Annotated in this window: 49 protein-coding genes and 1 rRNA gene (1 of these 50 only partly in view); 29 read left to right on the top strand and 21 right to left on the bottom strand. The window is 72.2% G+C overall.

Annotation, left to right across the window (positions count from 1 at the left end):
* Positions 1-145 carry the 3' portion of a zinc-dependent alcohol dehydrogenase family protein gene (locus tag BM419_RS19565; protein ID WP_020095033.1) on the top strand. The gene continues 812 nt to the left of window position 1, outside the view, so 145 of the gene's 957 nt are visible here — the last part of the coding sequence; its start codon lies off the left edge, out of view; its stop codon occupies positions 143-145.
* 408 nt (positions 146-553) lie between these two features.
* Here BM419_RS19565 and BM419_RS32445 read toward each other — a convergent pair whose 3' ends face one another.
* Entirely contained in the window at positions 554-718 is a 165-nt protein-coding gene (locus BM419_RS32445) for a hypothetical protein (protein WP_020095034.1), read from the bottom strand.
* 258 nt (positions 719-976) lie between these two features.
* Between BM419_RS32445 and BM419_RS19560 the strand changes: the two genes are divergently transcribed.
* Together BM419_RS19560 and BM419_RS19555 are read left to right on the top strand one after the other, a co-directional pair.
* A complete protein-coding gene (locus BM419_RS19560; protein WP_020095035.1) occupies positions 977-2,104 on the top strand; it encodes a Gfo/Idh/MocA family protein in 1,128 nt (375 codons plus the stop codon).
* Positions 2,105-2,106: 2 nt separating this feature from the next.
* On the top strand, positions 2,107-3,189 hold the full coding sequence (locus tag BM419_RS19555) for a Gfo/Idh/MocA family protein (protein WP_091927417.1): 1,083 nt from the start codon (positions 2,107-2,109) through the stop codon (positions 3,187-3,189).
* Positions 3,190-3,269: 80 nt separating this feature from the next.
* Here BM419_RS19555 and BM419_RS32440 read toward each other — a convergent pair whose 3' ends face one another.
* Complete coding sequence (locus BM419_RS32440) at positions 3,270-3,413, bottom strand: hypothetical protein (RefSeq protein WP_020095037.1); 144 nt, start codon at positions 3,411-3,413, stop codon at positions 3,270-3,272.
* Positions 3,414-3,983: 570 nt separating this feature from the next.
* On the opposite strand from BM419_RS32440, the gene BM419_RS19550 reads away from it, so the two are divergent.
* Together BM419_RS19550 and BM419_RS19545 are read left to right on the top strand one after the other, a co-directional pair.
* Entirely contained in the window at positions 3,984-4,415 is a 432-nt protein-coding gene (locus tag BM419_RS19550; protein ID WP_056527784.1) for a helix-turn-helix domain-containing protein, read from the top strand.
* Positions 4,416-4,581: 166 nt separating this feature from the next.
* The gene (locus BM419_RS19545; protein WP_244540801.1) at positions 4,582-6,189 is read left to right on the top strand and encodes a putative bifunctional diguanylate cyclase/phosphodiesterase; all 1,608 of its coding nucleotides are present in this window, start codon (positions 4,582-4,584) and stop codon (positions 6,187-6,189) included.
* A gap of 37 nt (positions 6,190-6,226) precedes the next feature.
* Here the strand turns inward: BM419_RS19545 and BM419_RS19540 are convergent, their stop codons facing one another.
* The gene (locus BM419_RS19540) at positions 6,227-7,129 is read right to left on the bottom strand and encodes an MBL fold metallo-hydrolase (protein WP_091927415.1); all 903 of its coding nucleotides are present in this window, start codon (positions 7,127-7,129) and stop codon (positions 6,227-6,229) included.
* 243 nt (positions 7,130-7,372) lie between these two features.
* On the opposite strand from BM419_RS19540, the gene BM419_RS19535 reads away from it, so the two are divergent.
* From BM419_RS19535 to BM419_RS19520, 4 genes are all read left to right on the top strand, one after another.
* The gene (locus BM419_RS19535; RefSeq protein ID WP_091927414.1) at positions 7,373-8,038 is read left to right on the top strand and encodes an SCO family protein; all 666 of its coding nucleotides are present in this window, start codon (positions 7,373-7,375) and stop codon (positions 8,036-8,038) included.
* A gap of 87 nt (positions 8,039-8,125) precedes the next feature.
* Positions 8,126-9,715, top strand: coding sequence for an OpgD/OpgG family glucan biosynthesis protein (locus BM419_RS19530; RefSeq protein ID WP_091927413.1), 1,590 nt, complete (start codon positions 8,126-8,128; stop codon positions 9,713-9,715).
* Between the two features lie 92 nt (positions 9,716-9,807).
* A complete protein-coding gene (locus BM419_RS19525; RefSeq protein WP_056527769.1) occupies positions 9,808-10,038 on the top strand; it encodes a hypothetical protein in 231 nt (76 codons plus the stop codon).
* 4 nt (positions 10,039-10,042) lie between these two features.
* A complete protein-coding gene (locus BM419_RS19520; protein ID WP_091927412.1) occupies positions 10,043-10,408 on the top strand; it encodes a hypothetical protein in 366 nt (121 codons plus the stop codon).
* 9 nt (positions 10,409-10,417) lie between these two features.
* On the opposite strand, the gene BM419_RS19515 is transcribed toward BM419_RS19520, so the two are convergent.
* Positions 10,418-10,684: a DUF6894 family protein gene (locus BM419_RS19515; protein ID WP_020095045.1), complete on the bottom strand. Its 267-nt coding sequence runs from the start codon at positions 10,682-10,684 to the stop codon at positions 10,418-10,420.
* A gap of 246 nt (positions 10,685-10,930) precedes the next feature.
* Between BM419_RS19515 and BM419_RS19510 the strand changes: the two genes are divergently transcribed.
* The gene (locus BM419_RS19510; protein ID WP_139257079.1) at positions 10,931-11,422 is read left to right on the top strand and encodes a DUF6894 family protein; all 492 of its coding nucleotides are present in this window, start codon (positions 10,931-10,933) and stop codon (positions 11,420-11,422) included.
* On the opposite strand, the gene BM419_RS19505 is transcribed toward BM419_RS19510, so the two are convergent.
* Positions 11,404-12,123: a Crp/Fnr family transcriptional regulator gene (locus tag BM419_RS19505; RefSeq protein ID WP_020095047.1), complete on the bottom strand. Its 720-nt coding sequence runs from the start codon at positions 12,121-12,123 to the stop codon at positions 11,404-11,406. The two genes, BM419_RS19510 and BM419_RS19505, sit on opposite strands and share 19 nt — an antisense overlap.
* A 425-nt stretch (positions 12,124-12,548) precedes the next feature.
* On the opposite strand from BM419_RS19505, the gene rpoN reads away from it, so the two are divergent.
* From rpoN to BM419_RS19485, 4 genes are all read left to right on the top strand, one after another.
* Complete coding sequence (gene rpoN / locus BM419_RS19500; RefSeq protein WP_091927410.1) at positions 12,549-14,123, top strand: RNA polymerase factor sigma-54; 1,575 nt, start codon at positions 12,549-12,551, stop codon at positions 14,121-14,123.
* A 75-nt stretch (positions 14,124-14,198) separates the two neighbouring features.
* Positions 14,199-15,575, top strand: coding sequence for a bifunctional UDP-N-acetylglucosamine diphosphorylase/glucosamine-1-phosphate N-acetyltransferase GlmU (glmU, locus tag BM419_RS19495; RefSeq protein WP_091927409.1), 1,377 nt, complete (start codon positions 14,199-14,201; stop codon positions 15,573-15,575).
* 146 nt (positions 15,576-15,721) lie between these two features.
* The gene (gene glmS / locus BM419_RS19490; RefSeq protein WP_056527748.1) at positions 15,722-17,548 is read left to right on the top strand and encodes a glutamine--fructose-6-phosphate transaminase (isomerizing); all 1,827 of its coding nucleotides are present in this window, start codon (positions 15,722-15,724) and stop codon (positions 17,546-17,548) included.
* 168 nt (positions 17,549-17,716) lie between these two features.
* Complete coding sequence (locus tag BM419_RS19485; protein ID WP_091927408.1) at positions 17,717-18,868, top strand: M20 family metallopeptidase; 1,152 nt, start codon at positions 17,717-17,719, stop codon at positions 18,866-18,868.
* 4 nt (positions 18,869-18,872) lie between these two features.
* Here the strand turns inward: BM419_RS19485 and BM419_RS19480 are convergent, their stop codons facing one another.
* The gene (locus BM419_RS19480) at positions 18,873-19,868 is read right to left on the bottom strand and encodes an aldo/keto reductase (protein WP_091927407.1); all 996 of its coding nucleotides are present in this window, start codon (positions 19,866-19,868) and stop codon (positions 18,873-18,875) included.
* A 93-nt stretch (positions 19,869-19,961) separates the two neighbouring features.
* Between BM419_RS19480 and BM419_RS19475 the strand changes: the two genes are divergently transcribed.
* A complete protein-coding gene (locus tag BM419_RS19475; protein WP_020095053.1) occupies positions 19,962-20,849 on the top strand; it encodes a LysR family transcriptional regulator in 888 nt (295 codons plus the stop codon).
* A gap of 14 nt (positions 20,850-20,863) precedes the next feature.
* Here BM419_RS19475 and BM419_RS19470 read toward each other — a convergent pair whose 3' ends face one another.
* The 5 genes from BM419_RS19470 to BM419_RS19450 form a co-directional block, all read right to left on the bottom strand.
* Positions 20,864-21,994, bottom strand: a complete 1,131-nt coding sequence (locus BM419_RS19470) for a serine hydrolase domain-containing protein (protein WP_020095054.1) — start codon at positions 21,992-21,994, stop codon at positions 20,864-20,866.
* A 143-nt stretch (positions 21,995-22,137) separates the two neighbouring features.
* Positions 22,138-23,115, bottom strand: a complete 978-nt coding sequence (locus BM419_RS19465) for an FAD:protein FMN transferase (protein ID WP_020095055.1) — start codon at positions 23,113-23,115, stop codon at positions 22,138-22,140.
* A complete protein-coding gene (locus BM419_RS19460) occupies positions 23,112-25,211 on the bottom strand; it encodes a 4Fe-4S binding protein (protein ID WP_026605227.1) in 2,100 nt (699 codons plus the stop codon). The genes BM419_RS19465 and BM419_RS19460 overlap by 4 nt, the downstream gene beginning before the upstream one ends.
* A gap of 317 nt (positions 25,212-25,528) precedes the next feature.
* Positions 25,529-26,536, bottom strand: a complete 1,008-nt coding sequence (locus BM419_RS19455) for a YVTN family beta-propeller repeat protein (protein WP_020095057.1) — start codon at positions 26,534-26,536, stop codon at positions 25,529-25,531.
* Entirely contained in the window at positions 26,533-27,786 is a 1,254-nt protein-coding gene (locus BM419_RS19450; RefSeq protein WP_020095058.1) for an ABC transporter substrate-binding protein, read from the bottom strand. The genes BM419_RS19455 and BM419_RS19450 overlap by 4 nt, the downstream gene beginning before the upstream one ends.
* 226 nt (positions 27,787-28,012) lie before the next feature.
* Between BM419_RS19450 and pedF the strand changes: the two genes are divergently transcribed.
* The 9 genes from pedF (at position 28,013) to BM419_RS19405 (ending at position 36,161) form a co-directional block, all read left to right on the top strand.
* Positions 28,013-28,432: a cytochrome c-550 PedF gene (pedF, locus tag BM419_RS19445; RefSeq protein ID WP_026605228.1), complete on the top strand. Its 420-nt coding sequence runs from the start codon at positions 28,013-28,015 to the stop codon at positions 28,430-28,432.
* A 31-nt stretch (positions 28,433-28,463) separates the two neighbouring features.
* Complete coding sequence (locus tag BM419_RS19440; protein WP_020095060.1) at positions 28,464-29,282, top strand: substrate-binding periplasmic protein; 819 nt, start codon at positions 28,464-28,466, stop codon at positions 29,280-29,282.
* 347 nt (positions 29,283-29,629) lie between these two features.
* Positions 29,630-31,399: a PQQ-dependent methanol/ethanol family dehydrogenase gene (locus BM419_RS19435; protein ID WP_026605230.1), complete on the top strand. Its 1,770-nt coding sequence runs from the start codon at positions 29,630-29,632 to the stop codon at positions 31,397-31,399.
* Positions 31,400-31,573: 174 nt separating this feature from the next.
* On the top strand, positions 31,574-32,233 hold the full coding sequence (locus BM419_RS19430) for a response regulator (protein ID WP_020095062.1): 660 nt from the start codon (positions 31,574-31,576) through the stop codon (positions 32,231-32,233).
* Positions 32,234-32,491: 258 nt separating this feature from the next.
* Entirely contained in the window at positions 32,492-32,623 is a 132-nt protein-coding gene (locus tag BM419_RS33250) for a hypothetical protein (RefSeq protein ID WP_020095063.1), read from the top strand.
* Positions 32,620-34,668 carry an FUSC family protein gene (locus tag BM419_RS19420; RefSeq protein ID WP_020095064.1) on the top strand — a complete coding sequence of 683 codons (2,049 nt, stop codon included), beginning with the start codon at positions 32,620-32,622 and terminating at the stop codon, positions 34,666-34,668. The genes BM419_RS33250 and BM419_RS19420 overlap by 4 nt, the downstream gene beginning before the upstream one ends.
* Positions 34,665-34,874, top strand: coding sequence for a DUF1656 domain-containing protein (locus BM419_RS19415; RefSeq protein WP_026605231.1), 210 nt, complete (start codon positions 34,665-34,667; stop codon positions 34,872-34,874). Before BM419_RS19420 ends, BM419_RS19415 begins: the two co-directional genes overlap by 4 nt.
* Positions 34,871-35,797: an efflux RND transporter periplasmic adaptor subunit gene (locus tag BM419_RS19410; RefSeq protein ID WP_020095066.1), complete on the top strand. Its 927-nt coding sequence runs from the start codon at positions 34,871-34,873 to the stop codon at positions 35,795-35,797. Before BM419_RS19415 ends, BM419_RS19410 begins: the two co-directional genes overlap by 4 nt.
* 73 nt (positions 35,798-35,870) lie before the next feature.
* Positions 35,871-36,161 (top strand): hypothetical protein, encoded by a 291-nt coding sequence (locus tag BM419_RS19405; RefSeq protein ID WP_020095067.1) that lies wholly within the window; start codon positions 35,871-35,873, stop codon positions 36,159-36,161.
* Between the two features lie 82 nt (positions 36,162-36,243).
* Here the strand turns inward: BM419_RS19405 and BM419_RS19400 are convergent, their stop codons facing one another.
* Genes BM419_RS19400 through BM419_RS19375 form a run of 7 tightly spaced genes read right to left on the bottom strand, consistent with a single transcriptional unit; the run spans position 36,244 to position 44,761 of the window.
* Positions 36,244-37,716: an NAD-dependent succinate-semialdehyde dehydrogenase gene (locus BM419_RS19400; RefSeq protein WP_020095068.1), complete on the bottom strand. Its 1,473-nt coding sequence runs from the start codon at positions 37,714-37,716 to the stop codon at positions 36,244-36,246.
* Positions 37,709-39,721, bottom strand: a complete 2,013-nt coding sequence (locus BM419_RS19395) for an acyl CoA:acetate/3-ketoacid CoA transferase (protein WP_020095069.1) — start codon at positions 39,719-39,721, stop codon at positions 37,709-37,711. Before BM419_RS19395 ends, BM419_RS19400 begins: the two co-directional genes overlap by 8 nt.
* 24 nt (positions 39,722-39,745) lie before the next feature.
* Positions 39,746-40,876, bottom strand: coding sequence for a class III poly(R)-hydroxyalkanoic acid synthase subunit PhaC (gene phaC / locus BM419_RS19390; RefSeq protein ID WP_020095070.1), 1,131 nt, complete (start codon positions 40,874-40,876; stop codon positions 39,746-39,748).
* A complete protein-coding gene (locus BM419_RS19385; protein WP_091927406.1) occupies positions 40,869-41,699 on the bottom strand; it encodes a poly(R)-hydroxyalkanoic acid synthase subunit PhaE in 831 nt (276 codons plus the stop codon). Before BM419_RS19385 ends, phaC begins: the two co-directional genes overlap by 8 nt.
* A gap of 14 nt (positions 41,700-41,713) precedes the next feature.
* Positions 41,714-41,893 carry a hypothetical protein gene (locus BM419_RS31950; protein WP_139257078.1) on the bottom strand — a complete coding sequence of 60 codons (180 nt, stop codon included), beginning with the start codon at positions 41,891-41,893 and terminating at the stop codon, positions 41,714-41,716.
* Positions 41,890-43,065, bottom strand: a complete 1,176-nt coding sequence (locus BM419_RS19380) for an iron-containing alcohol dehydrogenase (RefSeq protein WP_091927405.1) — start codon at positions 43,063-43,065, stop codon at positions 41,890-41,892. The genes BM419_RS31950 and BM419_RS19380 overlap by 4 nt, the downstream gene beginning before the upstream one ends.
* Positions 43,066-43,108: 43 nt before the next feature.
* Positions 43,109-44,761, bottom strand: a complete 1,653-nt coding sequence (locus BM419_RS19375) for an acetolactate synthase large subunit (RefSeq protein ID WP_020095074.1) — start codon at positions 44,759-44,761, stop codon at positions 43,109-43,111.
* Between the two features lie 264 nt (positions 44,762-45,025).
* Between BM419_RS19375 and BM419_RS19370 the strand changes: the two genes are divergently transcribed.
* Positions 45,026-46,513 carry a DUF2252 domain-containing protein gene (locus tag BM419_RS19370; RefSeq protein WP_091927404.1) on the top strand — a complete coding sequence of 496 codons (1,488 nt, stop codon included), beginning with the start codon at positions 45,026-45,028 and terminating at the stop codon, positions 46,511-46,513.
* A gap of 173 nt (positions 46,514-46,686) precedes the next feature.
* On the opposite strand, the gene BM419_RS19365 is transcribed toward BM419_RS19370, so the two are convergent.
* Both BM419_RS19365 and BM419_RS19355 read right to left on the bottom strand, forming a co-directional pair.
* Positions 46,687-47,625 (bottom strand): LysR family transcriptional regulator, encoded by a 939-nt coding sequence (locus BM419_RS19365; protein ID WP_056527693.1) that lies wholly within the window; start codon positions 47,623-47,625, stop codon positions 46,687-46,689.
* Between the two features lie 934 nt (positions 47,626-48,559).
* Positions 48,560-50,203 (bottom strand): GMC oxidoreductase, encoded by a 1,644-nt coding sequence (locus tag BM419_RS19355; protein ID WP_091927403.1) that lies wholly within the window; start codon positions 50,201-50,203, stop codon positions 48,560-48,562.
* Positions 50,204-50,425: 222 nt separating this feature from the next.
* On the opposite strand from BM419_RS19355, the gene BM419_RS19350 reads away from it, so the two are divergent.
* Genes BM419_RS19350 through gluQRS form a run of 3 tightly spaced genes read left to right on the top strand, consistent with a single transcriptional unit; the run spans position 50,426 to position 53,662 of the window.
* Positions 50,426-52,456, top strand: coding sequence for an ATP-binding protein (locus tag BM419_RS19350; protein WP_091927402.1), 2,031 nt, complete (start codon positions 50,426-50,428; stop codon positions 52,454-52,456).
* A 44-nt stretch (positions 52,457-52,500) separates the two neighbouring features.
* Positions 52,501-52,782 carry a hypothetical protein gene (locus BM419_RS19345; RefSeq protein ID WP_020095079.1) on the top strand — a complete coding sequence of 94 codons (282 nt, stop codon included), beginning with the start codon at positions 52,501-52,503 and terminating at the stop codon, positions 52,780-52,782.
* A 16-nt stretch (positions 52,783-52,798) separates the two neighbouring features.
* A complete protein-coding gene (gene gluQRS / locus BM419_RS19340; RefSeq protein WP_091927401.1) occupies positions 52,799-53,662 on the top strand; it encodes a tRNA glutamyl-Q(34) synthetase GluQRS in 864 nt (287 codons plus the stop codon).
* Positions 53,663-53,678: 16 nt separating this feature from the next.
* On the opposite strand, the gene BM419_RS19335 is transcribed toward gluQRS, so the two are convergent.
* Entirely contained in the window at positions 53,679-55,703 is a 2,025-nt protein-coding gene (locus tag BM419_RS19335) for a M23 family metallopeptidase (RefSeq protein ID WP_091927400.1), read from the bottom strand.
* Between the two features lie 602 nt (positions 55,704-56,305).
* Between BM419_RS19335 and BM419_RS19330 the strand changes: the two genes are divergently transcribed.
* Positions 56,306-56,418 (top strand): 16S ribosomal RNA (locus tag BM419_RS19330); the annotation flags it as partial.

Below are 56,418 nucleotides of genomic sequence, written 5' to 3'. Positions count from 1 at the left end.
CGACGCCGTGACGCGCCTCCTCGAGCGCGGCCTCGTGGTGCCGCGAGTCGGCCTGGAGTTTCCCCTCGACGAGGTCGCCAGCGCCCACGCGCGCTCCGAGGAGGGTCGGCTCGGAGGCAAGATCGTGCTCCGGGTGAGATCGTGAGGCGGCCAGACCTCGATCGCTGTCCCTGACGTGACACCGGCAGCGTCCGGCGCCGCGAAGGGAAGCGGCTCACCTGAGATCGAACCCGCGGAAACGGTGATGTCGCACCGTGGCAAGCCCGACCGGTCGGCGGGTCGAGCGGCACCCGGAGGCACGCGATCCTGCCGTCGACGACCTCGGTTACGTCCGTTCCGGTGACCGCGACCGGCCCGATCCCGACCCGCCTTCCATCGAAGGGATCCCAGGCGGTGGTGCCCGACGGCTACGTCGACCGGGGTGAACCGGTTGAGGGTCAGGGATCCTCGCGCGACCTGGGCACGACGGATCTTCCCGGCGGGAACCCGACCCGACCGCGAACTTAAAGATCTGAGACGCCGGATACTCGGCCGGTGCCGGTCGAATGCCGACCTACGCGCGCCCGAAGTGACGGAGCACGAGGGGCTCGGTCCGGGTAAGCTTGAGGCCGCGCGGCTGCGAGCGGCCGCTCCGGCCGGCGACGATGGCCAGGCCGACGAGGCCGACCGATCCGGTCAAAGCCACGGCCACACACCACCAGAAGGCGACATCGAGCATGGCTGTCCACGGGGCTCCGGTTGCACCGGAACTGTCGGACCGTACGGTAAACGGAGCGTTAAACGCGCGTTCGACCGAATAGCGTCAGCGCCTGCGGCCCGAGCGCCGTGTACTGCCGAGACATGGGCGCCGAATTCGGGCGCCGGAGAGCGTCGCTGAGCTCTCGGCGCGTCGATCCTACGCCCAATGGATGAAGGCGCGGAACGGAGCGCTGCCGCTACGACCCGAATCCGGTGCGGATGACCTTCAGGGACAGAGATGCAGATCGGGATCGTCGGCTGCGGTTACGTCGCCGACTTCTACATGACGACCCTCGTGAACCACCCCGAACTGCGCCTCGCCGGCGTCTACGACCGGGACCCGGAGCGGCGCGCCGTCTTCTGCCGTCACTACAACGCCCGCGCCTTCGACAGCCTCGAGGCCCTGCTCGCCGAGCCGGAGATCGGCCTCATCCTGAATCTGACCAACCCGCACAGTCACTACGTCGTGACCAAGGCCGCCCTGGAGGCCGGCAAGCACGTCTACTCCGAGAAGCCGCTCGCCATGGAGTACGCCCAGGCCGAAGCGCTGGTGGAACTCGCCGAGGCGAAGGGCCTCTCGCTGAGCGGCGCGCCCGCGAGCATCCTGGGCGAGGCGGGCGCGACCGTGCGGGAGGCCGTCGCGTCCGGCCAGGTCGGGTCGGTCCGGCTCGTCTACGCCGAGTTGGAGGACGGGCCGGTGTTCCAGGAGCCGGTGCATGAATGGCGGAGCGTGACCGGCGCCCCCTGGCCGGCCGAGGACGAGTACCGGGTCGGCTGCACCCTGGAGCACGCCGGCTACTACCTGACCTGGATGAGCCTGATGTTCGGCCCGGTCGAGCGCATGACTGCCTTCGCGTCGCGCCTGTACCCAGACAAGGGCACCGGCCAGCCCCCGGACTCGGTCGCCAACGACTTCTCGACAGCGTGCCTGGAGTTCCGATCCGGCGTCGTCGCGCGGATCACCTGCGGCCTCGTCGCGCCGCAGGACCGCTCCCTGCACATCATCGGCGACCGGGGCGTCCTGACCGTGACCGATTCGTGGGCCAGCCAGGGCCCGGTCTATCTCCGTTCGCCGAGCGGCGAGGCGCCCGGGCGGCTCGGCCGGCTGCTGCACCGGATCCAGCGCTACCTGCCCGGGCGGATCTTCCTCGGTCGGAAGCTGCCGACTCCCCGCTTCGGGGGCAAGCTGCCCAGCTACCCGTCGCAGATGGATTTCGCCCGCGGACCCGCGGCCCAGGCCGCGGCGATCCGGGCGGGCGTTCCGGCGCCGCTCCCGGCGCGGTTCGTGCTGCACATCACCGAGATCGCGCTCGCCATGCAGAATGCCGGCGGCGGCGCCGTGATCCAGCTGAGATCCAGGTTCTAGCCATGGCACAGACCGTCTCGTGGGGCGTCCTCGGCACCGGGGTCATCGCCCAGCGCTTCGTCAGCGACCTTCTCGGGCGACCGGACGCGCGCCTCGCCGCCGTCGGGGCGCGGAGCGCCGGGAGCGCCCAGGCCTTCGCCGCGGCCTTCTCTCAGGCGTCCGGCGCGCCGGCCGCCGTCGCCGGCGTCGAGGCCCTGGCCGCGCGGCCGGATATCGACGTCGTCTACATCGCCACGCCCAACAGCGACCACATGGACAGCGCGCTGGCCTGCATCGAGGCTGGCAAGTCGGTCCTGATCGAGAAGCCGATCGCGCTCTCGGGCGGGCAGGCGCGGCGCATCGCGGAGGCGGCGCGGCGGAAGGGCGTCTTCTGCATGGAGGCGATGTGGATGCGCTTCACGCCCGGCGTCGTGCGGGCCAAGGCGATGCTGGAAGCAGGCGAGATCGGCGATCCCCTGCATCTCGACGCCCGCCTGTTCTTCCCCCGCGCGCCGAACCCGCCCGGACGGACGGACGATCCGGCCGAAGGCGGGGTGATCCTCGATCTCGGGGTCTACCCCGTGTCGCTGGCGCTCCACCTGTTCGGCGCACCCACCGAGGTCTCGGGCTTCGGCCTCGATCGGGGCGGTGCGGCGGCGCAGCAGGCCGCGCTCGCGCTCGGCTGGAACGCCAGGACCGCGACCCTGAGCTGCGGCTCGACCGGAGAGGCCGACAACGCCGCCGTGATCGTCGGCACGCGCGGCCGCATCCATCTGCACCGGCAGTTCCTGTGCCCGCCCTTCCTCACGCGCGTGCGCACCGCGGCCGCGCCGGCGCCCGCCGACCGTGCCCCGCCGCGCCGCCAAGCCGTCGGCCGACTGGCCTTCGCGAAACGCCTCCTGCAGCCGCTGGACTTCCGCCGCGTCGCGCTGATCCCGACGCCGTACCTCGGGTTCGGACTGCGGCATCAGATCGACGAGGTGCATCGCTGCCTGCTCGCCGGCGCCCGCGAGAGCCCGATCATGCCACTCGCGGACAGCATCCGCACCCTCGACATCCTCGATCGCGTCCGCGCCCGGCCGCAGCCGCTGGAGGCCGTCGCCTAGGAGGGGCGTCCGGACCGGGCACCCGTCCCGAGCGGATGATCCGTCCGGGCAGGTCGCGGCGCCGTTCCCGGCGGTCGAGGTCAGGTCGTCTTCGTCGCCTTGGCGGGAGGCAGCCTGCGCAGAATCCGCGCGATATGCGCGCGCAGGGCCGACGTCTCGGATCCCGGCCCGGCCTGCCCGGCGGGTTCGGCTGGCTCCTGGAGGGTGACGAGAAGGTCGGTCATCGACGAGGGCGCTGTGATGGGAGACCGACTCTACCGTCGAGCCTGGCCGGTGAATACATCATTTCATAGATTTTCTCGACCGGGACTTAAAGTGTTTAGGCCGGCGATAGACGCGGCCCGATGTCGGAAACAGGGGTGTGTGTCCCGCCGGCCGCGACATTCGCGCCGGTGAATTGCATCGCCGATGTCTTGATGGAGACCCGCGGGCGCAGTCCCACCACAATGCCGGCCGCATCACATATCCGTCACCGTCCGCCACGACGATCGGAGGCCTCGGTACTTTACCACCCCTTCGACCGATCTCCGATGTATCGTCGCGCACGGCGACTGAGAGGCTGCCGTAGCCGGCGAAGACAGGCGCAGGAGGGAAACCGTCTGTGCGCTGCGTGACGGATACAGTTGACCATTGCGGTTTCACCGTCCCTGGGCGTACAACCAACAGCCAAGCCATGCGTCCAGTGCAACTAGGAATTGCGCAACTTATTGGTGCGCTAAGCAGTTTTCGGTTGTGTTTTTCTCCGCGACTCTGGGTAAGTGCCACTCATCCAGCATGCTGAAGGTTTCCGTTCGATGTCGTCCTCCCCGAAGCCCAAGTCCGCCACCGAGACCGATCGCTCGATCGGCGGCCGCATCGCGGCGCTCCGCGTGGCACAGGGCCTGAGCCAGACCGATCTCGGTCAGGCCATCGGCGTCAGCTTCCAGCAGGTTCAGAAGTACGAGAAGGGGCGCAACCGCATCGGCGCAGGGCGTCTTCAGGCCATTGCCGACCTGCTGAGGGTGCCGGTGGACACGTTCTTCGCGGATCCGCGGGACAACGGCGGCGGACGCGTCGGACCCGCGGCCCTGTTCGAGGATCCGAAGGTCATGGAACTCGTCCTGGCCTTCACCAGCATCACCGACGAGACGACCCGCGGCGGGATCCTGTCGATCGTCAAGGCCGCCGCCACCCTCCAGGAGAGCCGCGCGGCCGCGCAGCGTCCGGACGCCGTCGACGAGGCGTGACGGCGCGGCCCTGTCCATCTCTTCCCGCGACGGGACATACCGGCGCCCCCGAGCCGCGCGCAGCGTGGCGGCGCGATTTAATCCAAATTAAACCAAGACAAAGACCCGTAAAGATGTAGAGAAGCTGCCGCGTCCGGAGCTGATCTACAGCGCGTGAGCGGACGGCATGCTTCGCTCTGACGTTGGAAACCGGGTCCTGACCATGCCGATCGAGACGTCGAGAGCCTGGGGCCGCGGCGAACTGTACGAGACCCTGTGCCTCCTCGTGATCGGCGTCGGGATCTGGTTCGTCGGCGTCACGCTCGGGACCTTCGCGTATCTGAACAGCGTCGTCGCCACCTACAACCTCACGGACCTGCTGCTGCTCGCCGCCTGCATGGGCGTGGCGCAGTGGGGCGCCAGCATCCGCAAATCGATCATCCTCCGGCGGCTCATGCTCGAGCGCGCCGCCGCCGCCGCGCAGGCCGAGGCGATTGCCCGGCACGACGGGTTGACCGGCCTGGCGAACCGTCGCCGCTTCATCGACGCCGTGGAGCGGGCGCACGCGCCGGGCGCCGCGGACGCGGCGGTGCTCCTCATCGACCTCGACCGGTTCAAGCCGGTCAACGACCTCTACGGCCACGCGGCCGGGAACGCGGTCCTGTGCGCCGTGGCCGAGCGTCTCCAGCAGCTCGTGCCGTCGGGCGGCCTGGCGGCCCGTCTGGGCGGCGACGAGTTCGCCATGCTGGTCCCGCTCCGCTACGAGAGCGAGGCGCTGCGGCGCCTCGCCCAGGCGGTCATCGCGCGCATCGCCGAGCCGGTGACGTGGAGCCAGAACGACCTGAAGGTCGGGGCCACGGTCGGCGTCGCCGCGGTGTCGGCCGAGCACGGGGACGCCGACGCGATCCTGCACGCGGCCGACCTCGCCATGTACCAGGGCAAGAAGGACGGGCGCGGCAATGTCCGCTTCTTCCGCAGCGCCATGGACGCGGAGCTGCGCGCCCGCGCCCGGATGGAGACGGAACTTCGCCTCGCCATCGAGACGGGCGCGATCGAGCCCTTCTACCAGCCGGTGGTGTCGCTCCCCGAGAAGGAGATCGTCGGGGTCGAGGTCCTGGCGCGCTGGCGCCACCCGACGCGCGGGGTGGTGGGCCCGAGCGAGTTCATCCCGGTGGCCGAGGAGACCGGGATGATCGCGGATCTCAGCTACAGCCTGATCCGCCGCGCCTGCCTGGATGCCCGGGCCTGGCCGCCGCACCTGATCCTCGCGGTGAACATCGCCCCGCAGCAGTTCCAGGACGCGTGGCTCGCCCAGCGCATCCTCGGGATCCTGACCGAGACCGGCTTCCCGCCGCAGCGCCTGGAGGTCGAGATCACCGAGAGCGCCCTGATTCAGGACTTGGAGGCGACCCGGACGACCCTGCTGTCGCTGCGCGAACTCGGCGTGCGCATCGCGCTGGACGATTTCGGAACCGGCTATTCCAGCCTGTACCACCTGCGCGAACTGAAGTTCGACAAGCTGAAGATCGACCGCAGCTACGTCGACGCCATCACGATGAGCGACGAGCGGGCGAAGCTCGTCGACGCCATCATCAAGCTCGGGGCGAGCCTCGGCCTCTCCACCACCGCCGAGGGGATCGAGACCGACGCCAGCCTCGACTGGCTCTCCGAGCAGGGCTGCCATTTCGGCCAGGGCTACCTGTTCGGCCACGCCATGCCGAAGGCCGAGATGGACGGCGTGCTCGCCGCCGCGCGATCCCCGGCCCTGTTCCAGGATCTCGCGCGGGCCTCGTGAGGCGCGGGACGCCGCCCGCGCGGCCGCATCACGTCGGTCAGCGCGGCGCCCTGTAGGCGGAGCCGTCGGCGGCTTCGAGCGGGTGCTCCACGAACCGGCCCGTCTCCGGCACCGCGACCCGGTCGAAGTCCGCCGCCAGGGCGTCGAGGGCGCGGCGCATCTCGGCGCCCTCGAGCGGCCGGCCGTGTCCGGTGATAACCCGCTCCGGGGCGAGCGCGGCGAGCGCCCGCACCGACGCGCGCGCCGCCGGCCAGTCGATCGTCAGGTACATCGGCGGCCCGTGCAGCTCCGGCGCCTGCGTCGCGACCGCGTAGGCGGATTCCTGCGCCGTGGTGATGAAGGCGTCGCCCGCGATCAGCGTCCGGTCGGATTCGCGCCAGAGCGAGACGTGGCCCGGCGCGTGGCCGGGCGTGTGGATCCAGCGCCAGCCGGGCAGGGGCGGCACCGAACCGTCCTCCGGCAGGAGGCGGAGCCGCCCGGAGACGTTGACCGGGCTCGTCGGGAACAGCGGCGACAGGCGGCCGAGGAGTCCGCCGCCGACGCTCGGATCCGGCGTCGGGTAGGCGGCGCTGCCGTCGAGATAGGGCCGCTCCAGGGCGTGCGCGTAGACCGGGACGTCCCAGTCCTCCGCGAGGTCCTCCAGGACGCCGACATGGTCGAAATGGCCGTGGGTCAGGACGATCGCGGCCGGCCGGGCGCCTTCGCCGAAGCGGGCCCGGGCCGCGGCCTCGATCCCGCGCTTCGCGCCCATCACGCCGGCGTCGATCAGGACCCAGCCCCGGTCGCCCGCGCCGGGGGGCCCCACGAACACCACGTTGACCAGGACGTGGCGCTGATAGGCGACGTCGTCGGCGATGGCGTGGGTGGCGTCGTTCCGCTCGGCGTCGCGGCGGGGATCGTCGGCCCGGGCCTGCGGGTCGACGGGGATCTGCTGGGCCATCTGGGGCGGCTCCCGTGCACGGTCGCGGAGGGGACGGTCGGGCCCGCGGCCCGAGTGTCCCGGCGCCGGATGGCGCGAGCGCCCGTACCCTGGCCAACCGGCCGCTCCCAGGCGTGTTCCTGACGTCGTCGCCTCTCCAGGTCCGGCCCCGCACGGGGCGCCGCGGCCTCACGCCTGTCGACACGGACCCCATATTGGCGGCATCGATACCGGCCACCCCGACGCGCCGTCGCAGGTCACAGCATGGCACCGAGCCCTCTCGCCCTCATCGCCTCCGTCGCCCTCGTCGCCGTGATCGCCACCGGCACCGGGGCGATCGTCCTCCAGCAGGGATCGCGGTTCAGCCATTCCCGGAAGGTCGGCGGCCCGTTCACGATGGCGGATCTCGACGGCCGCCCGGTGACCCAGGCCGATCTCAGCGGCAAGCCGTCCGTCCTGTTCTTCGGCTTCACCCACTGCCCGGACGTCTGCCCGACCACGCTCGCGACCCTGGCGTCGGCCCTCGGCCGGATGGGCCGCGACGCGGACCGCCTCAACGTCGTCTTCGTCACCCTCGACCCGGAGCGGGACACGCCCGACACCCTGCGGGCGTACCTGGCCTCGTTCGACCCGCGGATCCGCGGCTTCGTCGGCACGCCGCAGCAGGTCGCCCGCATGGCCGACGCCTACCACGTCGCCTACAAGCGCGTGCCGACCAAGGACGGCGACTACACGATGGAGCATTCCGCCACCGTGGCGCTGTTCGACAGGACCGGCCGCATGGTCGGCGAGATCGGCTACGGCGAGGACGAGGCCAACACCTTCGCGAAGCTGATCACCCTGGCGCTGCCGGGGCAGTGCCCGCCGGGGGGCGGCGCCAACCTCTGGACGACCGACGGCAGCACCGGCAACTGCGGTCCGCGGAGCTGAGCCGCGGCCGGAAAATTGCGCCGCCGCGCCGGCGTGGCTAGAGGGCGGCGCGGGTCGCGAGGCCCGACCGAATCCGGGGGTTCCAGCTTGATCACGCGCCGCGTCCTGACCGCCATCGGGCTCCTCGCCCTCGCGCCGTATCCCGGCCTCGCCCGGGCCGCCGGCGGCGGGCCGCGCCTCGCACCGCCCGAGCCCATGGACCTCGACCGGCTGAAGGATCTCGCCCGGACGCTGCGGGACCGGCCCTACGCGCCGCCCCCGGAGGCGCCCGCCTCGGCGGCCCTCGACGCCCTGACCTACGGGCCGCTCCAGGAGATCCGCTACCCGCCGGGCCACGCCCTGTTCGCCGACAGCCCGTACCCGGTGACCTTCTTCCACCTCGGCAACTTCTTCCGCCATCCCGTGAAGGTCTACGCCCTGGAGGGCGGGCAGGCCCGCGAGGTGCTCTACAGCCACGACCTGTTCACCTACCCGCCGGGCAACCCTGCCAAGGACGTTCCGGACGGGGCGGGCTTCGCGGGGTTCCGGTTCCAGAAGGCGCCCGCCGGGCAGCCGGGCGACGACGGCGACTGGCTGGCCTTCCTGGGCGCGTCGTACTTCCGCGCCGCCGGGGACGGAGCCCAGTACGGGGCCTCGGCCCGGGGCATCGCGATCGACACGGCGCCCGGGCCCGGGAAGACCGAGGAATTCCCGGTCTTCACGCGCTTCTACGTCAGCCCGGCCGCGGACGGCGCCGTGACCGTGCTGGCGCTCCTCGAGGGCCGGAGCCTCACCGGCGCCTACCGGTTCGTCGCCCGGAAGGAGCCGCACGTCGTCATCGACGTCGCCTGCACGGTCTACATGCGCAAGGCGGTCGAGCGGTTCGGCATGGCGCCCCTGACCTCGATGCTGTGGTACTCGGAGGGCATGAGCCGCTTCCTCGCGAGCGACTGGCGGCCCGAGGTGCACGATTCCGACGGGCTGCTGATGCAGACCGGCGCCGACGAGCTGATCTGGCGGCCGCTCAACAACCCGCCCCGCCTCAGCGTCAGCGCCTTCGCCGACCGGTCGCCGAAGGGCTTCGGCCTGCTCCAGCGCGACCGCGCCTACGAGAACTACATCGACGACGGCTTCGAGGAGAACCGTCCCGACATCTGGGTCGAGCCGCAGGGCGACTGGGGCCGCGGCAGCGTCCAGCTCGTGGAGATCCCGACCCATCAGGAGACCGACGACAACATCGTCGCTCTCTGGGTGCCGGACGACGCGCCGCAGGCCGGGTCGGACCGCAGCTTCGCCTACCGGCTGCGCTGGACCGTCAAGGAGCCGGTCGCCACCGACCTCGCCCGGTGCGTCGCGACCCGGGCCACCAAGGCCGCGTGGCTCGCGGATGCCGACAGACGCCCGGGCCGGGCCAACCTCGTGCGGCAGTTCGTGCTGGAATTCGAGGGCGCGGCCCTGTCGGGCCTCGATCCCGAGAAGGCCACGGTCGCGCTCACCCTGTCGCGCGGCAGCGTGGAGGAAGTCGGCGCCACCTGGGCGCCCTACGGCAAGCCGAGCCCCTGGCGGGTCTTTCTCAAGGTCTACGCCGAGGGTCCGGATCCGGTGGAGATGCGTCTGCAGCTGAGATCCGGGGATCGGCTGCTGTCCGAGACCTGGGCCTACCAGTACTACCCGCAGGCACCCGGCACGGTGCTGTGAGCGGCGCCGCCGCCGGATCTCGGGTCACCCGGACAGGTCCGGCGCCGGGCGGGCGCGACCCGGCCCGGCCCATCGTCGCATCGGAGACTGCCATGACCGGCGAGACACCGCACGGCCCGCACCTCCCGGAGGCGCTGACGCGGCTCCTCAAGGCACCCCGGGCGGCGATCTGGCCGACACCGGAGGACCGGAACCGCCTGCGCCCCGGCCGGTCGCGACCGCGGCAGCCGAGCCGCGCCGTCCTGGGTGTCTGGATCTGGGCGATCCTCTACAACGTTCTCGGCTTCGCGATCCTCGCGGCCCTGTGGTGGACGATGCGCTGACCCGATGAGCCGACACGCCCTGATCCCCGGCCGAGCGATTCTCGCGGCAATCCTCCTGCTCGGCCTCGCCCCCTCCGCGGCGCAGAGCCCGGGGGACGCGCTCAACGCCGACGACGGCACCGGGGCGGTCAAAGTCTGCTCGCCCGTGGCGATGCCGCGCTGGCGGTCCATGACCCCGGTGCCGAAGACCTGGACCTTCCTGGACTGCATGGGCTTCGCGGGCGAGATGGGCGCGACCCACTTCCAGCTCGGCTGCCTCTTCGCCAACGTCACGCCCCACGCCCAAAAATACGCCTGGGGCGCGATGGTGCCGATCGAGAAGTCGGCCATGGCCAAGGCGCAGCCGCCGATCCCCAATTGCGGCTGGTAGGGCCCGCGCTCAGCCGTCGGAGGGCTGCCAGTCCAGGTCGAGGGTGAGGCGGGCGCGGAAGACCGTGCTGCCGGTCGCGTCGCGGACCCGCGCCTCCAGCACCAGGCCGGCATCTCCGGGGGCCGGCCGGTCCGCCCGGACGCGGAGCCGGTCATGCACGGCCTCGATCAGGGCCTCGGTCGCCGACAGGCACGCCTCGTGACGATCGGCGAAGGGCAGCCCCTCCTCGTCGAGGGACAGGCCGCGGTCGTCGGTGAAATCGGTGAAGTAGCGCATGGCGCAGAACCTCACGGCCAGCTGAGGAGCGTGCGCCGCGACCTGAGCGGTGTCGTTAACCTGTGTGTGGGCGCCGCACGGCCTCGCGCGACGGGCCGCCGGATCCTCGCGCCGCAGCGACCGCGCGGAGAACGCGGCCGCGCGGGCCGCGATCCACCCGCCCTCAGAAAAATGTATGAGTGTGGACAGACGCCGCGGGTGCGGCCGGACTGATCCGGCCCCGAACCCTCTGCACGAAAGTACGATATGGCCGGCGCGGTCCGCCCGGTACCCGTCGGTGCGCGAGCTGCCGCAGCCGCCCTCGCTCGGGTTGCCCTCGCTCGGGCTGCCCTTGCGCGGGCCGCCCGTCTGGGCGGACACTCGGCGGCCGGTAACCCGCGCGGCGTGGTTCGCGCCGATCCGACACGCCGCTCATGCCCGCGACGCCGTTCCCGATGGCGCGGCACGCGGTCTTCGGCGGGCGCCCCGAAGGCCCCGCTGGCCGATCCTCGAAGGGGATGTCACCTGCCCCGCTTCTTCCTCAACGTCCGGCGGCACGGCACGCTGATCGCCGATCGGGAGGGCGACGAGCTGCCCGATCGGACGGCGGCCGAGCACCTCGCGCGCGACATCCTGCGCGAGATGCGCCGCCTGCCGCACGTCTACGGCGCGCCGCGCGGCTGGCGCGCCGACACCTTCGTGATCACCGACGAGGCCGGCGCGGTGGTGGCCGAAGTCCCCTACGCCAGCGTGCTCTGAGGCCGCCGCAGCGGGCCGATCAGGCGCTCGTACTCGGCCTCGGCCGGGCCGTAGGTCTGGCCGGCGGCCTCCTCCAGGCGCGTGCGGCTGAGGACCCGGATGCGGCCGCGCCGGGCGCGGATCAGGCCGGCGCCCTCCAGGGTGTGGATCGCGACCGTGACGGTCGGGCGGCGCACGCCGAGCATGATCGACAGGAACTCGTGCGTCACCGACAGGTCGTCGCCGTCCTGACGGTCGTGGTACATGAGGAGCCACCGCGCGAGCCGCTCCTCGGCGGGCGCGCCCGCGTTGGCGATCGCGGTCTGGGCAACTTGGACCAGGAAGGTCTGGACGTAGCGCAGCAGCAGGTTGCGCATCGACGGGCTGGATTTCAGGGCGTCGCGCAGGGCCGGCACGGAGATCCGGCGCCCTCGGCCGGCGACCTGCATGAAAATCTGGTACGGGATCGTGTCGGTTCCGAGCAGCAGCGCCGGTGCGGCCATGCCGTCGCGTCCGAACAGGCCGACCTCGATCCGGCCGCCCTCGGCGAGGGTCGACACCACCGAGCACAGGCCGGTGTCGATGAAGACCGCGTGCGGGATCGCGGCGGCCGGCTCGACGAGCACTTTGCCGAGGGGCAGGTCGATCGCCTCCAGATGAGGCCCGAGCAGTGCGCCATCCGCCTCGGATAGGGCAGCCAGAAGGCGGTTCTGATGCGGCATCGGCAAACGCGTACGCAGAAATCGACCTCCGCGCAGCAGCTCTCGTGCGGGAACCGCGGCGCACCCCCGAGCCATGCTCGGATCAACACGGAATAGCGAGCGGATATTGCATCTAGCGGGGGAAGCGTCTGCAACCAGACAAAGCTTTGCCGGCGGATTTCGGATGTCCTGGCAAATGCGCGCGGATGATTGCGCAAACCTTCCTTTAAGATCTGCCCTCAGACTGCCGGGCGGCGGATCGGGATGTGACTGGAACGCTGCGCGTCCCGGAGCGCCGTGCACTTGCCAACAGCGGCGTGCACGGTCGCGCTTTGACGCGCGGGTCGGATCGCGTTACAGAAAGTGCGACGGAGCAAGCAAGAACCATGCCGTGAGCAGCGTGGCTCCGGCTGGCGAACCGCGCCGGAAGGGCATCGGGGCCTCGCATGAGTTTGGTGCAACGGCTGGAAGTGCGTCAGGGCCAGGCCCTGGTGATGACGCCGCAGCTCCTGCAGGCGATCAAGCTTCTCCAACTCTCGCACCTCGATCTCTCGGCCTACGTCGAGGCCGAGCTGGAACGCAACCCGCTGCTGGAGCGCGCCGAGCCGGACCTGCCGGCCGCGGGTGACGCCGCCGAATCGGGCAGCCATGCCGAGGAGGCGGGGGCCGACGGCTTCGACGCGCCGGAGCCCGACTCGTGGCTCTCGGCCGACCTCAACCCGAGCCGCGGCGAGATCGAGAGCGACTTCGACACGCGCCTCGACAACGTCTTCCCCGACGAGAGCCCCGTCCAGGCGCGCGAGGCGGGCGGGGGCGACATGCTCTCGCTGACGCCGCCGCCCTACGGCAGCACCGGCGGCAGCTTCGACGCCGAGGCGCCCGATTTCGAGGCGACCCTCACGGCCGAGACTTCGCTGCGCGAGCACCTCGCGGGCCAGCTCGACCTCGCGACCCGGGAGCCGGCCGAGCGGTTGATCGGCGGCTTCCTGATCGACGCCGTCGACGAGGCCGGCTACCTGCGCGAGACGGTGGAGGGCGTGGCCGAGCGGCTCGGCGCCGACCCGGCCCTCGTCGGCCGGATGCTGGCGCTGGTCCAGACCTTCGACCCGCCCGGGATCGCGGCCCGCGACCTCGCCGAGTGCCTCGCGATCCAGTTGCGCGAGCGCGACCGGTTCGACCCGGCGATGCAGGCGCTGGTCTCGCGGCTCGACCTCGTGGCCAAGCGCGACTTCGCGGCCCTGCGCCGGCTCTGCGGCGTCGACGACGAGGACCTCGTCGACATGCTGGGCGAGATCCGCCGCCTGGATCCGAAGCCCGGCCGGGCCTTCGGGTCGAGCGCCGTCGAGGTCCTGGTTCCGGACGTGTTCGTGCGCGCCGCGCCGGACGGCTCCTGGCTGGTCGAGCTGAACAGCGAGGCGCTGCCCCGGGTCCTGGTGAACCAGAGCTACTACGCCCGCGTCTCGCGCAACGCCGCCGCGGAGGGTGACAAGGCCTTCCTGTCGGAGGCCCTCCAGAACGCCAATTGGCTGACCCGCTCGCTGGAGCAGCGCGCCCGCACCATCCTGAAGGTCGCCACCGAGATCGTCCGCCAGCAGGACGGATTCTTCGTCCACGGCGTCACCCACCTGCGGCCGCTGAACCTCAAGACCGTGGCCGAGGCGATCGGCATGCACGAATCGACCGTCTCGCGGGTCACCTCCAACAAGGCCATCGGCACGAGCCGCGGGACCCTGGAGATGAAGTACTTCTTCACCGCGGCGATCCCCGGGGCGGCCGGCGCCGCCGCACACTCCTCCGAGGCGGTGCGCCACCGCATCAAGCAGCTCGTCGACGGCGAGACGCCGGACGACGTGCTGTCCGACGACGCCCTGGTGCAGAAGCTGCGCGGGGAGGGCGTCGACATCGCGCGGCGCACGGTGGCGAAGTACCGGGAATCCCTGCGGATCCCGAGCTCGATCGAGCGCCGCCGGGAGCGCTTCGCCCACGGTTCGGGCCAGCACGTCGCCCTGGCGCTGCGCTGATCGGCCCGGACGGGGTTGCGCCGGGCGCCCGTCCGGCCCATCCGTCTTGGCCCTCGATCGATGCCTGGACCCGCGATGACCCCGACCGGAACGCCCTCGCGCAGCCTCACCGCCATCGTGCTCGCGGCCGGGAAGGGCACGCGGATGCGCTCGGACCTGCCGAAGGTGCTGCACCGGATCGCCGGGCGCAGCATGCTCGGCCACGTCCTGGCCGCCGTCCAGGCGGCGGGCGCGGGCCGGATCGCCGTGGTGGCCGAGCCCGGCCGCGACGACGTCGCCGCCGAGATCGCGCGGGCCGCCCCCGGAGCCCGGGTCTTCCCGCAGGCCGAGCGCCTCGGCACCGCCCACGCGGTGCTCGCCGCCCGGGAGATCCTGGCCGACCCCGACGACGACGTGGTGATCGCCTTCGGCGACACGCCGCTCGTCTCGGCCGACACCTTCCTGCGCCTCCGCGCGCCCCTGGCCGACGGCGCCGCGGTGGCCGTGCTGGCCTTCGAGACGGCGACACCCTCCGGCTACGGGCGGGTGCTGACCGAGGGCGACCGCGTGCTCGCCATCCGCGAGGAGAAGGACGCGAGCGCGGCCGAGCGGGCCGTGACCCTGTGCAATGCCGGGCTGATGGCGCTCGCCGGACGGCACGCCCTGGCCCTGCTCACCCGCATCGGCAACGACAACGCCGCCGGCGAGTACTACCTGCCCGACGCGGTGGCGCTGGCGGTCGCCGACGGGCTGCCCGTCACGGTCGTTCCGGTGGACGAGGCCGAGGCGCAGGGCGTGAACGACCGGGTGCAGCTCAGCGTGGCGGAGGCCGCGATCCAGGCGCAGCTGCGCCGCAGCGCCATGCTGGGGGGCGCCACGCTGATCGCCCCCGAGACGGTGTTCCTCAGCCACGACACGGTGCTGGGACGCGACGTGATCGTGGAGCCCAACGTGGTGTTCGGCCCCGGCGTGCGGGTCGCGGAGGGCTGCACCGTGCGGGCCTTCGCGCATCTCACCGAGACCAGCCTGGAGGCGGGCGTGAAGATCGGGCCGTTCGTGCGGCTGCGCGGCCACGCCGTTCTGGAGGCCGGCGCGGAGCTCGGCAATTTCGTCGAATTGAAGAACGCGCGGATGGGGGCCGGCGCCAAGGCCGCGCACCTCACCTATCTCGGCGACGCGGAGGTCGGCGCCAAGGCCAATATCGGCGCCGGCACGATCACCTGCAACTACGACGGCGTGCTCAAGCACCGGACCACGATCGGCGCGGGCGCCTTCATCGGCTCGAACTCGGCCCTGGTCGCCCCCGTCTCGGTGGGGGAGGGGGCCTACGTCGCCTCCGGCTCGGTGATCACCGACGACGTGCCGGCGGACGCCATGGCGGTGGCCCGGGGCCGGCAGGCGGTGAAGCCGGGCTGGGCCAGGGAGAAGCGCGCGGCGCTGCAGGCCGAGAAGGCGCGGCGCGCCAAGGCGTGAGGCCCGGCACGCCGCGCGAGCGGGGCTGGCCCTGCGCCGTGCCGATCCGGTAGAAGTCCCGCTCGGCCCCGCACGGCGCGGGGCGGCCCGGACCTTGCGCACGACCTGCGCGCGGCCATCCGGGCGCGACAGCGAGAGACACTCCTATGTGCGGCATCGTCGGCATCGTCGGGCGCGACGCGGTGGCGGGGCAGGTGATCGAGGCCCTGCGGCGGCTCGAGTACCGCGGCTACGATTCCGCCGGCATCGCCACCCTGGAGCACGGCCGGCTGGCGCGGCGCCGGGCCTCGGGCAAGCTGGTCAACTTGGAGGCCAGGCTCGCCCAGGAGCCGCTCACCGGCACGATCGGCATCGGCCACACTCGCTGGGCGACCCACGGCCGGCCCAACGAGACCAACGCCCACCCGCACGCCACCAAGCGCTTGGCCGTCGTGCACAACGGCATCATCGAGAATTTCCGCGAGCTCAAGCAGGAGTTGGAGGCCGACGGCGTCGTCTTCGAGACCGAGACCGACACCGAGGTCGTCGCCCAGCTCGTCAGCCGCAACATGGACCGGCAGATGGGGCCGGTGGAGGCCGTGGCCGCCGCCCTGCCGCGGCTGCGCGGCGCCTTCGCGCTGGGCTTCCTCTTCTCCGGCGAGGAGAACCTGCTGATCGGGGCCCGCCACGGCGCGCCGCTGGCCATCGGCTTCGGCGAGGGCGAGACCTACCTGGGCTCCGACGCCCTGGCGCTCGCCCCGTTCACCGACGCCATCACGTATCTCGACGAGGGCGACTGGGCGATCCTGTCCCGCGGCGGCGCCGAGATCCGCGACGCGTCGGGCGCCACGGTCGAGCGCGCCCGGCAGACGATCGCCACGCAGGCCTACCGGATCGACAAGGGCGAGTACCGCCACTTCATGGCCAAGGAGATCCACGAGCAGCCCGAGGTGGTGGGCCGCACGCTCGCCCACTACGTCGACATGGCGCAGGGGCGAGTCGCGCTGCCCGAGGCGCTGCCCTTCGACTTCGCCAAGCTCAGCCGCGTCTACATCACCGCCTGCGGCACGGCCTACTACGCGGGCCTCGTCGCCCGGTACTGGTTCGAGCAGGTGGCCCGCCTGCCGGTGGAGATCGACGTCGCCTCCGAGGCCCGCTACCGCGAGGCGCCGCTGGAGAAGGACGGGCTGACGCTGGTCATCTCGCAGTCGGGCGAGACCGCCGACACCCTGGCCTCCCTGCGCTACGCGAAGTCCCAGGGCCAGCACACGCTGAGCGTGGTCAACGTGCCGACCTCGACGATCGCGCGGGAATCCTCCGTGGTGATGCCGACGCTGGCCGGGCCGGAGATCGGCGTCGCCTCCACCAAGGCGTTCTCGTGCCAGCTCACCGTGCTGCTCTGCCTCGCCATCGCGGCGGGCCGGGCCCGCGGCACCCTCGACGCGGCGGGCGAGCGGCGGCTGATCGACGGCCTGATCAAGGCGCCGGGCCTGATGGCCGAGGCGCTCACCCACGAGGCGGCGATCGAGGGTCTGGCCCGGGAGGTCGCGAAGGCGCGGGACGTGCTCTATCTCGGCCGCGGCACCAGCTACCCGATGGCGCTGGAAGGCGCGCTGAAGCTCAAGGAGATCAGCTACATCCACGCCGAGGGCTACGCGGCGGGCGAGCTGAAGCACGGGCCGATCGCGCTGATCGACGAGAGCGTGCCGGTGATCGTGATCGCGCCGCACGACGCGGTGTTCGAGAAGACCGTCTCGAACATGCAGGAGGTGGCCGCCCGCGGCGGGCGCATCGTGCTGATCGGCGACGCCAAGGGCGCGGCCGAGCACGGGCTCGACACGCTCGCGACCTTCACCATGCCGGCGCTCGACCCGACGGTGGCGCCGATCGTGTACGCGGTGCCGATCCAGCTGCTCGCCTACCACACGGCGGTGTTCATGGGGAAAGACGTCGACCAGCCCCGCAATCTCGCCAAATCGGTCACGGTCGAGTAGGCGCGGCCGACCAGATCGGCGGATCGTACGGGCGCGGCGCCGTCCTTGCGAGCGGAGCGAAGCAATCCAGTCTGCGCTATGCTGCCAGAGGTTGCGCGACGCTGGGTTGCTTCGCTGCGCTCGCAAAGACGGTCTGCGCAATCCTGCTGACCCCGGTACGAGGCCCCCATGACCGCCCATGACACCGACGTCCTCCGCTGGCTCGACGGGCAGGAGGGCGCGATGCTGGCGCTCCTCGAGGAGTTGGTGAACATCGATTCCGGCTCCTACGACAAGCCGGGCGTCGACGCGGTCGGCATCCGCATCGCGGAGTTCCTCGCCGGCCACGGCATCCCGGTGACCACGATCCCGGTCGACGGCTACGGCGACGCGCTGAAGGCGAGCGTGGCCGGATCGGGCGGCGGCAACCGGCCGGTCGTGCTCATGGGCCACCGCGACACCGTCTTCCCGAAGGGGGAGCCGGCCCGCCGGCCGTTCCGGGTCGCCGACGGCCGCGCCTACGGGCCGGGCGTCGCCGACATGAAGGCGGGCCTCGTGATGAACGCCTTCGTTCTGGCCGCCTATCACCGCGCCGGCGGCGCGCCGGTGCCACTCGTCGGCCTGTTCACCAGCGACGAGGAGATCGGCTCGCCGGCCTGCCGGCCGATCATCGAGGAGACCGCCCGGGGCGCCCGCGCGGTGCTGAATTCCGAGCCGGGGCGGCCGACCGGCAACGTCGTCACCGGCCGCAAGGGCGGGGTGTTCATGCACCTCGAGGTGCTCGGCAGGGCGGCCCATTCCGGCGGCAACTACGCCGACGGGCGCAGCGCCATCTTGGAGCTCGCCCACAAGACCGTCGCGCTCCACGCGCTCACCGACCTCGACCGCGGCACCACGGTCAATGTCGGCCTGGTCTCCGGCGGCCAGTCGGTGAACACCGTGGCGCCCCGGGTCACCTGCGAGATCGACCTGCGCTACGTGACCCCGCCCGACCGCGAGGCCGCCATGGACCGGATCGCCGCGATCGTGGCCGGATCGACGGTGCCGGACACGACCGCGCATCTCACCATCAAGGGCGAGTTCCTGCCGCTCGTGCAGGACGAGGCCTCGCGGGCCCTGTTCGAGACCTACGCAAGGGTGAGCGCGGAGGGCGGCAACCCCGTCACCGGCGAGTTCGCAGGCGGCTGCGCCGATTCGGGCTTCACCGCCAGCGTCGGCTGCCCCACGCTCTGCGCCGTGGGCCCGGTGGGCGGCAAGGCCCACTCGCCCGAGGAGTACCTGGAGGTGGGAAGCCTCGTGCCGCGGGCGCGCGCGGTGGCCGAGACCATCGCGGCGCTCTGACGGCTCAGAGACCGACCATCGCCAGCCCGGCGGCGCCGTAGCGGTCGCCGGTCACCGCCTCGGCGGGCATCGCGTCCGCGATGGCCCGCAGGTCGGTCTCGGCCAGGACGAGACCGGCCGCCGCCGCGTTCTCCTCGAGGTTCCGGATCTTGCGGGCGCCCGGGATCGGCACGATGAAGTCGCCCTGGTTCAGCACCCAGGCGATGGCGAGCTGGGCCGGCGTGACGCCCTTGTCGCGCGCCAGGGCGGCGAGCGTGTCGAGCAGCTGCCGGTTGGCCGCGAGGTTCTCCGCCGCGAAGCGCGGCATCGTGCGGCGGTAATCGTCGGCGGCGAGGCTGTCGCGGTCGCGGATCGCGCCGGTCAGGAGTCCGCGCCCCAGGGGGCTGTACGGCACGAAGCCGATCCCGAGTTCGCGGCAGGTCGGCAGCACCTCGGCCTCGGGATCGCGGCTCCAGAGGGAGTACTCGCTCTGCACGGCGGCGATGGGGTGGACCGCGTGGGCCCGCCGGATCGTGGCCGCGCCGGCCTCGGACAGGCCGAGCGCCCGTACCTTGCCGGCCCGCACGAGATCGGCCATGGCGCCGACCGTGTCCTCGATCGGCACCGCCGGATCCACCCGGTGCTGGTAGAACAGGTCGATGACGTCGACGCCGAGGCGCCGGAGCGAGGCGTCGCAGACCGCCCGGACGTGCTCGGGCCGGCTGTCGACGCCGATGATCCGGTCGGGACCCTGGCCGGTCTCGGAGATCTTGAAGCCGAACTTGGTGGCGATGATCACCCGGTCGCGGACCGGCGCCAGGGCCTTGCCCACCAGCTTCTCGTTCTCGAAGGGGCCGTACATCTCGGCCGTGTCGAAGAGGTTGATGCCGAGGTCGACGGCGCGGCGCAGCGTGGCGGTGGCCTCACCCTCGGGCTGGCCGCCATAGGCGTAGCTCATGCCCATGCAGCCGAGGCCGAGGGCGGAGACGGTGAGTTCGGTTCCGAGTCGACGGTGATCCATGCGGGCCTCCCGTGATGCGGCCCGGACTTCGCACGGGCCGACGGCGGCGATAATCCGTGACCTGCGGCGCAGGCTGTTCTATGCGGCTCAACAGTGAGACGCGCCGACCTCCCCGCCCTGTCGCTCTTCGCCGCGGTCGCGGCGCGCCGGAGTTTCCGCGGCGCCGCACGCGATCTCGGGCTCTCGGTCTCGGCGGTGAGCCACGCGATCAACGGCCTGGAGGCGAGCCTCAGCGTGCGCCTCCTCGCGCGGACGACCCGCAGCGTCGCCCCGACCGAGGCGGGCCAGCGCCTGCTCGACGGTCTCGAGCCCGCCCTCGCGGCGATCGCCGACGCGGTCGAGGTGGCGACCGCCGCGGAGCGGCGGCTCACCGGGACGCTGCGGATCTCGGTGCCGCGGTCGGCCGCCGAGATGCTGCTGCTGCCGCTCGCCGTCGCGTTCACCCGCGCGCATCCGGGCGTCGAGATCGAGATCCGCGCGCAGGACGGCTTCCGCGACATCGTCGCCGAGGGGTTCGATGCCGGCGTCCGCTTCGCCGAGAGCCTGGACCAGGACATGATCGCGGTGCCGCTCGGGCCGCCGCAGCGCGGCGCGATCGTCGCCGCGCCGGACTATCTCGCCCGCCACGGGACGCCCGCGGACCCGCAGGACCTGCACCGGCATGTCTGCGTCCGGCGCCGCTTCCCGAGCGGTGGCCTCTACCTCTGGGAACTCGAGAAGGACGGGATCGCCCAGTCGATCCCGGTCACCGGCACCCTCGTCCTCGACGATGACGGGCTGGTGGCCGAAGCGGCGCGCGGCGGCGCCGGTCTCGCCCACCTCTTCGAGGCGCAGGTGGCGGCCGACATCGCGGCCGGCCGTCTGATCCGGGTCCTCGACGCGTGGTGCCCGCCCTTCCCCGGCTTCTTCCTCTACTACCCGAGCCGCCGCCAGATGCGGCCGCTGCTCCGGAGCTTCGTCGATCACGTCAGGGGCCGCTAGCGCCGCCGGCCCGCCTACGGGCGCAGGGCCGCCACGAGGCGCAGCAGGAAGCCGTCGAGGGCCGCCTTGTCGATCCAGCGCAGGACCGCGACGAGGTCGTGCTCGGGGTCGCACCAGATCACGTTGTTGCCCGCCCCGAGGGCGCTGAAGGCCGAGGCCGGCAGTTCCGGCTTGGCGGCCGCGCCGCGGTTCAGCCACCAGAGGTAGCCGTAGCTGTCGAGGGTCGGAGAGGGCGTCAGCATGGCGCGGATCCAGCGCTCCGAGAGGAGCTGCCGCCCGTTCCAGGCGCCGCCGCGGGCGACGAGGAGACCGAAGCGGGCGTGGTCGTCGGCCCCGATGAACAGGCCGCCGCCCCAGTGGCCGCCGCCGGGGACCGACTGGACCCGCGCGCCGTCGACCGCGACCCAGGCCGTGTCGTAGCCGTGCCACGCCCAGTCGCGGGAGGCGCCGATCGGATCCATGATCCGCTCGCGGAGCACGTCCGGGAGGGCCCGGCCGAAGCGGCGCATCAGGCAGTACGACAGCAGGTTCACCCGGACGTCGTTGTACTCGTAGTAGGTGCCGGGGCACCGCAGCGCCCGCGCCTCGCCCTTGCGGCTGTTGTCGGCGCCCGGGCCGATCTGCCGGAAATGATCGACCTGATCGGACTTGCCGAACAGCGTTCCCTGCCACTCGCTCGACTGCTGCAGGAGGTGGCGCCACGTGATCGCGCCGTTGTGCGGGCCGTCGAGGAGCGGGTCGGGTACGCTGTCGCGCACCGGCGCGTCGACGTCGGGGATCAGGCCGTCGTCGTGGGCGAGGCCGGCCAGCACCGCGAGGTAGCTCTTGGCGATCGAGAAGGTCATGTCCGGGCGGGCCGTGTCGCCCCAGGCGGCGACGCGCCGGCCGGCCTTCAGGATCACGCCCGCCGGGCCGCCGCGCGGGCGCACCGGCCCGTCGACGGCGCTCCAGGGCCCCGTCTCGTTCCACTCGACGATCCCGACGTAGCGCCCGTCGGGATAGTACAGGCTGCGCGGCCACGCGCTCTCGTGGGCCTGCGCGAACGCCACCGCGTCCGCGAGCCGCCCGGCATCGAGCCCCGCCGCACCCGGGTCCTGCTCCGCCCAGTCATCCGTCGGCCAGTACGGCCCGGTCGCTTCGGTCACGCGCGTCTCCTGACGGTCCTCTCCGGTCCGGGCGCATGCAGGGCCTGCGCCGCAGATCGGACCCTCCGTAGAGCCATCGGCCCCGGGAGGGCAGGGCGCGCGCCGCGGTTCGGGGCTCGCCCCGCACGACGGGGCCGGATGTGTCAGCCCTTCCCGGTGAAGCGCACGGCGCAGCCCGGACGGGCCGCGACGAGGTCCGCGCCGCGCGCGCGGCCCAGGACCATGCAGGCGGTCGACAGCCCGTCGGCGACGAGCCCCGTCGGCGCAGTGACCGTCACCGACGACAGGCCGCGCGGCGACCGGCCGGTGGCCGGGTCGAAGATGTGGTGGTCGGTGCGGTCGTGCGAGAAGCTCATGTTGTAGTCGCCCGAGGTCGCGGCGAAGCCGGTGAACGGGGCGATGACGGCGGCGATGTCGCCGGGATGGCGGGGATCGGCCAGCCCGAGGCGCCAGGGCGCGCCGTCCGGATGCGCGCCGGCGGCGCCGAACTCGCCGGTATCCACGAAGGCGTCGTCGATGCCGCGCGCCCGGAAAGCCGCCATGACCTGGTCGGCCGCGTAGCCCTGTATCAAGGCGTTCAGCGTCAGGGCCGTCCCGGGCTCCAGGACGATCCGGTCCGTCGCGACCCGCACGCGCCGCCAGCCGACCCGCGACAGGGCCCCCCGCAGGGCCTCCGCCCCGGGGCGCTCACCGCGGGCGGCCGCGCCGGCCCAGACCGGCCAGAGCGGCTGGACGGTCGGGTCGAAGGCGCCGCCGGTCTCGGCCGCGAGGGCGAGGGCGAAGCGCAGCAGGGCGAGCAGGTGCGGGTCGGGCGCCTCGAGGGACCCGTCCCGGTTGAGGCGGGCCAGGGCGCTGTCGGCCCGGAACAGGCTGGCGGCCGCCTCCACGGCGCGCATCGCCGCGAACCCGTCGTCGAGCGCAGCCTCGACCGCGGACGGGTCGGGCCCGGCGGCGGTCAGGGCCACGGTGGTGCCGAAGGCGAGGCCGGCGCGGGTGCGCAGCGCCAGCCCGCGCGACGCCGCGGCGGCGCGGAACGCCGCGACGCCGCCGAGCGCGGCCAGCCCCGCGGCCCCGACGAGGAGCCGGCGCCGGGCCGGCGCGAAGGGCGGCGGCGCGCTCATCCGACGGTCACCGGCCGGTGCGCGGCGCGGCGGCCCCGCTTGCGCGCCACGACCTGCGGCACGCACTGCCCGGGATCGTGGATGATCGTCACGCACTCCATGCACTGGAAGCACTCGGCGTAGTCGACCCGGCCGGAGGGCGCGATGGCGCCGTAGCGGCAGCGGACCTTGCAGAGCTGGCACGGCGAGCCGCACTCCGCCCGGCGCGGGATCCAGTCGAGGACGCGGACCCGCCCGAGGAGGGCGAGGGCGGCGCCGAGCGGGCACAGGTAGCGGCAGAAGCCCTTGTAGACGAGCAGGTTGAGCACCAGCAGCCCGGCCGCGTAGGCAACGAACGGCCACGCCCGGACGAAGTACAGGGTGATGGCGGTCTTGAACGGCTCGACCTCGGACAGGGTGTCGGCGAGGGGCGACCCCGCGGCGGCGGCACCGAGGATGCCGGCGAGCACGACGTATTTCAGCGACCGCAGCGACCGGTCGAGGCCGGGCGGCACCGCGACCGGGCGGATGCGCAGCGGCCGGGCGAGCAGCGCGACGAGTTCCTGCAGCGCGCCGAAGGGGCAGAGCCAGCCGCAGAACGTGCCGCGCCCCCAGGCCACCAGGGCGGCCAGCGCGAAGGCCCAGAGCACCAGCGAGGGCGGGTCGTAGAGCAGGAAGGCGAGGTCGTGGGTCACGGTGGCGGCCCGCACGAGGCCGACGAGGGTCACGATCGAGAGTTGCGCCTGCGCGTACCAGCCGACGAAGCCGAGGGTCAGCGCCAGGAAGCCGAGGCGGAAGAGGGGGAAGCGGCGCTGGTCCGCCACCAGCCCGCGATGGCGGCTCAGGAGCGGCACCAGCACCGCGAGCATCAGCCCGATCAGCGCGAGTTCGGGCGCCCGGGCCCGCCAGGAGTCGGTCCAGCTCGGCCCGTCATCGGGCCGGACCCGCGTGAACAGGTCGGCGGGCAGGACGGTCTCGACCGTGAAGGTCCGGGCGATCTTCTCCGACAGGATCTGCCCGCGCTCGCGGACGATCGTCTCGGTCAGCACCCAGGGCGCGGACGGGTCGAAGCCGGCGGCCTGGTCGATCCGCAGGATCGTCCAGGGGCCGGGCGGCAGCCCCTCGGCGAGGCCGGCGTCGCGGCGCTCCACCGCCATGTCGCGCGCGTTCACGATCAGGCCGGCCTGGCCGATCGCCAGCCGGTCGGGGACGGCGCCCAGCACGAACCGGTCGCCGACCGGGTTCTCGGGCGCGTCCTCCGGCCCGGCGCTGACGACCATCACGGCGTGGTTGCCGGGACCGAGCTCGCGCATGAGCGCGTCGTAGCGCGCCGGCCCCAGCAGGTTGCGGCCGATCGAGGGCGGGTCCAGGGCGGCGACGTAGAGGTCGGTCAGCACGGCGTCGGCCGGACCCTCGGACGGATCGGCCACGCCGGTGCCCCGGAAGGCCGCGGCGGCGTCCGCGTTCGTGACCGTTAACCGCCGGACCCAGCCCCGGGCGAGGAGGTCGGCCAGGGTCAGGGGCTCGTAGAGGTCGAGCTTCGCCTCGACCTTCAGGCCGACATTGGCCGCCCCGAAGCCGAGCTTCGCGCGGGCGACCGCCAGCGCCGAGGCCAGGATGGACTGGTTGATCACCCGGGTCGAGGCGGTGGCCATGGAGATGCCGTCGACGGTGGTCTGCGGCGCGGCGCCGGCGGCCCGCGCGTTGGGCCGCCCGACCCGGATCGCCTGCCGGGCCGACAGGCCGGCATACTGCTCGACGAAGGCGAGGAGCGGCTCCGGGCCGAGCCCCTCGAGGAAGACCGGCTCGTGGTGCGAGAGCACCGTCACGTCCCGGAAGGTCCCGTCGGGGGCGAGCGCGATCAGCAGGTCGGGGGGCGTGCCCCCGAAGCCAGGGATCGGCGCGAGGTCGACGGATTCGAACGCGTAGGCGAAGACCTCGTAGGACCCGGCCTGCTGCTTCAGGATCGGCCAGACCGGGAGCCTGTCGTCCTTCTCGCCGACCACCAGCGGGGGCGGGAAGTGGCGTTCGACGCCCGCGCGATCGAGCTGGCCGGCCCGGGCCGGAAGGGTCGACAGGAGCAGGGCGAGAAGGAGCAGCGCGGCGCGCAGGAGCAGGCCCGCGCCCCGGGCCAGGGCGGTGCGCGGCGCGGGCGGCCTGGGAGACGGTGCGCTCCGCAGCGGCCGCGCCTTATCCCTCCCTCCGCCCCTGGCCGCGTCGGTCACCCATCCGGACCGAGCACGGACGCCGGCGGCAGTGCGCGACCGGGCCCCTGTCCCGTTCGGGAGAGGGACAGGGTGAGGGATCGGGACGTCGAGGATGGAGCACGCTGTCGACGTGCGGGCCGGGAGAGCCTGTCCCGGATGCCGCACGTCCCTCACCCTGTCCCTCTCCCGAACGGGACAGGGGACCCGCGCTCCGGACTGCGGACGAGTCACGGCACCGCACCGGCGGCGCGCCCGTCCGTCGCCTGCGCCGAAGGCATCGGCCGCGCCGCCGCGCCCCAGGGGAAGCGGCCGACCTTCACGGTCTTGATCGGCCGGAACGTCGCGGCGTCGATCACCGTCACGTCGCCGGAGACGCCGTTGGTGGTGAAGAGCCGCGTGCCCGCCGCGTTGAGCGCGAGCTGCCAGACCCGGCGGCCGACCAGGATGTAGCTCTCCACCCGGTAGGTCGCGGTATCCACCACGGCGACCCGGTCGGACGGCCCCAGCGCCACGAAGGCGTGGCGCCCGTCCTTGGCCATCTGGATGCCCACCGGCTGGATCCGGTCGGCCGCGATTCCCTTCACGGCGAACTCGATCGTCGCGATCACCGCGCGTGTGGCGACGTCGATCACCGACACGGTGCCGCCGATCTCCGAGGACGCCCACAGCCGGGACCCGTCGGCCGTGAAGGCGGCGAAGCGCGGCCGCTGCCCGACCGGCGTCGCGTCCACGGCCGCGAGTGTCGCCGTGTCGATCCAGTGGACCATGTTGGTCGTCTCGGAGGTCGTGACGGCCGTGCGCCCGTCCGGGCTCACCGCGACGCCCTCCGGCTCGATGCCGACGTCGATCTGCGCCAGCACCCGGCGGGTCTGCGCGTCCACCACCGTGGTGGTGGCGTTCTCCTCGTTGGCGATGAACAGGGTGCGCCCGTCGGGCGCCAGGGCGAACTGCTCCGGGTCCTCGCCCGAGGGCAGGTCGTGCCGCACCTGCCCGGTCTCCGGGTCGATCACCTGCACGGCGTCGGAGTCGCTGGCGCAGACGTAGAGCGACCGCCCGTCGCGCGAGAAGGTCAGCCCGCGGGGCCGACGGCCGACCGGGAAGGTGCGCAGCACCTCCAGGCTGTCGCCGTCGATCACCGAGACGGTGTTGTCGCGCTCGTTCGAGACGAAGATCTCCTCGGCCCGCGCGGGGCCCGCGAGGCAGAGCAGTAGCGCGAGGGCGGCGAGCCGGGTCATTCTGACGTCCCCGAGAAGGCGCGGCAGGCACTCTCGGGCGCGTCGAGGCCGAGCGTGTCGAGTTCCGTGCGGTGGTGGAGGAAGCCCTCGATCGGCGCCGTCGCGGTGACGGCCCCGGGCCAGAGCAGGAAGACCGGCTGGCGCAGCTGCCCGTCCCAGGCGCGGAAGCTCAGGGGGCGGCCCTTGAAGCCGCCGATCTCGAAGCCGGGCGCCGTCAGGGCGGCGCGGACCGCCGCGGGGTCGGTGCTGCGCGCCTTCACGGCCGCCTCGCCGACGACGTGCACCGCCATCCAGCCGGCCCAGTCGACGGGCCGCATGGCGCGGCCGGCGAGCTTCCGGAACCGCCCCTGGAGCTGGACGGCGGCCCAGGCCTCGACGGGCCGACCCCAGGCGGCCGGCGCGAGGCCCTGCGTGCCGACGAGGGGCCGGGGCGAGGCGGTGTTGTAGTTGAGGCTCGCGCCGAACGCGCCGGCCTCGTCGGCCACCGCGACCACGTCGTGCTCGGGCCCGCGGGTCGGCAGGGCGAACTCGCGCAGGGCCGTGTCGCGGACGTCGCCCCCCTGCGGGTCGTAGCGCGTCTCGGCGACGATCCGCGCGCCGAACTTCCTCGCGCTGCGCCGCAGCGCCTCGGCGAAGAGCGCGTCAGCTGGCGCCGGCCCGGTCACCAGCAGGATCCGGGACCAGCGCTTGAACGCCAGGAACTGCACCAGCGCGTCGGACAGCATGGCGCGGGACGGCAGGACGTGGAGCAGGTTCCGGCGGCAATCGGCGTCGCGCAGGCGCGTGTCCGGGGCGCCGATGTTAAGGAGCACGCTGCCCTTCGCCTCCGGCAGGTCGGCCAGGGCGAGGACGTCGGCGGCCGGGGCGTTGAGCACCACGAAGCGCCGGTCGGCGAGGTCCCGGAAAGCCTGGCGGATGTCGGCGGCCGGCTCGACGATCGTGGTGCCGAGGTCGAAGCCGAGGCCGAGGAACCGGCCGGTGGCGTTGGAATCGCGCAGGCCGAGTTCCGCGCCCTTGGCGCCCTCGTCGTCGGGGATCGGGTCCTCGTTGTTCAGCGGCGCCGGCCGCTCGACCCGCCGCTCCAGGTAGCGGATCGTCAGGGGCGGGCCTGCCGGCGCGGGCGCGGCCCGCCCCTGCGCGACCGGCGCCAGGGTCGCCATGGCCGCCACGGCCGCCAGCACGACGGCGCGCCGCAGGCCGGCCCATGGCCCGCCGCGCATCCCGGGCCGCCGCGCACCGGAGGACACCATCCCCGCCCGTCTCCTCCAGCCCCGCGGCGCTCGTCTTTGGCCGGGAGTCTAGGAGCGGAGTTGCGCCCTCCGATATTAGACCAAGGTGCACAAACCGGGTTTGGTGCAGCGCAACACAAGTCGTCGATGGCGCTAATCTGGCCGATCCGTACCAAAGCATAATGGGTCCGCCGCCCGGTACTTGCTAACCGTTGTGCAACGACGACGGGAGGGGCGGATGCGCACGATGAAGACGGCGGCGGGCGGCGTGCTCGCGGCGCTGGGACTGGCCCTGGCCGCCGGCGGCGCCCTCGGGCACGGCGATGTCCAGCCCCAGCCGGTCAACACCGACGGCCTCAAGCCGCTGGGCGCCGAGTGGGTCGCCGAGAACCCCTACAAGGACGACAAGCACGCCATCGCGATCGGCGCCTCGGGCTTCAACCAGAACTGCGCCCGCTGCCACGGCCTGGAGATGATCTCCGGCGGACTCGCCCCGGACCTGCGCTACCTGCCGCAGGGCAAGGAGGGCGACGAGTACTTCGTCGAGCGCATGAAGCACGGCGCCGTCATCAACGGCGTGACCAAGATGCCGGCCTTCGAGGGTGTGATCTCGCAGGAGGGCCTGTGGGCGATCCGGAGCTACATCGAGTCGAAGCATGAGGATTAGCGCACGGCTCCTTCTCGCCTGCGGCCTGCTCATGGCCCTCCGGTTCCAGCCGGAAGCGGCGGCGCGCCCCCTCGACCAGATCGTGGCCGACGGCACCCTGCGGGTGGCGGTCTACGGCGACAACGCGCCGTTCTCCGCGGAGGAGACCGGCAGGCCCCGCGGCATCGACGTCGATCTCGCCCGCGCGATCGCCGACGCGCTCAAGGTGAAGCTCGACCTGCGCGTGGTCGACGCCGGCGAGAACGTCGACGGCGACCTGCGCCTGACCCTGTGGCGCGGCGACCTCGCCGGCACGCCGCTCGCCGACCTGATGCTGCACGTGCCGACTGACCGGCAGCTCGCCCTGCGCAACGAGCAGGTGTTCTTCACGGCGCCGTATTTCGAGCAGGAGATCGCCTTCGCGTACCGCAAGGGCGCGCTGGACGGCTTCGACAGCCTCGACGACATCGGCGACCGGAGCGTCGCGCTGGAGGGCACGGGCGCCGCCGACCTGATGCTGCTGACCGCCCAGGGCGGCCGCTTCCGCCCGAACCTGAAGCACTACAGGAGCTTCGAGGAGGCCGCGAAGGCCTACCTCGCCGGCGAGGCGCCGATCCTGGCCGGGAGCCGCGCGGCGATCGCGGCGGCCCTGTTTGCCGCGAAGGCCCCGAAGGACGACAACCCGATCGCCACGGTCCCGTCGACGGGGCTGGTGAAAACGCGCTGGGAGATCGGCGGCGCGGTGAGGACCGATTCCCGCGACCTCGCCTACGCGGTCGGGGACGCGATCACGGCACTGAACGCGGAGGGTCGGCTCAGGGCGATCTGCGAGAGCTACGGCGTCACCTACGCGCCGCCGAAGGGGTATTGAGCGCATCCGTCATCGCGAGCGCAGCGAAGCGATCCAGACAGCGCGCCATCGTGGGATGCTGTGCTGCCCTGGGTCGCTTCGCTGCGCTCGCGATGACGGTAAGAGCGAACATCAGATCTCCCGAACGAGACCTCCGTCGGATTCGCGCCAATCCGAGCGCCGATCTCGACGAATACATTGCATTCGCCGGTCCGCAGAGTGGCCTTATTGGACCAATGGCCAATAAGACTTTCCTGAGAAGCCCGATAGCTTCGTCCTCCAAGGGGGCGCCCCGCGACTCGTGCGGCCCGCGTCGAAACCCGGATGCCCCGGCCACACGGACCGGGGCCGACCACGGAGGACACGTCATGAGAATGCGGACCCGGTTCCTCGCCGCGGTGGGCGTCGCCGCCCTCGTGGCGGGCGGCGCCCTGCCGGCCATGGCCCAGGGGGTCACCGAGCAGGACATCATCAACGACGCCAAGACGCCCGGCGACGTGGTCACCTACGGCCTCGGCCCGCAGGCCCAGCGCTTCAGCCCGCTGAAGACGCTCAACCGCGACAACATCAAGGGCCTCGTCCCGGCGTGGTCGTTCTCGTTCGGCGGCGAGAAGCAGCGCGGCCAGGAGAGCCAGGCGCTGGTCAAGGACGGCATCATCTACGTCACGGGCTCGTACTCGCGCATGTACGCGATCGATTCCCGCAGCGGCGAGAAGAAGTGGGAGTACGACGCCCGCCTGCCGGAGGGCATCCTGCCCTGCTGCGACGTCGTGAACCGCGGCGCCGCGCTCTACAAGGACAACGTCTACTTCGGCACGCTCGACGCCAAGCTCGTCGCGCTCAACACCAAGACCGGCAAGGTCGTCTGGCGGAAGGAGATCGACGACTTCAAGGCCGGCTACAGCTACACGGCCGCCCCGATCATCGTGAAGGGCAAGATCATCACCGGCGTGTCGGGCGGCGAGTTCGGCGTGATCGGGCGGATCGAGGCCCGCGACGCCGAGACCGGCGAGGTCGTGTGGAAGCGGCCCGTGATCGAGGGCCACATGGGCGAGCTCAACGGCAAGCCCTCGACCATGACCGGCAAGGTCAACGAGAGCTGGCCCGGCGACATGTGGAAATTCGGCGGCGGCGCCACGTGGCTCGGCGGCACCTACGATCCCGAGACCAACCTGATCTACTTCGGCACCGGCAACCCCGGCCCGTGGAACTCCTGGCTGCGGCCGGGCGACAACAAGTGGACCTCCTCGCGGCTCGCCCTCAACCCCGACAACGGCGAGATCGTCTGGGGCTTCCAGACCACCCCGCACGACGGCTGGGACTTCGACGGCGTCAACGAGTTCGTGCCGTTCGACCTGAACAAGGGCGGCAAGACCATCAAGGCCGGCGCCACCGCCGACCGCAACGGCTTCTTCTACGTCCTCGACCGGACCAACGGGAAGTTCATCTCGGCGACGCCGTTCGTCGAGAAGATCAACTGGGCCAAGGGCATCGATGAGAACGGCCGCCCGATCTACAACGAGGAGAACCGCCCCGGCGACCCGAGCAAGGCGACCGGCAACGACAAGAAGGGCAAGTCGGTCTTCGCGGTGCCGAGCTTCCTCGGCGGCAAGAACTGGATGCCGATCGGCTACAGCCCCGACACCAAGCTGTTCTACGTGCCCTCCAACGAGTGGGGCATGGATATCTGGAACGAGCCGGTGAACTACAAGAAGGGTGCCGCCTACCTCGGCGCCGGCTTCACCATCAAGCCGGTCTTCGACGACCATATCGGCTCGCTCAAGGCGATCGACCCGGCCTCCGGCAAGGTCGTGTGGGAGTACAAGAACAAGGCCCCGCTCTGGGCCGGCGTGCTCACCACCGCGGGCAACCTCGTCTTCACCGGCACGCCGGAGGGCTTCCTGAAGGCCTTCGACGCCAAGACCGGCGAGGAGGTCTGGAAGTTCCAGGTCGGGACCGGCGTGGTCTCCTCGCCGATCACCTGGGAGCAGGACGGCGAGCAGTGGGTCGGCGTCGCGGCCGGCTGGGGCGGCGCGGTGCCGCTCTGGGGCGGCGAGGTCGCCAAGTCGACGGCCGGCATCAACCAGGGCGGCAGCTTCTGGGCGTTCAAGCTGCCGAAGACGGTGGCGTCGCGCTGAAGGCGCTCAATCGGAAGCGTGCCGGCCCCCGCGGGTCGGCACGCCCAGGTCCCGGGGCCGGGCGGTCGTCTCAACACCCGCTTGCGCCCCGGGGCCGCATCGATCACCTTCGGACCTCCCGCCCGCGTATTCGGCGGATCCTGTGAGGATCTCGAGCGAAGGACCGAGGTCTCCGTGCATCTCCTGATCGTCGATGACCACCCGCTGTTCCGCGACGCCCTGGCGGCCACGATCCGCCTCGCGCACCCGGACGCGGTGCTGCACGAGGCCGACGGGATCGAGGCGGCCTGCGCGGTGCTCGCCGCGAACCGCGGCATCGACCTGACGCTCCTCGACCTGTCCATGCGCGGCGTCACCGGCTTCGACGGGCTGATCACCATCCGGGCGAGCTTCCCGCGCATCCCGATCCTGATCGTCTCCGGCCACGAGGATCCGCGCATCGTCCGCGAGGCCCTGCAGCACGGGGCGGCGGGCTTCGTCCCCAAGGCCATGGACAAGGCGACGCTCACCCGGGCGATCACCGAGGTGATGAGCGGGGCGCTGTTTCTGCCGCCCGGGCTCGCCGAGGCCGGTGCGCCCGCGCCCCGGTCCAAGAAGGCGCCACTGGCCGAGCGCCTCGCCCGGCTGACGCCGCAGCAATTGCGGGTCCTGATGATGATCCGTCAGGGCAAGCTCAACAAGCAGATCGCCCACGAGCTCCAGGTCGGCGACTCGACCGTGAAGGCGCACGTCTCGGAGATCCTGCGCAAGCTCGAGGTCATCAGCCGCACGCAGATCGTGATCGACACGGCGTCCCTCGACTTCGACCAGATCCACAACAGCCACTCGGCCTGACGACGCGATCGCGGGATCCGGCCTGCGGCTCGGGGATCGCCGCGACGGCGGCTGCGCGTCCGCACCCGCCCCGTGCAGCGACCGGATTATATGCGCCCGCCGCAGAACAAACCCAAGTTATGGGTCGACTCATTCTTCTGGCGCAGCCCTGATCCCCTCGCGGCATCCCTCAATCGAGATCGATATGAGGCTATCTATCGGCGTGCGAGCCGATTGATCCGGTGACCTCGCCGGCTCCTCGCGACGGTGGATCAGGTTGTGACCGGCATCGATGGTCCGACGACGCGCGGGCGACATCAGCAGATCGACACCCACGCCCTCCTGACCACCGGCCGCCACCGGCGCCGCGCCACCGTCGGGGCCGCGCCCGAGCCGGAGCCGGTGCCGTGACCCTCCCCGCATGGCGCGACTGGGCCTTCGCGCTGAAGACCTACGCGGCGGCGATGCTCGCCCTGTACCTCGCGCTCTGGATCGACCTGCCGCGGCCCTACTGGGCCCTCGGCACCGTCTACATCACCAGCCAGGTCCTCTCCGGCGCGACGCGCGCGAAGGCCGCGTACCGGGTCTGCGGCACCGTGCTCGGCGCGGCGGTCAGCGTCGTGCTGGTGCCGAACCTCGTGAACGCGCCGATCCTGCTGAGCCTCGCGGTGGCGCTGTGGGTCGCGCTCTGCCTCTACGTCTCCCTCCTCGACCGAACCCCCGCGAGCTACCTGCCGATGCTCGCCGGCTACACGGCGGCGCTGATCGGTTTCCCCGCCGTCGACGATCCCGGGGCGATCTTCGACACGGCGGTGGCGCGGGCCGAGGAGATCTCCCTCGGCATCGTCTGCGCCAGCCTCGCCGCCACGCTGATCCTGCCGCAATCGGCGGCCCCGCTCATCGTCGGACGGCTGAACGACTGGTCGGCGGAGGCCCGGGCCTGGATCCGGAGCGCCCTCGCGGCCGCCCGCGCGCCGGAGGCCGTTGGGCCGAGCCAGGGCCGGCGCCTGCGCCTCGCCTCGGACGCGATCGGCCTCGACGCCCTCGGCCTCGCCCTGCGCAACGAGGCGACGGGCGCGGAGCGCGCCGCCGAGGCCTTCGCGCCCCTCCGTCAGCACATGCTGATGGTCCTGCCGATCGTCGCCGCCGTGGCGGACCGCGTCGCCGCCCTCGAGCAAGCCGGCGCTGTTCCGGCGCGGGTCCGGGCCTTCCTGTCGGACCTCATCGACTGGCTCGCCGACGAGGTCGACGATCCGGATCGCGCCGCGCGGCTGCGCGACCGGATCGACGGGTTCGAGCCCGCCCTCGGCCGAGCGCCGGACTGGAACACGCTCCTCCTCGCGAGCCTCGCGGCGCGCCTGCGCGACGTCATCGACCTGCGCCAGGATCTGCGGGTACTGCGCGGCCACCTCGCGGTCGGCACCGCGCCCCGCGCGCCGCTCGCCTTCGCCTACACGGCCCGCGTCCGGTCGATCCGCCACCGGGACCACGGGCTGGCCGCGTTCTCGGCCTTCGGGGTGTTCGCGGGCCTGCTCGCCTGTTGCACCATCTGGATCGCCACCGGCTGGCCGGACGGCTCCGCGGCGCCGATGATGGGCGCGGTCGCCTGCTGCCTGTTCGCCGCGCAGGACGATCCCGCGCCGCAGATCCTGAGCTTCGCCAACTCGGCGATCGTCGGCGCCCTCGGCGCGGGCCTCTACCTGTTCGCCGTGCTGCCGCTCGCCACCTCCTTCGAGATGCTGGCGCTCGCGCTCGCACCGGCCCTGATCCTGTGCGGCCTGATGATGACGCAGCCGCGCACCGCCCCGATGGGCATGGGCGCGGCGCTGAACGGCGCGACCCTGCTGGCCCTCCAGAACGGTTACAGCGGGGACTTCGCGCCCTTCGCCAACGGGGTGATCGCCTCGGTGGTGGGCATGTGGATCGCCGCCGCGGTGACCCGGGTGATCCGCTCGGTCGGCGCCGGCTGGAGCGCGCGGCGGCTGATCGGGATCAACCGGCGCAGCCTCGCGGCCGCCGCGGACGGGCGCGGCACCGGCCACGGGCTCGAACTCGCGGCCCTCATGCTCGACCGCGTCGGCCTGATCGCGCCGCGGCTGGCGAGCCTGCCCGCGGACACGTCCGCCTCCGTGGGCGACCTGCTGGCCGATGTCCGGGTGGGCATCAACCTCGTGGAGGTTCGCCGGGTGCGCCGGCGGCTGACGGGCCCGGCCCGCAACACCGTCGACCGGGTCCTCGCGCTGGCGGCGCGCCAGCTGCGCGGCCGGACCGACCGGCCGGACGCGGCGCTGCTCGCGGCGCTGGACGAGGCGCTCGACGCCGTCGCGGGCGCGGCCCCGTCGCCGGAGCGGCGCGCCGCCCTGATCGGCCTCACCGGCCTGCGCCGCGGGCTCTTCGCCGACGCGGCGGCCTACCGGGCGGCGCCCGCCCTGGACCACCGGGAGATGGCGGCATGATGGGCGAGATCGACCTCTGCGGCGTGTTCGTGCCGGGCCTCGCCCTCTGGATGGCGCTGGCCTTCGCCCTCGGCCTGCCGCTGCGCCGCCTGCTCGCGGCGACCGGCCTCTACCGCCTCGTCTGGCACCGGCCGCTCTTCGACCTCGCCCTCTACGTCGTCCTGCTCGGCGGCGTGGTGACCCTCGCCCACCGGACCCTGCCATGACCGCCCTGTTCTCCGCCCTCGGCCGCCTCCTGGTCACCCTCGGCATGGTCGCCGCGGCGCTGATCGTCGGCCTCGGCCTGTGGGACTACTACATGGACGCCCCCTGGACCCGGGACGGGCGCGTGCGCGCCGACGTGGTGGCGGTGGCCCCCGACGTCTCCGGCCTCGTCACCGAGGTGCTGGTGGAGGACAATCAGGTCGTGCGGAAGGGCGACGTCCTGTTCCGGATCGATCCGGACCGGTTCCGCCTGGGGCTGCGGCAGGCGGAGGCGATGGTGGAGGGCCGCAAGGCGACCGCCGAGCAGGAGGCGGCCGACTACGCCCGCTACAGCAGGCTCTCCGACGCGGCGGTGTCGCAGCAGCGGGTCGAGGCCGCCAAGGCGGCCGACCTGTCGGCGCGGGCCGCCTACGAGCAGGGCTTGGCGGATCGCGACCTCGCCAAGCTCAACCTGGAACGCTCGGCGGTGCGCGCCCCGGTCAACGGCCGGATCACCAACATGGAGCTGCGGCCGGGCGCCTACGTCACCACCGGACGTGGCGTGATGGCGCTGATCGACAGCGACACCGTCCGGGTCGAGGGCTACTTCGAGGAGACGAAGCTGCCGCGGATCCGCGTCGGCGCGCCCGTGACCGTCGAGCTCATGGGCGAGGACGGGGCGCTCCGCGGCCACGTCGCCAGCATCGCCGGCGGCATCGGCGAGACCGGCCGCAGCGACGCCTCCAACCTGCTCGCGAACGTGAACCCGACCTTCTCGTGGGTGCGCCTCGCCCAGCGCATCCCGGTGCGGATCAGCCTCGACGGCGGCACGGCGGATCCGCGGCTGGTGAGCGGCCGGACCGCGACGGTCTCGATCGCGCCGGCGGCCGGCGGGGAACCCCTGCGCTGGCCCTGGACGGCGTGGCGCGAGGCGCTCGCCCGCTGAAGGCGCGACCGAACCATCCGGGCGCGCCCGGGTTGGCCTCACACCACAGCCCAACGACCTGTCAGGAGGCCCCATGTCGAAGACGATCCTCGCCCTCGCCACGTCATTCGTACTCGCCACGTCCGGGGCGGCGCTGGCCCAGGCGCCGCAGACCGGCGGCGCCAACCAGGGCAACGTCAACAAGTCCGGCGCGGTCGGCGGCACCGGGACCGGGACCGGCTCGATGGAGAGCACCGGGTCCACCGGCGCCGGCATGGCGCCCGGCACCAGCGGCGGCCCGCGGGTCAGCACGCCCGGCGCCCCCGCCGGCAGCAGCTCGGGCAACGGCGCCACCGGCAGCGGCGCTGCGCCCAGCGGGAAGTAGGCCCCGCCGGTTCTCCCTCCCACCTGCGCGGGGGGAGGGAGAACCCGTCAGGTCCCGATCCGGACCGGCGTGTGCCCCGGCCCTACGCGCCGAGCCCGCCCACGCACAGGTACTTGGTGTTCAGGTAATCCTCGATGCCCTGGTACGAGCCCTCTCGGCCGAGGCCGGATTCCTTCACGCCGCCGAAGGGCGCCACCTCGGTGGTGATGATCCCCTCGTTGATCCCGACCATGCCGTATTCCAGCGCCTCCGCGACTCGGAAGGTCCGGCCGAGGTCGCGGGTGTAGAAGTAGCAGGCGAGCCCGTACTCGGTGTCGTTGGCCATGCGGATCGCCTCCGCCTCGTCGCGAAAGCGGAACAGCGGCGCCAGCGGCCCGAAGGTCTCTTCCCGGGCCACCGCCATGGCGGGGGTGGCGCCGGTGATCACCGTCGGCTCGAAGAACTGGCCGCCCAGCGCGTGGCGGTGGCCGCCCGCCACCACCCGGCCGCCCTTCTCCACGGCGTCGCGGATATGGGCCTCGGTCTTCTCCACGGCCGCCATGTCGATCAGCGGCCCCTGGGCGACGCCGTCCTCGACGCCGTTGCCGACCTTCAGGCGGTTGGCCGCCTCGGCCATCTTCTCCGCGAAGGCGTCGTAGATCCCGTCCTGCACCAGGAACCGGTTGGTGCAGATGCAGGTCTGGCCGGAATTGCGGTACTTGGCGAGCATCGCGCCGGCCACCGCCTTGTCGAGGTCGGCGTCGTCGAACACGATGAAGGGCGCGTTGCCGCCGAGCTCCATCGAGACCTTCTTCACCGTGTGGGCGGCCTGCTCCAGCAGCACCTTGCCGACCTCGGTGGAGCCGGTGAACGTGATCTTCTTGACGAGCGGGTTGCCGGTCATCTCGGCGCCGATGGCGCGGGCCGAGCCGGTGAGGATCGAGACCGTGCCGGCCGGGAAGCCGGCGCGCTCGCACAGGACGCCCCAGGCGAGGCCGGAGAGCGGGGTCTGCGAGGCGGGCTTGATCACGATCGGGCAGCCGGCGGCCAGAGCCGGGGCGATCTTGCGGGCGATCATCGAGGACGGGAAGTTCCACGGCGTGATCGCCGCCACGACGCCGACCGGCTCCTTGGTGACGAGAATCTTGCGGTCGCCCCAGGGGGAGGGGACCACGTCGCCGTAGACGCGGCGCGCCTCTTCCGCGAACCACAGCACGTAGGCGGCCGACATGGCGACCTCGCCGCGGGACTCGGTCAGCGACTTGCCCTGCTCGGCGGTGAGGATCTGCGCCAGATCCTCCTGATGCTCGGTCACGAGCGCCGCGAGCTTGCGCAGCAGCACGGCGCGCTCGTTGGCGGTCTTGGCGCGCCACGCCGGGTAGGCCTCGTGCGCCGCCTTGATCGCCTGCCGGGTCTCGTCGGCGCCGGCATTCGGCACCTTGGCGATCAGCGCGCCGGTCGCCGGGTTGGTGACGTCGATGCTGCCGGAACCGGCCTTCGACCATGCGCCGCCGATCAGGCAGGCATCGACCAGCAGGGCGCGGTCCTTCAGGGAGGGGGTCTCGAACTCAGGCATCCAACGGTTCCTTCGGCGGCCGCGGCATGTCGGGCTGGGACATGCCGGACCGCGGCTTGAGAGGCACGCTCTGGGCCGTATTCCTCGCCTGCGCCTCGGCTTTTGTCTCGAAGACATGGGGAGCCAGGTCGCGGCTCGCCAACGAGGCGCCGAGTTTCAATCGCAAGAACGCGCTCGTGGTATACCGGGACGCGGTCTCGTAATAGCGGTTTTCGAGATAGGCGATCGCCGAGAAGTAGGCGTCGCTCACCGTCGGGTCGATCTCGAACCCGTCGTAATTGGCGATCAGGTGGACCTTCCTGCCGATCTCCTGGCAGGCGCGCTCGTATTCGCGGCGCACCAGCTCGACGTCGTCGATGGTCCGGACCTGGAAGCCCTCGAGGTTCGAGAACAGGATGTTGCGCTCCGGGTCGTAGCTGATCCGCTCCGACAGCGAGAGGCCCAGCAGCCAGGGCTCCAGCGCCATCACGGACTCGCGGAACAGGCGCGGATCCATCGGCTGCGGATCCTGCACGATTGGGGTGAAGCCCATCTGGCCGAGGATGTCGCGCGCGATGTCGATGCCCGGCGCGACCTCGACCAGCTCCATGCCGGCCCGCGTCCGGCGGAACACGCAGCGCTCGGTCACGTAGAGCACCGGCTGGCCGCGCTCGGCCGCGTAGGCCCCCGAGAAGGTCACCTGCTCGACCGCGGCGATGAATTTCCGCGAGCGGCCCTCGCTGAGGATCCGGATACCGCCGTCCTCCACCGCCACCTTGAGGCCGTCGGCCGTGAACGTGCCGGCGAAGACGAGGCTCTTGGCGTTCTGCGAGATGTTGATGAACCCGCCCGCGCCCGCGAGCTTCTTGCCGAACCGGCTGACGTTGACGTTGCCCTCGGCGTCGCACTGGGCGAGGCCCAGGCAGGCGAGATCGAGGCCGCCGCCGTCGTAGAAGTCGAACTGCTGGTTCTGGTGCAGCACCGCGGCCGGGTTGAGGGCGGCGCCGAAATCCAGCCCACCCTGCGGCAGGCCGCCGATCACGCCGGGCTCGGCGGTCAGCGTCAGGTATTTCAGCACCCGCTCCTCGGCGGCGACCGCCGCGACGCCCTCGGGCATGCCGATACCGAGATTGACCACGCCGCCCGGCGGGAGCTCGAAGGCGCAGCGCCGGGCGATGACCTTGCGGGTGTCGAGCGGCATCGGGGCGATCCGGTCGAGCGGCACGCGCTGGCGGCCCGTGAAGGCGTGGTTGTAGGGCGTGCCGTAGGTCTGGCGGTGGTTCTCGGGCGTGCTGAGCACCACGCAATCGACCAGCACGCCGGGCACCTGCACCTCGCGCGGGTTGAGAGAGCCGGCCTCGGCGAGCCGCTCGACCTGGGCGATGACGAAGCCACCCGAGTTCTTCGCCGCCATGGCGGCGGCGAGGTTGTCGAGGGTGAGCGCCTCGCGCTCCATGGTAATGTTGCCGGCGGGGTCGGCCGTGGTGCCGCGGATCAGCGCGACGTTGACCGGGAAGGCCTTGTAGTGGAGCCAGGCCTCGCCGCCGAGCTCGACCACGCTGACGAGGTCTTCCTGCGTCACGGCGTTGAGCTTGCCGCCCTCCAGACGGGGGTCGACGAAGGTGCGTAACCCCACTTTGGTGATGTGGCCCGGCGTGTGGGCGGCGATCTCGCGGTAGAGGTGCGAGACCACGCCGAGCGGCAGGTTGTAGGCCTCGATCTCGCCCGCCACCGCCATGGCGCCGAGCTTCGGCACGAGCGCCCAGTGGCCGCCGACGACGCGGCGGACGAGGCCCGGGATCGCGAGCTTGTTGAGGCCGCGCTCCTTGCCGTCGCCGGGGGCGGCGGCGAACATCAGGCCGATCCCGTGCGGGCCGTTGCCGGATTCGAAGCGGCGGGCGAGCGCCAGGATCAGCTCGTCGGGCGTGCCGATCCCGACGAAGCCCGAGACCGCCACCATGTCGCCGTCCTGCAGGATGGCGGCGGCCTCGTCGGCGCTGACGATCTTGTTCTTCAGGCTGCCCATGCGGCACTCCCCCGAGCCTGCACGTTATCCCCGCTTGCCGAGCCAGTCGGCGATGCCGGAGCCCAGCAGCTTCTGTGCCTTGCCGCCGACGAAGACGCCGACATGGCCGCCGGGCAGACCCATCTCGGTGTAGTCGGTGGTGCCGATCTTATCCTTCAGCGCCTGCGAGGTGGCCGGCGGGATGATGTGGTCGTCCTGGGCGAAGACGTTCAGCACCGGGCAGGTGATGGCCTTCAGGTCCACCCGCCGGCCGCCGAGCTCGAAGGCGCTCTCGACCAGCTTGTTGTCCTGGTAGAGGTCCTTCAGCCACTGCTTGGCGGCCTCGCCGGGATGGTCCGGACGGTCGGCGATCCACTTCTCCATCCGGAGGAAGTTCAGGAACTTTTTCTTGTCGTCGAGGGCGTCGAGCAGGTCGAGGTTGTACTTCGTCATGGTGCGCATCGGCGTCATCATCGAGAACACCGAGCCCATGAAGGCGCCGGGCAGCGACCCCTGCGCCTCGATCAGCCGGTCGACATCCTCGGGCGTGAGCGAGCGGGTCCAGACGTTGATGAAGCCGTGGCCGGCCCGGTTCTCCCGCGTGTCGGCGTGGAAGTCGATCGGCGTGATCGTCAGCACCATCGCGTTGACGGTCTCGGGGTAGAGCGCCGCGTAGCAGGTGGTGAAGACGCCGCCCTCGCAGATGCCGAGCAGGCTCACTCGCTCGCGCCCGGCCGCCTCCTGGATGAAGGCGACGCACTCGGCGAGGTAGCCGTCCACGTAATCGTCGATGGTGACGTAGCGGTCGGCCCGGCCCGGATTGCCCCAGTCGACCACGTAGAGGTCGAGGCCGAGATTCAGGAGATTGCGGACGAGCGAGCGGTCCTCCTGCAGGTCGGCCATCGTGTAGCGGCCGATCAGGCCGTAGACGATGAGCACCGGCGGCAGGCCCGCGCTCTCGGCGAGCGGCCGGTAGCGGTAGAGGCTGACCTTGTCCTGGCTCCAGACCAGGTCCTTCGGCGTGGTGGCGATCTCGACATCGGCGTCGCTGACATCGGCGAACAGCCTGGCGCCCTCGCTGATGCGGCGGCCGAGGGTGCCGACCTCGGCCAGCAACGCGGCCGGGGTGAGATTCAGCGGGGCGGCCGGCCCCTTCGGCTTCTCCTGATCAGCCATGGGCGTCCTCCCCGACCCGTGAACCGCCGGCTCTCGCGGTCTTGCCGGCCTGCCGGCGCTCGCGGCGGAGCGCCCGGACTTCCCGGCGCAGCTCGGTCAGGCTCTTGTGGACGTCGTCGAGCTCGGCCCGGGTCGGCTGGCCGTAGAACTCGGACAGGAAGGCCGCGACGTCCTGCTGGGCGAGCCGGAGGTCGGTGGAGGCCCGCAGGACCGCCCGCTGCGAGCCCAGGAACGCGTCGGAGCGCTGGACCTCCAGGAGGACCGCGTTGGCGGTCTCGATCCACCGGCTCATCATGTCCCGGGCGGAGGCGAAGCTCTCGCCGTTTTCGGCGCGGGCATTGGCCTCCTTCGCGAAGGTCCCGGCCGCCCGCGTCCAGGCCTGAAGCATCACGGCCTGATGCTCGCTCTGCGCCCGCCGCAGGCTCGCCCAGGCGGTGAACAGCGCCGCGTAGCGCCGCTCGGTCTGCCAAAGGTCGGCGAGCTGCGGCCCCTCGGCCATGCGGGTGAGGGCGGCGTCGAACTCGGCCGAGCCGCCGAGCCAGGCCTGCGGATCGAAGATCCGGGCGAGCACCGCCCCGGCGGTCGGGTCCGGCGCGCCGGGGCCGCCCTGGAGCGAGCGCGTCAGCGTCTGCGAGAGGGCGCTGGCGGCGGTCCAGGCCTCGGTCAGCTTGGCCTGCGCCGCGGCGAGATCCGCGAGGTCGCCGCCCGGGAAGGCCGGCCAGCCGAACCCGGGCGCGGACTGCCCGGCGCCCGGGGTGAAGAAGCCCGCGCCGGCCCGCGTCCAGAACTCGCTCATCGCCCGGAACGCGTCGAACTGGTCCATGCTGGCGTTTCTCCTCACAGCCTCAGGGCTGAAGTCTTCGAACCCGCCGTCTTTGCGAGCGAAGCGAAGCAATCCAGCAGCGCCATGCTCAACGACGGCGCGCCGCCCTGGGTCGCTTCGCTGCGCTCGCGATGACGGTGTGGGCTGGACTGATCGGGCGACAGCTCCAGCATCACCGCCGTCGTCATGCTCACGCCGCCGGCCGCGCCTCTCCCAGCGCCTCGGCGTAGATCGCGAAGACGTCGTCGTAGGTGACCTCGCGCGGGTTGTTCACGAGGAGCCGCGTCTGCTTCATCGCGTCGGTGGCCATGCGCTCCAGGTCCTGCCGGGCGACGCCGACCTCGGCCAGCGAGGCCGGAACCTTGCAGTCGCGGCAGATCGCGTCGAGACTCTCCACGAAGCGCTTGGCGGCCTCGGGCCGCGGCAGGTCGGCGGCCGCGGGGTCGAGGATCGGAGCGAGCTCGGCGTAGAGCGCCTCCGCGTGCGAGAGGTTGAAGCGCATCACCCCCATCAGCACCAGAGCGTTCGAGAGCCCGTGCGGCACGTGGAAGATCGCGCCGACCGGGTAGGCGAGGGCGTGCACCGCCGCCACCGGCGCGTTGGCGAAGGCCATGCCGGCCAGCATCGAGCCGAGCAGCATGCCGGAGCGCGCCTCGAGGTTCTTCCCGTCCGTGCAGGCGGTCCGGATGTTGGCCGAGAGCAGCGCCAGGGCCTGCTTGGCGAGCTGGTCGGAGATCGGGTTCTTCTTGTTCTTGCTGGTGAAGGCCTCGATGGCGTGGACCATGGCGTCGATGCCGGTCGCCGCGGTGACGTGCGACGGCAGGCCGAGCGTCAGCTCCGGGTCGAGCACCGCCCAGTCGGGCAGGAGCTTCGGCGCGACGACGCCCTTCTTCTCGGTGGTCGGCGTCGTGACGATCGAGATCGGCGTCACCTCCGAGCCGGTGCCGGCCGTGGTCGGCACCAGGATCAGCGGCAGGCGGTCGCCCTTGGCGAGGCCGACGCCGTAGATCGCGTCGAGCGGCTCGTCGGACTTGGCGAGGTAGGCCACGAGCTTGGCGGTATCGAGCGCCGAGCCGCCGCCGATCGACAGGACGAGGTCGGTCCCGAGCTCGCGGGCGCGCTTGGCCGCCGCCTCGATCACCGTCGAGGGCGGGTCGGCGACTACGTCCTCGTAGACGTCGAGGGTGACGCCCGCGGCGGCCAGGGCCGCCTCGGCGGCCTGGGTGAGGCCGGCGCCGCGCACGCCCTTGTCGGTGACGAGGAGGACGCGCTTGGCCCCGAAGCTGCCGACGATCTCGGGCAGCTTCTTCGCGGCGCCGGCCTCGAACAGCACGTTCGGCGTGGTCTGGAAGGTGAACGGGTTCATCGCGCTGCCCTGTCTTGCGTGCCGACCATCTGCGAAACCGGCCTCACTCGGCCGGCTCGAAATCCTTCACCTTGGCGCGCAGCTCGTCGACCAGCACGCGGGTGTTCTCCGAGTAGTCGATCGGCACCGCCACGAGGTGCACCCCGCCCGCCGCGAAGGCCCGGTCCAGCGTCGGCACGAGGTCGTTGACCGACTCGACCCGGTGGCCGGTCGCACCGTACGACTTGGCGTAGAGGACGAAGTCCGGGTTGCTGAAGGTCATGCCGTAATCGGCGAACTTGTCGACCGCCTGCTTCCAGCGGATCATCCCGTAGGCCGAGTCGTCGAGCACCAGCACCACGAGGTTGAGCTTCAGCCGGACGGCGGTCTCCATCTCCTGGCTGTTCATCATGAACCCGCCGTCGCCGCAGACGGCCATCACGCGCCGCTTCGGGTAGAGCATCGCCGCCATCATGGCCGAGGGCAGGCCCGCGCCCATCGTGGCCAGCGCGTTGTCGAGGAGCAGCGTGTTGGCGACGTAGGTGCGGTAGTTCCGGGCGAACCAGATCTTGTACATGCCGTTGTCGAGGCACACGATCCCGTCCTCCGGGATCACCCGGCGCACGTCGCGCACGAGGCGCTGCGGCGTCACCGGGAAGCGGTCCTCGCCGGCCCGATCGGCGATGTGGCCGAGGATGTGCTCGCGCAGGTGCAGCAGCGCGCCCGCGTTCGGAAGCTTGCCGTCGAGCTTGTCGGCCAGGAGCTTCAGCGTCGGCCCGAGGTCGCCGACCACCTCGGCATCCGGATAGTACACCTGCTCGACGTTGGCCGGCATGTAGCCGATGTGGACGACCTTCTGGTCGGCCTGGCCCATGAAGAAGGGCGGCTTCTCGATCGTGTCGTGGCCGATGGCGATGATCAGGTCGGCCTTGTCGATCGCCTCGTGGACGTAGTCGCGCTCCGAGAGCGCCGCGGTGCCCATGTAGAGGTCGGTCCCGCCCGCCACCGTGCCCTTGCCCATCTGGGTGGTGAAGAACGGGATGCCGGTGCGCTGCACGAAGCCGCCGAGCTCGCCGGTGGCGCGGGGGCGGCTCGCGGCGGCGCCCAGCATGATCAGCGGGCGCTTGGCCTTCAGGATCATGTCCGCGGCGCGCGCGATCGCGGTCGGGTGCGCGACCGGGATGTCGATCGGGTGCGAGGGGACGAGGTCGGCCTCGGCCTCCTCGGAGGCGATGTCCTCGGGCAGCTCCAGCAGCACCGGGCCGGGCCGCTCCTCGGTGGCGACCCGGAAGGCGTCGCGCACGATGGTGGGGATCGAGGAGGCCGAGACGATCTGCCGGGCCATCTTGGTGATCGGCTTCATCGACGAGATCACGTCGACGATCTGGAACTTGGCCTGGCGCGAGGACAGGATGCCCTTCTGGCCGGTGATGATGATCATCGGCATGGCGCCGAGATGGGCGTAGGCCGCGCCGGTGGAGAAGTTCAGGGCGCCCGGGCCGAGCGTCGAGAGGCAGACGCCGGGGCGGCCGGTGAGTCGGCCGTGGGTGGCGGCCATGAAGCTCGCCGCCTGCTCGTGGCGGGTCAGGACCAGCTCGATCTTGGAGTTGCGCAGAGATTCGACGACGTCGAGGTTCTCCTCCCCGGGAATCCCGAAGATGCGGTCGACGCCCTCGTTCTCGAGGGCCGCGACGAGGAGATCTGAACCTTTGGGCATGCGACGTCTCGCTGATGTAACGGTGTTCCCCGGCCGTCCGGGTCGATTCCGGCACTGTGATCGCGAGGCCGTGAACGACACGAGACGGAGGAACACCCCCCGAATACTCGGTTCGTTAGAGGCCCCCCCTGTAGGGTGGTCAAGGGCCGTCCGGGCCCGTGACGTCACAGAGCCGGCCGGATGCTAACGTGCGGTCCGCCGCCCCGGCTTCGGGCCGGTCGAGCGCACCGGCGGGGCCGACCCGGCTGCCGCGATGGAACAGCGATGGATCGCATCGAGAGCGACAAGACCGTGCCGCCGGGGGACCGGGAGGCGGATGCCCCGGCCGTGGACTCGGTGCTGGCACCGGTCGCCGATTTCCCGCGGATCGACCTCCGCGCGGGCGTCGAGGCCTGGGACAAGCGGCGCAAGGCCGGCAAGCGGCTGCGCGCCGAGGTGCCCCACGCGGGCCAGGCCGCGCTGGCTTCCGATCCCGACCGGCCCGACCCGGTCGCCCTGATCGAGGCCGCCCACGCGGGCCGCCAGCCGCACCTGATCCCACTGCGGGTCGCCCGGATGGCGAGCTCGCCCTTCGCGTTCCTGCGCGGGGCCGCGCACGTCATGGCCTGGGACCTGTCGCGCGGGCCGCGCAGCGGCATCGACGTCGTGATGAACGGCGACGCGCACACCGACAATTTCGGCCTGTTCGGCACGCCGCAGCGCGACATCGTCCTCGACCTCAACGATTTCGACGAGGTCACGATCGGCCCGTGGGAGTGGGACCTCAAGCGCCTCGCGGCCGGGCTGGCGGTCGCCACCGACGACGCGGGCCTGCCGGCGGGCGAGCGGCGGGCGGCCGTCATGGAGGCGGTCTCCGGCTACCAGCACACGATGCGGCGCCTCGCGCCGCAGGGCTCCCTCGACGTCTGGTACCAGACGACCCGCGCCGACGGCCCGCACATCGCCGGGCTCCAAATGAACGCGGAGGCCCGGGCGGTGGTCCGCCGGGCGGTCGACAAGGCGCGGCGTCGCAACAACCGCAGCCTGCTCGCCCAGGTGGCCGAGCGGCGCACCGACGGCACCTGGCAATTGCAGACCGACGCGCCGATCCTGACGCCCGTGGACGCGGCGACCCGCGAGGGCGTCGTCACCGGCCTGGAGCGCTACGCCGAGACCCTGCCGCGGGAGCGGCGCTTCATGCTCGATCGCTACCACGTGGTCGACGTCGCCCACCGCGTCGTCGGCGTCGGCAGCGTCGGGACCCGGGCCTATCTCGCCCTGCTGTTCGGCAATTCCGACGCCGACGCGCTCTTCCTGCAGGTCAAGGAGGCGGTCCGACCGGCGCACGCGCCGTACCTGCCGGGCGTGCCGGCGCCGTTCTCCGGGCACGAGGGCGAGCGGGTGATCTACGGCCAGCGCCTGCTCCAGGCGGTGGGCGACCCGCTGCTCGGCTGGACCAGCATCGCGGGCCGGCCGTTCTACGTGCGCCAGATGAAGAACCTGAAGGGCGCGATCCCGCTGGCGCGGATGTCCGGCGCGCCGCTCCTGACCTTCTCGTACGCCTACGGGACGCTGCTGGCGCGCGCCCACGCGCGGACCGGGGACGCGGCGGCGATCGCCGGCTACTGCGGCAGCGGCAAGCACCACGACCTGAGCGGGGCGATCGCCGACTGGGCCGCGGCCTACGCGGAGCGCAATGCGGCCGACTTCGCCCTGTTCCGCGCGGCGATCGCGCGCGGCCGCCTGGAGGCCGCAGCGGATCCGTGCCTGTGACGGTGCGGTCTGCTCGCGGCCGGTCGATGCCGTCCGCACGTCCGTCCTCGCGAGCGGAGCGAAGCGATCCAGATCGCGCGACGCCGGCCAGCCTCGTGCTGTCCTGGGTCACTTCGCTCCGCTCGTGAGGACGGCACGGAATGCGTCGACCGTCGCGTCAAGCGGAAAGCGTATCAGATGATGCCCGGCGCCGGCGGCTCGTGGGCCAGCCGGACCAGGAGGTCCCGCAGCCAGCGGTGGGCCGGGTCGTGGTCGTAGGAGGCGTGCCACAGCATCGACACGGGCACGTCGTCGAGGGGCACCGGCACGGGGCTGACGCTCAGCGCCAGGGCGCTGGCGAAGGAGGTCGCGAGCCGGGCGTGCATCGTGGCGATCACCGGCGCCGCGCGGACCATGAACGGGACCACGAGGAAGCGCGGGGTCGTCACCGCCAGGGTGCGCGAGCGCCCGATCAGCGCGAGGGCGTCGTCGACGACCCCGTGGGCGGTCTCGCGCAGGGACGTCAGCACGTGGGGGAAGCGCAGGTAATCGTCGAGCCCAATCGGCGGCTCCAGGCCGATCAGGGCGGCGTTGAACAGCACCACGTAGCTGTCCCGGTAGAGGAGGCGCTGCTTGTGGTGGAGCTGCCCCTCCGAGAACAGGCCGATGGCGAGGTCGACCCGGTCGGCGTCGAGCTCGTCGAGGATCCGGGTCCGGTCGACCGAGCGCAGCAGCAGCCGGATGCCGGGCGCGTCCCGCCGGAGCTGCGCGATCAGCCGCGGCCCGAGCAGCGCCTCGACGCTGTCGGGCAGGCTCACCGTGAAGGTGCGCGCGACGGTGGCCGGATCGAACCGCTCCTCCCGGTGCACCAGCGCCTGCACCTGCCGGAGGGTGGCGCGCAGCGGCTCGGCGATCTTCAGGGCGCGGGGCGTCGGCCGCATCCCGTCCGGCGCCCGGGTCAGGAGCTCGTCGTCGAACAGGCGGCGCAGGCGGGCGAGGCTCGAGCTCATCGCCGACTGGCCGATCCCGACCCGCGCGGCGGCCCGCGTGACGCTGCGCTCGTCGAGCAGCGCGTCGAGGGCGACCAGCAGGTTCAGGTCGATCCGGCTGAGATCGATATGGTCGATGGCCACGGGCGTCGCGTTCGGTGGAGGGTCGGAGTGCCGACATAGCAGATGCGACGGCTTGCCCGTCATCCCGAAGTCGCGCCGCGGCGTCCCGGAGTGACGGCAGGGCTCGGCCCATGTGACGGTGCCCGCGGCCGATGGTTTCTCGGCACCGACGTCCTTGCGAGCGGAGCGAAGCAATCCAGCAGCGCGACCTTGCCGATGTTGCGCCGCCCTGGGTCGCTTCGCTACGCTCGCGATGACGGAGAAGCGTCGTCGACCGCAGCGCGCGGCTCAGTTTGCCTTGACAATGTTCCTATTTTGTGCTTCCTGACCGCACCTGTCCGCGGCGGCCCGGGAGCGATCCCGGGGCGTCCTTCGGGGGCCCGCCCGGTGGCTGACCGTGCGGGTCCGGGGACGGGGCGGCGCCCGCGTCGGTGGCTCTCAGCCGCCATCGCCCCGGGCGACGGACCGGTGCGGGGCGTGCCTCGGATGCGGGCGTGAGACCGGGCGGCACTGTGCCCGGCGGGGTGAGGAAATGCCCCCGCGCCGACCCGCCTCTGGGCCGACCCTGAGCGACCTGCGGACCTGCCCACTACGAGGCGGGGAACGGCTGGAAGGCCACGGCGCCGATGCGGGTTCCGGAGGTGCGGGCACGGCGTGCACGCACCTCGACAGAGACCGCTAACGGGGAGTCGCAGGACCGGGACGTCGGAGACGCCGCGACGAGACAGACGGCACCGGCCGGGGACCATGCCCGGCCGATGCCGCGGGGCGCCGCGGGGATCGGATCCCGCGCGTACTTGGCCGACACCTGGGTTCCCGCGGCGTCCCGCGTCCCTCGTGCTCGCCTCCCAGGCCATGCCCCCGGGGCCACGCGCGCGCGGGGACGATCACGCGTGTCCGGTGCCGGCACCTCGGGACGAGCCGGGGAGAGCGATGGTTCGCGCCCCGCCGGTCCTCAGGCCGGCAGCGGCTCGCGCGGCTCGGTGTGGTCGAACAGCCGGGGCGGCGCGATCGCGTCCCGGGCGCCCATCCGGGCGACGAGATGATCGGCGACCCGCAGGGCGTTGGCGATGATCGTCAGCGTCGGGTTCACGGCGCCGATCGACGGGAAGAAGCTGGCATCGGTCACGTAGAGGTTGTCCAGCTCGTGCGCCTTGCAGTTCGGGTCGAGCACCGACGTCCTCGGATCCGTGCCGAACCGCAGGGTCCCCGCCTGGTGGGCCGTCCCGCCGATCGGGACGTTCTTTCCGAGGTAGAGCGAGCGGTCGAACAGGTGCGGGTGGATGTCGGTGAAGCTGCAGATCTCGCGCAGCTTGTGCCGGAGCCGCTTGTGCGCCTCGACGTTGGTCTCGGTGAGGTCGAGATGGACCTTGCCGTCCCTGTAGAAGATCCGGTTCTGCGGCAGCGGCACGTCCTCGGAGGTCAGCCAGAAGTCGACGGAGTGCTTGGCGATCCAGTCGAAGGGCTTGTCGGGGAACCATTGCAGGAAGCCCGGCAGGCCCTCGCCGTGGATCTGGACGCCGTCCGACTTGCCGACCATCTGGATGTGGCCGAGCGGGAAGTCCCAGCCGTCCTTCGGGTCCGGATCGCCGAAGTAGAAGTCGTTGAGGCCGAGCGTCTTCTGGAACCGGGTCGGGTTCGGGACCTTCGAGATCGCCAGCACCGTCGAGTTGTTGTGGCGCATGTAGTTGCGCCCGACCTGATCCGACCCGTTGGCGAGGCCGTTCGGGTGGCGGTCGCTGGCCGAGCGCAGCAGCAGCAGCGCCGAGGAGAGGGCGCCGCAGGCCACCACCACGATGTCGGCCGAGGCCTCGAACGGCGCGCCGTCGCGGTTCCCGACGACGCCCGTGACGGTGCGGCCGGAGGCGTCGGTGACGAGGCGCTCGATGTAGGTGCGGGTGAGCAGCGTCAGGTTCGGGCAGTCGCGCAGGGCGGGGTCGACCACCATGGTCTGCGCGTCCGACTTGCCGTTGGTGGGGCAGGGGAAGCCGTCGAACGATTCGCACTTGATGCAGGGCGAGGTCGGCACCGCGCGGCCGTCCTTCTCCACCAGCCGCACGCCCACCGGCAGGTGGAACGGGTGGTGGCCCGCCCGCTTCAGGTTGTCGAACAGCTCCTGGATCCGCGGCTCGTGCGCCACCGGCGGATGGGCGTAGGGCTTGGTCGACCAGGGCTCGGTCGGGTCCTCGCCGCGCAGGCCGTGAACGTGGAACAGCTCCTCGGCCGCCTGGTAGTACGGCTCGAAGACGTCGTACCCGACCGGCCAGGCCGGCGCGACGCCGTCCTGGTGGCGGATCTCGGCGAAGTCCCTCTCGCGGAGGCGGAAGAGGATCGAGCCGTAGAATTTCGAGTTCCCGCCGACGTAGTAGTGCAGGCCGGGGTGGAAGCTCTTGCCGTCGGACGAGTACCACGTCTCCTTGGCCTGGTAGTAGCCGTCGACGATCACCGCCTGACTGTCCCAGTTCCGCGGCTCGCGCAGCAGGTAGTCGCCGCGCTCGATCAGCAGGATGCGCTTGCCGGTCTGGGCGAGGCGCCACGCCATCGTGCCGCCGCCGGGACCGGACCCGACAATGATGACGTCGTAGTGCTCACCGGGCATGTACCGTCTCCGTCCGGACCTGCGTCCTGGCAGGCAACTCGCGAGCCGCTTCTCGGATCACCGCACGGTACCGTTGATCCCGCGCCGCGTCGCGGACTCCGCCGCGGATTCCGCCGCGGACTCCGCGAAGTCCGCAACCGGCGGTTAAGGGCCTTTCCCAACGCCGCCTTCAGCTTCGGCTGCGATCCTGCGGCGGACCGGCCCGATGCCGGGGAGGCCGGAATGATCGACACGCTGGCGCCTGTCCTGGCGCTCCTGACCGCGGCCGCACTGGCCTTCGCCCTCTGGCGCCGGCTCGGAACGCGGCGCGCCGAGCGCGAGGCCGAGCGGCTGCAGGACCGCCTCTGGCGGATCAGCGAGAGCGAGGACCGCTACCGCGCCCTGGTGGCCGCCACCACCGAGATCATCGTCCAGCGGGATGCCCGCGGGCGCATCACCTACGCCAACGAGGATTTCGCCCGCCTCCTCGGCCGCGAGCCGATCGCGCTGATCGGCTCCCAGGACGATCTCGAGATCCTCGACCGGAACGCCGTGGAGATCGGGCCGGACGGGGTCCGCCGCCTGGAGGCGCAGGTCCGGACGGCGGACGGGCGGGCGCGCTGGTTCGCCTTCGTGGAGATGCCGGTGGCGCACGGGGACGCGACGCACTGGCTGCGCGCGGGCCGGGACGTGACCGCGCGGGTCGAGGCGATCCGCAGCCGCGACGCGGCCCTGGAGCGCGCCGAGGCGGCGAGCGTCGCCAAATCCCGCTTCCTGGCGACCGTGAGCCACGAGATGCGGACGCCGCTCAACGGCATCCTGGGCATGGCCGATCTCGTGCTCGGGACCGCGCTGAACCCCGAGCAGCGCACCTACGTGGAGGCGGTGCGCACCAGCGGTCAGGCGCTGCTCGGCCTGATCGACGGGGTCCTCGACTTCTCGCGGATCGAGGCCGGGCGCCTGGACCTCGCGGCCGAGCCCTTCGACCTGCCGGCCCTCTCCGAGGGGATCGTCGAGCTGCTGGCGCCCCGCGCCCAGGACAAGGGCATCGAGATCGCCCTCGACGTGGCCGAGGACTTCCCGGCCGCGATCCTGGGCGACGCCGACCGGGTGCGGCAGATCCTGATCAACCTCGCCGGCAACGCCATCAAGTTCACCGAGCGCGGCGGCGTCGGCGTCAGCCTGAGATTTGCGCGGGCCGGGACCGGCGGCGAGGTCGTGCTCGCCGTGGCGGATACCGGCCCGGGGATCCCGGAGGAGCGGCTGCCGATCCTGTTCGAGGAGTTCGAGCAGGGCGACGGCAGCGCGAGCCGCAGCCACGAGGGCACGGGGCTGGGCCTCGCCATCACGCGGCGGCTCGTGACCCGCATGGGCGGGCGGATCGAGGCGGATTCGCGCCTCGGCCGGGGCTCGACCTTCCGGGTCCTGCTGCCGCTCGCCGAGGTCGCGGCGGCCGAGGATAGCGGGCGCGCGCCGCTGCCTACGCTCGCCCCGCGGCGCTGTCTGATCGTCGCCGACTCGCCGTTCCAGGCCCCGTACCTCGCCCGCAGCCTGTCCCGGGCCGGGGCCGCCACCGTGATCGTCGACAGCCTGGAATCGGGCCTGGACGCCCTGTCGGGCGCGGCCTTCGACGCGGTGCTGGCCGACCGGGCACTGGGCGACGCGGCGGTGCGCCAGATCGCCGACGCGGCCCGCGCCTGCGGGGTCCGCACCAGCCTCGTGCTCCTCTCGCCGTTCGACCGGCGCGGCTTCGGGTCCCCCGGCGCGGCGGGCTTCGACGGCTACCTGATCAAGCCGGTCCGGCCGCGCTCCCTGTTCGAGCGCCTGCTCGCGTCGACGCGCCCGGTCGAGGCCGCGGCCGCGCCGGCGGCGGAGCCGGCGCGCGTCGGCTCCAGCCTGCGGATCCTGCTGGCCGAGGACAACCCGATCAACGCCCTGCTGGCGACCCGGGCCCTGGAGCGCCTCGGCGCCACGGTGATCCACGCCGTCGACGGCCTCGAGGCCCTCGCGCGGCTGGAGACGGACGGCCCCTTCGACCTCGCGCTGATCGACGTGCGGATGCCCCGCCTCGACGGGCACGAGACCGCCCGGCGGATCCGCGCCGCCGAAGCGGGCGGCGCGGACCGCCTCCACCTCGTCGCGCTGACCGCGAATGCCGGCCGGGAGGACGAGGTCGCCGCCCGGGCGGCCGGCTTCGACGGGTTCCTGGCCAAGCCGCTGAATCTGAAGCTGCTCCCGCCGCTGCTGGAGCGCCGATCCGCGCGGGCCGCCTGAGCGCGCGTTGACAGGCGGGCGGGTCCCGCGCCAACAGGAGGCCCATGTCGACCGTCAGCCCTCCGTCGCCCGCACCGCGCTCGTCGAGCGGCGCGCTTGCCGCCTGGGGCATCGCGGTCCTCGTGATCGCCACCGTGCTCATCGGCGCCCTGGCGCCGGCGCGGCACGCGTCGCCGGCGGTGTCGGCGGCCGACGATCCGGCCTGCCTCGAGTGGACCGACGGCTGCAAGGTCTGCCGCCGCCTGGCGGAGGGACCGGCCTGCTCGCTGCCCGGGATCGCCTGCCAGCCCGGCGCGCCGCAGTGCCTGCACCGCCGGGACGGGTGATCTGCCGGACCGGTCCGTGACCGACGCGGCGCCGGTGCTGCGCTTCGCGCCGAGCCCGAACGGGCGGCTGCACCTCGGCCACGCCTACTCGGCGCTGCTCAACGCGGACCTCGCGGCCCGGATGGGGGGCGTCTGCCGCCTGCGGATCGAGGACATCGATCCCGCGCGCTCGAAGCCGGACTTCGTCGACGGGATCGTCACCGACCTCGCCTGGCTCGGGCTGACCTATCCCGAACCGGTGCGGCGCCAGTCCCGGCACATGGCGGCCTACCGGGTCGCCCTCGACGGGCTGATCGCGAGCGGGCTCGCCTATCCGTGCTTCTGCTCACGCGGCCAGATCCGGGCGCGCGTCGCCTCCGGCGGCGACGGCCCCCGCGATCCGGACGGCGTGCCGCTCTATCCCGGCACCTGCCGCCACCTGGACCGGGCGGCGGCCGCGGACCGGATCGCCCGCGGCGACCCGCATACCTGGCGGCTCGACATGGCGGCCGCCCTGCGCCGCGCCGGCCCGACCCACGGCTACGTCGCCTTCGAAGCGGCCGGCGCGCACCGGGTCGCGGCGGATCCGGCACGCTGGGGGGACGCGGTGATCGCCCGGCGCGACGTGCCGACGAGCTACCACCTCGCCGTAGTCCACGACGACGCGGCGGAGGGGATCACCCACGTGGTGCGGGGCCGCGACCTCGAGGCGGCCACCGACCTGCACGTGCTCCTGCAGGCCCTGCTCGGCCTGCCGGTCCCGCGCTACCGCCACCACGCGCTGCTGCTCGATACCGGAGGCGAGAAGCTGGCCAAGTCGCGCGGCTCGCGATCCCTCGCCGATCTCCGGCAGGCCGGCGCCACGCCCGAGGCTGTCCGCGCCCGGCTCGGCTTCGCCTGAACGGCAGCGCGCGCTCTCAGCGGACCGCCGCGTCGCGCTGGGCGAGGGCGGTCGCGCTCTTCGACTTCTGCATGGTGGCGTCGATCTGCTCGCGCTGGCGCTTGAAGTCGGCGAGCAGGCGCCCGTCGAGTTCCCGGCCGCGGGGGACGCGGATCTTCATCGGGTCGACGAAGTGGCCGTTGATGATCACCTCGTAGTGGAGGTGCGCGCCGGTCGACAGGCCGGTCGAGCCGACATAGCCGACGATCTGGCCCTGCCGGACCTTGACGCCCTCGCGGATGCCGCGGCCGAACCGCGACATGTGGTTGTAGGTCGTCACGTAGCCGTTGACGTGCTGCAGCTCGACCCGGTTGCCGTAGCCCGAGGTCATCTCCGCGCGGATCACCACGCCGTTGCCGGCCGCCATGATCGGCGTGCCGATCGGGTTCGACCAGTCGACGCCCGTATGCAGCTTGGCGTAGCCCAGCACCGGGTGGCGGCGGTAACCGAAGCCTGAGCGCATGATCCCGTCGGCGATGGGCTTGCGCAGCAGGAACTTCTTCAGCGACCGGCCCTGCTCGTCGAGGTAGTCGATCGTGCCGTCGTCCGGCGACTGGAAGCGGTAGACCTTGCGGGTCTCTCCGCCGAGCGTCAGCGCCGCGTAGAGCAGGTCCGGACGATCGGCGCTGGCCTCGTCGTCGGTGCTGTAGAAGACGTCGAGCCCGTCACCGCTGCCGATGCGGCGCTGGAAGTCGAGGTCGTAGCTGAAGACGCGGACGATGTCCTCGACCGTGGCCCGCGGCAGGTCGTGGCGCGCGGCCGTCTCGTAGAGGCTCTGGTACAGGCGCGGCCCGGAGCCGGAATCCTCGTCCTCGTCCTCGCCGGCCTCCGCCTGAGGCTGTCCCTTGGGGGAGGGGGCCTCCTCGGCGGGGGGCGCCACCGACACGAAGGCGCCGCGGTCGTTCAGGGCCGCGATGCCCTCGATGCCGTTCTCGCCGTACAGCACCACGCGTGTGACCTGGCGGGGATCGCCGGGACGGGGCCCGGGGGCGACCTGGACGCGCATCGGTTGCCCCTCGTTGAGGGCAGCGGTGCGGGTCTTGCCCCCGAGCGCGGCGACGATGCCGCGAACGGCATCGTCGCTCGCGAGGCCGGTGGCCTTGAGCGTGGTCTCCAGTGTCTCGCCGCGCTTCAGCGCGAGATCGCGCTCCTCCACGAGCGGCGCCTCGTTGGCCTTCAGCTCGACCTTGGCGACCTTCGTGACGTTCTCCGGGACGACCAGCACCTCGATGGACTTGAACGGGTTCGCGTCCTTCGGCACCGCGCCGTCGCCGTCGCCGGCCGCGCCCTGCTGGAGCGTCCGCGACAGCATGATCTGCGGGGCGATCGGGATGGCGGCGCGGCGCCCTGCCTCGGCGGCGATGCGGCGCTCCTCCTCGACCTGCGCGGTGACGTCGTCGTCGCTGAGGGCCGGCGCGTTGGCGTCGACGGCAGCGTCGGCGAGTTCGCGCTTGACCACGGTGACCTCGGCGCTGGGGGCGTCGGCGGACGCATCGGGCGCGCGCTCCAGTGGCTCGTCGGAGACGAACTTCATGGGGTCGAAGCGGGGTGGCTCGGCGGCGTAGACGCCCGTCGTCATCGACAGGGGCGTCGTCAGCCGCACGAAGGCCTTGGCCTTGATGATCTCGCGGTCGCCGAGGCGGACCGTGACCGGCGCCTTGAAGCTCTGCTTGGCCGAGGCGATCATGAGGTTGCGCACCAGCCGGTCGCCCTTGCGGGCGATGTTGGCGCCGCTCTCGCTCGGCTGGGGGCGGGGCATGATCGCCGCCTTCTCGGGAATGGCCGCGAAGGAGACGTCGCCCTGGAGGGACACGTGGAGCGCCGCAGCGATCAGACCGGCGCCGGTCAGGCCGGTGAGACTGCTGGCGCAGAGCCAGCGGAGGTTGACGGCGCGTCGGTCGATCTGCGTCGCGGTCGCGCCGAGATGGTCGAGAGGCTCGTGCACCCCGCGTGCCGGGGGGAGGGCGGCCACGTCGCCGATCTTGAGTCGCTCGCGCTTCACTCGAAGGCCCTGAGAAGACGATGGCGAACGGGCGTTCCCGCGGGATCCGCGGCGCTGAGGCCGGGCTCGACCATACCGGAGGCGACATCCGCGCCCGGCAATCTCATCTCACGACCCAGCGTGTCGAGATTGAGGCGTGCTGCTCCCGAGCGCCAGCCCCGGCGCGGGAAAGACCGCGATCATCCACCGCCAGGCTTACGGGTGGTTCGCCGCGCCGGCCGGCAAAAAGGGTGTTGACGGCCCGGATTGGCGGCTCTATACCCCGGCTCATCGGCGCCGGCCGCGGAAGTGGACCGGGCGCTGAGCCATCTTCTGACAAGCGGCGGGACTGGCCGGCGGGATTGCCGGGCGGTCTTCTGTTTGCCTCTGATGAGCCTCAGGCGACTGAGGCGCTCTTTGACAAGTTGGAATGAGGAAGGGAGACGCGGGCGGCGTTTGTCCTTGCGGCTGGGTCTTGGGATCTGGCGTGAGTAGACTTGTGCCGATCTGTTGTTCTTCTTTCTGAGCTCACCGACGGGTGTTCTGGCGCTGTGAAGCGTCTGGCACTTGGTCGATGTGAGGCTCCGTCTGAGAATACACGTGATCGGCCAGATCAATCTCTTCAACGTGAGAGTTTGATCCTGGCTCAGAGCGAACGCTGGCGGCAGGCTTAACACATGCAAGTCGAGCGGGCCCTTCGGGGTCAGCGGCGGACGGGTGAGTAACGCGTGGGAAC

It is taken from the genome of Methylobacterium sp. yr668 (assembly GCF_900116245.1).
Taxonomy (GTDB): Bacteria; Pseudomonadota; Alphaproteobacteria; order Rhizobiales; family Beijerinckiaceae; genus Methylobacterium.
Note: the sequence above shows the minus strand (reverse complement) of the source record. Positions and strands in the feature narration are given on the sequence as shown.

What these genes read in the sequence shown, in the direction of transcription:
- BM419_RS19505 (WP_020095047.1), bottom strand. Translation starts at nt 12,123, where the DNA reads ATGCCGCATCAGAACCGCCTTCTGGCTGCCCTATCCGAGGCGGATGGC.
- BM419_RS19450 (WP_020095058.1), bottom strand. Translation starts at nt 27,786, where the DNA reads ATGGTGTCCTCCGGTGCGCGGCGGCCCGGGATGCGCGGCGGGCCATGG.
- BM419_RS19535 (WP_091927414.1), top strand. Translation starts at nt 7,373, where the DNA reads ATGGCACCGAGCCCTCTCGCCCTCATCGCCTCCGTCGCCCTCGTCGCC.
- BM419_RS19350 (WP_091927402.1), top strand. Translation starts at nt 50,426, where the DNA reads ATGATCGACACGCTGGCGCCTGTCCTGGCGCTCCTGACCGCGGCCGCA.
- BM419_RS19385 (WP_091927406.1), bottom strand. Translation starts at nt 41,699, where the DNA reads ATGGACCAGTTCGACGCGTTCCGGGCGATGAGCGAGTTCTGGACGCGG.
- BM419_RS19540 (WP_091927415.1), bottom strand. Translation starts at nt 7,129, where the DNA reads ATGGCCCAGCAGATCCCCGTCGACCCGCAGGCCCGGGCCGACGATCCC.
- BM419_RS19355 (WP_091927403.1), bottom strand. Translation starts at nt 50,203, where the DNA reads ATGCCCGGTGAGCACTACGACGTCATCATTGTCGGGTCCGGTCCCGGC.
- glmU (WP_091927409.1), top strand. Translation starts at nt 14,199, where the DNA reads ATGACCCCGACCGGAACGCCCTCGCGCAGCCTCACCGCCATCGTGCTC.
- BM419_RS19480 (WP_091927407.1), bottom strand. Translation starts at nt 19,868, where the DNA reads ATGGATCACCGTCGACTCGGAACCGAACTCACCGTCTCCGCCCTCGGC.
- BM419_RS19515 (WP_020095045.1), bottom strand. Translation starts at nt 10,684, where the DNA reads ATGCGCTACTTCACCGATTTCACCGACGACCGCGGCCTGTCCCTCGAC.
- BM419_RS19375 (WP_020095074.1), bottom strand. Translation starts at nt 44,761, where the DNA reads ATGCCCAAAGGTTCAGATCTCCTCGTCGCGGCCCTCGAGAACGAGGGC.
- BM419_RS19415 (WP_026605231.1), top strand. Translation starts at nt 34,665, where the DNA reads ATGATGGGCGAGATCGACCTCTGCGGCGTGTTCGTGCCGGGCCTCGCC.
- BM419_RS19550 (WP_056527784.1), top strand. Translation starts at nt 3,984, where the DNA reads ATGTCGTCCTCCCCGAAGCCCAAGTCCGCCACCGAGACCGATCGCTCG.
- BM419_RS19400 (WP_020095068.1), bottom strand. Translation starts at nt 37,716, where the DNA reads ATGCCTGAGTTCGAGACCCCCTCCCTGAAGGACCGCGCCCTGCTGGTC.
- BM419_RS19555 (WP_091927417.1), top strand. Translation starts at nt 2,107, where the DNA reads ATGGCACAGACCGTCTCGTGGGGCGTCCTCGGCACCGGGGTCATCGCC.
- rpoN (WP_091927410.1), top strand. Translation starts at nt 12,549, where the DNA reads ATGAGTTTGGTGCAACGGCTGGAAGTGCGTCAGGGCCAGGCCCTGGTG.
- BM419_RS19440 (WP_020095060.1), top strand. Translation starts at nt 28,464, where the DNA reads ATGGCCCTCCGGTTCCAGCCGGAAGCGGCGGCGCGCCCCCTCGACCAG.
- BM419_RS19380 (WP_091927405.1), bottom strand. Translation starts at nt 43,065, where the DNA reads ATGAACCCGTTCACCTTCCAGACCACGCCGAACGTGCTGTTCGAGGCC.
- phaC (WP_020095070.1), bottom strand. Translation starts at nt 40,876, where the DNA reads ATGGCTGATCAGGAGAAGCCGAAGGGGCCGGCCGCCCCGCTGAATCTC.
- BM419_RS19485 (WP_091927408.1), top strand. Translation starts at nt 17,717, where the DNA reads ATGACCGCCCATGACACCGACGTCCTCCGCTGGCTCGACGGGCAGGAG.
- BM419_RS19395 (WP_020095069.1), bottom strand. Translation starts at nt 39,721, where the DNA reads ATGGGCAGCCTGAAGAACAAGATCGTCAGCGCCGACGAGGCCGCCGCC.
- BM419_RS19435 (WP_026605230.1), top strand. Translation starts at nt 29,630, where the DNA reads ATGAGAATGCGGACCCGGTTCCTCGCCGCGGTGGGCGTCGCCGCCCTC.
- glmS (WP_056527748.1), top strand. Translation starts at nt 15,722, where the DNA reads ATGTGCGGCATCGTCGGCATCGTCGGGCGCGACGCGGTGGCGGGGCAG.
- BM419_RS19525 (WP_056527769.1), top strand. Translation starts at nt 9,808, where the DNA reads ATGACCGGCGAGACACCGCACGGCCCGCACCTCCCGGAGGCGCTGACG.
- BM419_RS19345 (WP_020095079.1), top strand. Translation starts at nt 52,501, where the DNA reads ATGTCGACCGTCAGCCCTCCGTCGCCCGCACCGCGCTCGTCGAGCGGC.
- BM419_RS32440 (WP_020095037.1), bottom strand. Translation starts at nt 3,413, where the DNA reads ATGACCGACCTTCTCGTCACCCTCCAGGAGCCAGCCGAACCCGCCGGG.
- BM419_RS19560 (WP_020095035.1), top strand. Translation starts at nt 977, where the DNA reads ATGCAGATCGGGATCGTCGGCTGCGGTTACGTCGCCGACTTCTACATG.
- BM419_RS19510 (WP_139257079.1), top strand. Translation starts at nt 10,931, where the DNA reads ATGGCCGGCGCGGTCCGCCCGGTACCCGTCGGTGCGCGAGCTGCCGCA.
- BM419_RS19405 (WP_020095067.1), top strand. Translation starts at nt 35,871, where the DNA reads ATGTCGAAGACGATCCTCGCCCTCGCCACGTCATTCGTACTCGCCACG.
- BM419_RS19545 (WP_244540801.1), top strand. Translation starts at nt 4,582, where the DNA reads ATGCTTCGCTCTGACGTTGGAAACCGGGTCCTGACCATGCCGATCGAG.
- BM419_RS19370 (WP_091927404.1), top strand. Translation starts at nt 45,026, where the DNA reads ATGGATCGCATCGAGAGCGACAAGACCGTGCCGCCGGGGGACCGGGAG.
- BM419_RS19410 (WP_020095066.1), top strand. Translation starts at nt 34,871, where the DNA reads ATGACCGCCCTGTTCTCCGCCCTCGGCCGCCTCCTGGTCACCCTCGGC.
- BM419_RS19455 (WP_020095057.1), bottom strand. Translation starts at nt 26,536, where the DNA reads ATGACCCGGCTCGCCGCCCTCGCGCTACTGCTCTGCCTCGCGGGCCCC.
- pedF (WP_026605228.1), top strand. Translation starts at nt 28,013, where the DNA reads ATGAAGACGGCGGCGGGCGGCGTGCTCGCGGCGCTGGGACTGGCCCTG.
- BM419_RS19465 (WP_020095055.1), bottom strand. Translation starts at nt 23,115, where the DNA reads ATGAGCGCGCCGCCGCCCTTCGCGCCGGCCCGGCGCCGGCTCCTCGTC.
- BM419_RS32445 (WP_020095034.1), bottom strand. Translation starts at nt 718, where the DNA reads ATGCTCGATGTCGCCTTCTGGTGGTGTGTGGCCGTGGCTTTGACCGGA.
- BM419_RS19520 (WP_091927412.1), top strand. Translation starts at nt 10,043, where the DNA reads ATGAGCCGACACGCCCTGATCCCCGGCCGAGCGATTCTCGCGGCAATC.